The organism is Cohnella kolymensis (assembly GCF_000829465.1).
In the GTDB taxonomy this organism is placed as follows: Bacteria; Bacillota; Bacilli; order Paenibacillales; family Paenibacillaceae; genus Cohnella; species Cohnella kolymensis.
Map to the genome: position 1 here is coordinate 1 of NZ_JXAL01000030.1, position 52,977 is coordinate 52,977.

Annotated in this window: 50 protein-coding genes, 2 rRNA genes, 12 pseudogenes and 1 other annotated feature; of the genes and pseudogenes, 5 read left to right on the plus strand and 59 right to left on the minus strand. The window is 51.9% G+C overall.

The window, feature by feature from the left end; translation table 11 throughout:
* Positions 1–116: 116 nt before the first annotated feature.
* The 24 genes and pseudogenes from map to rpsJ all read right to left on the minus strand — a co-directional run bounded on the left by map (position 117) and on the right by rpsJ (position 12,397).
* Positions 117–863, minus strand: a complete 747-nt coding sequence (map, locus tag SD71_RS19235; RefSeq protein ID WP_041066889.1) for a type I methionyl aminopeptidase — start codon at positions 861–863, stop codon at positions 117–119.
* Positions 864–869: 6 nt separating this feature from the next.
* Complete coding sequence (locus SD71_RS19240) at positions 870–1,514, minus strand: adenylate kinase (RefSeq protein ID WP_041066892.1); 645 nt, start codon at positions 1,512–1,514, stop codon at positions 870–872.
* A gap of 83 nt (positions 1,515–1,597) precedes the next feature.
* Positions 1,598–2,899, minus strand: a complete 1,302-nt coding sequence (secY, locus tag SD71_RS19245) for a preprotein translocase subunit SecY (protein WP_041066895.1) — start codon at positions 2,897–2,899, stop codon at positions 1,598–1,600.
* Positions 2,899–3,342 (minus strand): 50S ribosomal protein L15, encoded by a 444-nt coding sequence (gene rplO, locus SD71_RS19250; RefSeq protein ID WP_041066897.1) that lies wholly within the window; start codon positions 3,340–3,342, stop codon positions 2,899–2,901. The genes secY and rplO overlap by 1 nt, the downstream gene beginning before the upstream one ends.
* 75 nt (positions 3,343–3,417) lie before the next feature.
* Positions 3,418–3,597, minus strand: coding sequence for a 50S ribosomal protein L30 (gene rpmD, locus SD71_RS19255; protein WP_041066899.1), 180 nt, complete (start codon positions 3,595–3,597; stop codon positions 3,418–3,420).
* A 13-nt stretch (positions 3,598–3,610) separates the two neighbouring features.
* Positions 3,611–4,108: a 30S ribosomal protein S5 gene (rpsE, locus tag SD71_RS19260; protein ID WP_041066901.1), complete on the minus strand. Its 498-nt coding sequence runs from the start codon at positions 4,106–4,108 to the stop codon at positions 3,611–3,613.
* Positions 4,109–4,137: 29 nt separating this feature from the next.
* On the minus strand, positions 4,138–4,503 hold the full coding sequence (rplR, locus tag SD71_RS19265; RefSeq protein WP_041066903.1) for a 50S ribosomal protein L18: 366 nt from the start codon (positions 4,501–4,503) through the stop codon (positions 4,138–4,140).
* A gap of 64 nt (positions 4,504–4,567) precedes the next feature.
* On the minus strand, positions 4,568–5,110 hold the full coding sequence (gene rplF, locus SD71_RS19270) for a 50S ribosomal protein L6 (RefSeq protein ID WP_041066906.1): 543 nt from the start codon (positions 5,108–5,110) through the stop codon (positions 4,568–4,570).
* Positions 5,111–5,140: 30 nt separating this feature from the next.
* Positions 5,141–5,538 (minus strand): annotated as a pseudogene (gene rpsH, locus SD71_RS19275) (30S ribosomal protein S8).
* A gap of 30 nt (positions 5,539–5,568) precedes the next feature.
* A complete protein-coding gene (locus tag SD71_RS19280; RefSeq protein WP_041066910.1) occupies positions 5,569–5,754 on the minus strand; it encodes a type Z 30S ribosomal protein S14 in 186 nt (61 codons plus the stop codon).
* A gap of 50 nt (positions 5,755–5,804) precedes the next feature.
* Positions 5,805–6,347 carry a 50S ribosomal protein L5 gene (gene rplE / locus SD71_RS19285; RefSeq protein ID WP_041066912.1) on the minus strand — a complete coding sequence of 181 codons (543 nt, stop codon included), beginning with the start codon at positions 6,345–6,347 and terminating at the stop codon, positions 5,805–5,807.
* Between the two features lie 35 nt (positions 6,348–6,382).
* Positions 6,383–6,736, minus strand: a complete 354-nt coding sequence (gene rplX / locus SD71_RS19290) for a 50S ribosomal protein L24 (protein ID WP_082034365.1) — start codon at positions 6,734–6,736, stop codon at positions 6,383–6,385.
* A 40-nt stretch (positions 6,737–6,776) separates the two neighbouring features.
* Complete coding sequence (gene rplN, locus SD71_RS19295; RefSeq protein ID WP_041066914.1) at positions 6,777–7,145, minus strand: 50S ribosomal protein L14; 369 nt, start codon at positions 7,143–7,145, stop codon at positions 6,777–6,779.
* Between the two features lie 36 nt (positions 7,146–7,181).
* Positions 7,182–7,448, minus strand: a complete 267-nt coding sequence (rpsQ, locus tag SD71_RS19300) for a 30S ribosomal protein S17 (RefSeq protein WP_041066916.1) — start codon at positions 7,446–7,448, stop codon at positions 7,182–7,184.
* Between the two features lie 35 nt (positions 7,449–7,483).
* Positions 7,484–7,681 carry a 50S ribosomal protein L29 gene (gene rpmC / locus SD71_RS19305; RefSeq protein WP_041066918.1) on the minus strand — a complete coding sequence of 66 codons (198 nt, stop codon included), beginning with the start codon at positions 7,679–7,681 and terminating at the stop codon, positions 7,484–7,486.
* On the minus strand, positions 7,668–8,105 hold the full coding sequence (gene rplP / locus SD71_RS19310) for a 50S ribosomal protein L16 (protein WP_041066919.1): 438 nt from the start codon (positions 8,103–8,105) through the stop codon (positions 7,668–7,670). Before rplP ends, rpmC begins: the two co-directional genes overlap by 14 nt.
* A 2-nt stretch (positions 8,106–8,107) precedes the next feature.
* A pseudogene (gene rpsC, locus SD71_RS19315) lies at positions 8,108–8,769 on the minus strand (30S ribosomal protein S3).
* A 13-nt stretch (positions 8,770–8,782) separates the two neighbouring features.
* Complete coding sequence (gene rplV, locus SD71_RS19320; RefSeq protein ID WP_041066923.1) at positions 8,783–9,121, minus strand: 50S ribosomal protein L22; 339 nt, start codon at positions 9,119–9,121, stop codon at positions 8,783–8,785.
* 145 nt (positions 9,122–9,266) lie between these two features.
* Positions 9,267–9,548: a 30S ribosomal protein S19 gene (gene rpsS / locus SD71_RS19325; RefSeq protein WP_041066925.1), complete on the minus strand. Its 282-nt coding sequence runs from the start codon at positions 9,546–9,548 to the stop codon at positions 9,267–9,269.
* A gap of 56 nt (positions 9,549–9,604) precedes the next feature.
* Positions 9,605–10,435 carry a 50S ribosomal protein L2 gene (rplB, locus tag SD71_RS19330; protein WP_041066927.1) on the minus strand — a complete coding sequence of 277 codons (831 nt, stop codon included), beginning with the start codon at positions 10,433–10,435 and terminating at the stop codon, positions 9,605–9,607.
* A 32-nt stretch (positions 10,436–10,467) separates the two neighbouring features.
* Positions 10,468–10,761 carry a 50S ribosomal protein L23 gene (gene rplW / locus SD71_RS19335; RefSeq protein WP_041066930.1) on the minus strand — a complete coding sequence of 98 codons (294 nt, stop codon included), beginning with the start codon at positions 10,759–10,761 and terminating at the stop codon, positions 10,468–10,470.
* Entirely contained in the window at positions 10,761–11,384 is a 624-nt protein-coding gene (gene rplD, locus SD71_RS19340) for a 50S ribosomal protein L4 (protein ID WP_041066934.1), read from the minus strand. Before rplD ends, rplW begins: the two co-directional genes overlap by 1 nt.
* Before the next feature lie 31 nt (positions 11,385–11,415).
* Positions 11,416–12,043 (minus strand): annotated as a pseudogene (rplC, locus tag SD71_RS19345) (50S ribosomal protein L3).
* Positions 12,044–12,088: 45 nt separating this feature from the next.
* A complete protein-coding gene (gene rpsJ / locus SD71_RS19350; RefSeq protein ID WP_041066940.1) occupies positions 12,089–12,397 on the minus strand; it encodes a 30S ribosomal protein S10 in 309 nt (102 codons plus the stop codon).
* A gap of 332 nt (positions 12,398–12,729) precedes the next feature.
* Between rpsJ and SD71_RS26075 the strand changes: the two are divergent.
* The 3 genes and pseudogenes from SD71_RS26075 to SD71_RS19360 all read left to right on the plus strand — a co-directional run.
* Positions 12,730–13,062: pseudogene (locus SD71_RS26075) on the plus strand (DUF421 domain-containing protein); the annotation flags it as partial.
* A gap of 93 nt (positions 13,063–13,155) precedes the next feature.
* A pseudogene (locus SD71_RS26080) lies at positions 13,156–13,404 on the plus strand (YetF domain-containing protein); the annotation flags it as partial.
* Positions 13,405–13,465: 61 nt separating this feature from the next.
* Positions 13,466–14,074, plus strand: a complete 609-nt coding sequence (locus SD71_RS19360; protein WP_326998795.1) for a YitT family protein — start codon at positions 13,466–13,468, stop codon at positions 14,072–14,074.
* Between the two features lie 58 nt (positions 14,075–14,132).
* On the opposite strand, the gene tuf is transcribed toward SD71_RS19360, so the two are convergent.
* From tuf to SD71_RS19475, 24 genes and pseudogenes are all read right to left on the minus strand, one after another.
* The gene (gene tuf / locus SD71_RS19365) at positions 14,133–15,323 is read right to left on the minus strand and encodes an elongation factor Tu (RefSeq protein WP_041066943.1); all 1,191 of its coding nucleotides are present in this window, start codon (positions 15,321–15,323) and stop codon (positions 14,133–14,135) included.
* Between the two features lie 96 nt (positions 15,324–15,419).
* Positions 15,420–17,495 carry an elongation factor G gene (fusA, locus tag SD71_RS19370; protein WP_041066946.1) on the minus strand — a complete coding sequence of 692 codons (2,076 nt, stop codon included), beginning with the start codon at positions 17,493–17,495 and terminating at the stop codon, positions 15,420–15,422.
* Positions 17,496–17,524: 29 nt separating this feature from the next.
* Positions 17,525–17,995, minus strand: a complete 471-nt coding sequence (gene rpsG / locus SD71_RS19375; protein ID WP_041066949.1) for a 30S ribosomal protein S7 — start codon at positions 17,993–17,995, stop codon at positions 17,525–17,527.
* Between the two features lie 64 nt (positions 17,996–18,059).
* Complete coding sequence (gene rpsL, locus SD71_RS19380) at positions 18,060–18,482, minus strand: 30S ribosomal protein S12 (protein WP_041066952.1); 423 nt, start codon at positions 18,480–18,482, stop codon at positions 18,060–18,062.
* Between the two features lie 755 nt (positions 18,483–19,237).
* Positions 19,238–22,862 (minus strand): annotated as a pseudogene (gene rpoC, locus SD71_RS19385) (DNA-directed RNA polymerase subunit beta').
* Positions 22,863–22,957: 95 nt separating this feature from the next.
* Complete coding sequence (rpoB, locus tag SD71_RS19390) at positions 22,958–26,503, minus strand: DNA-directed RNA polymerase subunit beta (protein WP_041066955.1); 3,546 nt, start codon at positions 26,501–26,503, stop codon at positions 22,958–22,960.
* Positions 26,504–26,753: 250 nt separating this feature from the next.
* Entirely contained in the window at positions 26,754–27,362 is a 609-nt protein-coding gene (locus SD71_RS19395) for a class I SAM-dependent methyltransferase (protein WP_041066959.1), read from the minus strand.
* A 111-nt stretch (positions 27,363–27,473) separates the two neighbouring features.
* Positions 27,474–27,839, minus strand: coding sequence for a 50S ribosomal protein L7/L12 (gene rplL, locus SD71_RS19400; protein ID WP_041066962.1), 366 nt, complete (start codon positions 27,837–27,839; stop codon positions 27,474–27,476).
* A gap of 58 nt (positions 27,840–27,897) precedes the next feature.
* A complete protein-coding gene (gene rplJ / locus SD71_RS19405) occupies positions 27,898–28,401 on the minus strand; it encodes a 50S ribosomal protein L10 (protein ID WP_041066965.1) in 504 nt (167 codons plus the stop codon).
* Between the two features lie 52 nt (positions 28,402–28,453).
* Positions 28,454–28,660, minus strand: a sequence feature (ribosomal protein L10 leader region).
* 70 nt (positions 28,661–28,730) lie between these two features.
* Positions 28,731–29,422, minus strand: a pseudogene (gene rplA, locus SD71_RS19410) (50S ribosomal protein L1).
* 120 nt (positions 29,423–29,542) lie between these two features.
* Positions 29,543–29,968 (minus strand): 50S ribosomal protein L11, encoded by a 426-nt coding sequence (rplK, locus tag SD71_RS19415; RefSeq protein WP_041066972.1) that lies wholly within the window; start codon positions 29,966–29,968, stop codon positions 29,543–29,545.
* Between the two features lie 70 nt (positions 29,969–30,038).
* Positions 30,039–30,572 carry a transcription termination/antitermination protein NusG gene (gene nusG / locus SD71_RS19420; protein WP_041066975.1) on the minus strand — a complete coding sequence of 178 codons (534 nt, stop codon included), beginning with the start codon at positions 30,570–30,572 and terminating at the stop codon, positions 30,039–30,041.
* Positions 30,573–30,597: 25 nt separating this feature from the next.
* Positions 30,598–30,807 (minus strand): preprotein translocase subunit SecE, encoded by a 210-nt coding sequence (secE, locus tag SD71_RS19425; protein ID WP_041066978.1) that lies wholly within the window; start codon positions 30,805–30,807, stop codon positions 30,598–30,600.
* An 18-nt stretch (positions 30,808–30,825) separates the two neighbouring features.
* The gene (gene rpmG / locus SD71_RS23305) at positions 30,826–30,975 is read right to left on the minus strand and encodes a 50S ribosomal protein L33 (RefSeq protein WP_082034366.1); all 150 of its coding nucleotides are present in this window, start codon (positions 30,973–30,975) and stop codon (positions 30,826–30,828) included.
* Positions 30,976–31,458: 483 nt separating this feature from the next.
* On the minus strand, positions 31,459–32,109 hold the full coding sequence (gene sigH, locus SD71_RS19430) for an RNA polymerase sporulation sigma factor SigH (RefSeq protein WP_041066981.1): 651 nt from the start codon (positions 32,107–32,109) through the stop codon (positions 31,459–31,461).
* 131 nt (positions 32,110–32,240) lie between these two features.
* Entirely contained in the window at positions 32,241–32,786 is a 546-nt protein-coding gene (locus SD71_RS19435) for an NYN domain-containing protein (protein ID WP_041066984.1), read from the minus strand.
* On the minus strand, positions 32,773–33,705 hold the full coding sequence (gene rlmB / locus SD71_RS19440; protein WP_082034367.1) for a 23S rRNA (guanosine(2251)-2'-O)-methyltransferase RlmB: 933 nt from the start codon (positions 33,703–33,705) through the stop codon (positions 32,773–32,775). The genes SD71_RS19435 and rlmB overlap by 14 nt, the downstream gene beginning before the upstream one ends.
* A gap of 41 nt (positions 33,706–33,746) precedes the next feature.
* Positions 33,747–34,178: a Mini-ribonuclease 3 gene (locus SD71_RS19445; protein WP_052476428.1), complete on the minus strand. Its 432-nt coding sequence runs from the start codon at positions 34,176–34,178 to the stop codon at positions 33,747–33,749.
* Entirely contained in the window at positions 34,175–35,587 is a 1,413-nt protein-coding gene (cysS, locus tag SD71_RS19450; protein ID WP_041066987.1) for a cysteine--tRNA ligase, read from the minus strand. The genes SD71_RS19445 and cysS overlap by 4 nt, the downstream gene beginning before the upstream one ends.
* A gap of 5 nt (positions 35,588–35,592) precedes the next feature.
* Positions 35,593–36,294: a serine O-acetyltransferase gene (cysE, locus tag SD71_RS19455; RefSeq protein WP_041066990.1), complete on the minus strand. Its 702-nt coding sequence runs from the start codon at positions 36,292–36,294 to the stop codon at positions 35,593–35,595.
* Positions 36,295–36,695: 401 nt separating this feature from the next.
* A pseudogene (gene gltX / locus SD71_RS19460) lies at positions 36,696–38,167 on the minus strand (glutamate--tRNA ligase).
* Positions 38,168–38,210: 43 nt separating this feature from the next.
* The gene (gene ispF, locus SD71_RS19465) at positions 38,211–38,693 is read right to left on the minus strand and encodes a 2-C-methyl-D-erythritol 2,4-cyclodiphosphate synthase (protein ID WP_041066993.1); all 483 of its coding nucleotides are present in this window, start codon (positions 38,691–38,693) and stop codon (positions 38,211–38,213) included.
* Positions 38,686–39,390, minus strand: a complete 705-nt coding sequence (ispD, locus tag SD71_RS19470; protein WP_041066996.1) for a 2-C-methyl-D-erythritol 4-phosphate cytidylyltransferase — start codon at positions 39,388–39,390, stop codon at positions 38,686–38,688. The genes ispF and ispD overlap by 8 nt, the downstream gene beginning before the upstream one ends.
* 98 nt (positions 39,391–39,488) lie before the next feature.
* Positions 39,489–40,577, minus strand: coding sequence for a PIN/TRAM domain-containing protein (locus tag SD71_RS19475; RefSeq protein WP_082034368.1), 1,089 nt, complete (start codon positions 40,575–40,577; stop codon positions 39,489–39,491).
* Between the two features lie 194 nt (positions 40,578–40,771).
* On the opposite strand from SD71_RS19475, the gene SD71_RS19480 reads away from it, so the two are divergent.
* Entirely contained in the window at positions 40,772–41,167 is a 396-nt protein-coding gene (locus tag SD71_RS19480; protein ID WP_041067002.1) for a nucleoside triphosphate pyrophosphohydrolase family protein, read from the plus strand.
* 145 nt (positions 41,168–41,312) lie between these two features.
* Here SD71_RS19480 and pssA read toward each other — a convergent pair.
* The 8 genes and pseudogenes from pssA to SD71_RS19520 all read right to left on the minus strand — a co-directional run bounded on the left by pssA (position 41,313) and on the right by SD71_RS19520 (position 49,774).
* Positions 41,313–42,051: pseudogene (gene pssA, locus SD71_RS19485) on the minus strand (CDP-diacylglycerol--serine O-phosphatidyltransferase).
* Between the two features lie 154 nt (positions 42,052–42,205).
* Positions 42,206–43,261: pseudogene (disA, locus tag SD71_RS19490) on the minus strand (DNA integrity scanning diadenylate cyclase DisA); the annotation flags it as partial.
* A 133-nt stretch (positions 43,262–43,394) separates the two neighbouring features.
* Positions 43,395–44,762, minus strand: a complete 1,368-nt coding sequence (gene radA, locus SD71_RS19495) for a DNA repair protein RadA (protein WP_041067007.1) — start codon at positions 44,760–44,762, stop codon at positions 43,395–43,397.
* 67 nt (positions 44,763–44,829) lie between these two features.
* A complete protein-coding gene (locus tag SD71_RS19500; protein ID WP_152619517.1) occupies positions 44,830–45,045 on the minus strand; it encodes a hypothetical protein in 216 nt (71 codons plus the stop codon).
* 166 nt (positions 45,046–45,211) lie between these two features.
* Positions 45,212–47,654: pseudogene (locus SD71_RS19505) on the minus strand (ATP-dependent Clp protease ATP-binding subunit).
* A 38-nt stretch (positions 47,655–47,692) separates the two neighbouring features.
* On the minus strand, positions 47,693–48,757 hold the full coding sequence (locus SD71_RS19510) for a protein arginine kinase (protein ID WP_041067013.1): 1,065 nt from the start codon (positions 48,755–48,757) through the stop codon (positions 47,693–47,695).
* Positions 48,758–48,773: 16 nt separating this feature from the next.
* Positions 48,774–49,285: pseudogene (locus tag SD71_RS19515) on the minus strand (UvrB/UvrC motif-containing protein).
* Between the two features lie 27 nt (positions 49,286–49,312).
* Complete coding sequence (locus tag SD71_RS19520) at positions 49,313–49,774, minus strand: CtsR family transcriptional regulator (RefSeq protein WP_041067016.1); 462 nt, start codon at positions 49,772–49,774, stop codon at positions 49,313–49,315.
* 237 nt (positions 49,775–50,011) lie between these two features.
* On the opposite strand from SD71_RS19520, the gene SD71_RS19525 reads away from it, so the two are divergent.
* On the plus strand, positions 50,012–51,388 hold the full coding sequence (locus tag SD71_RS19525; RefSeq protein WP_235427249.1) for an amino acid permease: 1,377 nt from the start codon (positions 50,012–50,014) through the stop codon (positions 51,386–51,388).
* Here the strand turns inward: SD71_RS19525 and SD71_RS19530 are convergent.
* The 3 genes from SD71_RS19530 to SD71_RS19540 all read right to left on the minus strand — a co-directional run.
* On the minus strand, positions 51,361–51,987 hold the full coding sequence (locus SD71_RS19530) for a LysE family transporter (protein ID WP_041067019.1): 627 nt from the start codon (positions 51,985–51,987) through the stop codon (positions 51,361–51,363). The genes SD71_RS19525 and SD71_RS19530 overlap by 28 nt on opposite strands.
* 404 nt (positions 51,988–52,391) lie before the next feature.
* Positions 52,392–52,508: ribosomal RNA gene (gene rrf / locus SD71_RS19535) — 5S ribosomal RNA — on the minus strand.
* A gap of 189 nt (positions 52,509–52,697) precedes the next feature.
* Positions 52,698–52,977: ribosomal RNA gene (locus SD71_RS19540) — 23S ribosomal RNA — on the minus strand; the annotation flags it as partial.

A 52,977-nucleotide genomic window follows, 5' to 3' on the forward strand; every position in this document is an offset into this window, starting at 1 on the left:
ATCCAACCGAGGGGAGATGACTACCCGGCCAGCTGCCCTTCGTCTCTTCCACGCCGGCTTCTCACGATATCACCGGGTTCCAAGTTCACGTTTACCGTCATAGCACTCACCTAGCTTCATGCACGGGTTAATATTTCGTACCCGTCTTCGGTTACGGCAATCGTATGCTCGAAATGCGCGCACAGCGATCCGTCCACTGTCACAACCGTCCAGTTGTCGGAGAGGGTCTTCACATAGCGTTCTCCCACGATGACCATCGGCTCGATCGCGAGTGTCATACCCGGTTTCAGCCGCGGTCCGCGGTCGGGGAGGCCATAATTCGGAATTTGCGGTTCCTCGTGAAGTTCTGCGCCGACTCCGTGTCCGACATATTCCCTTACAACCGAGAAACCCGCCTCTTCGATAACCTTTTGAATCCCATGAGATACTGTAAACAGCCTTACATCCGGCCGAACCAGTTCCAGTCCCGCATACAGCGACGCTTCCGTTACTTCCAAAAGCCGCTGCGCTTGTTCGGAAATGTCGCCCACGCCGTATGTCCATGCGGAATCGCCGTGATAGCCTTGGTACTGAGCGCCTATATCGATGCTGATGATGTCGCCTTCTATGAGCTTTCTCGGTCCGGGGAAGCCGTGAACGAGTTCCTCGTTGGTGGAAGCACATATACTGGCCGGAAAACCGTTATAACCTTTGAAAGAGGGGTAAGCGCCTTGGCTCCGAATATACTTATCGGCAATCCGGTCCAATTCGGCGGTCGTAATGCCGGGCTCGACAGCCTGCTTCATCAGACGATGAGTTTCAGCAACGATCCGGCCCGCCTCACGCATCAACTTTAGTTCGGATTCGGACTTGCATACGATCATAGTCGATTACCTTCTGAGAAGGGCAGCGATCTCGGCCGTAACCGCATCGATATCCTTCTCCCCGTCCAATTCGCGAAGCAATCCTTTGTCGCCGTAATAAGTTAACAGCGGCGCCGTTTTGCTTGTGTACTCGTCGAGACGGGTTCCCACTTTCTCTTCCGTATCATCGGAGCGCTGATAGAGCTCTCCGCCGCATTTGTCGCAGATACCTTCCTGCTTAGGCGGATTAAATATAACATGATACGTGGCTCCGCAAGATTTGCAGATCCGACGGCCTGTCAGGCGGGCCAGCAGCAAGCTGCGGTCAACCTTGAGGTTAATGACATGATCGATCTTGCGGCCCATGTCGGCCAGCATTCCGTCAAGCGCTTCGGCTTGCGCGATTGTCCGGGGAAACCCGTCCAATAGAAAGCCCTCGGCGCAATCTGGCGCTGCCAGACGATCACGCACAATGCCGTTGGTCACTTCATCCGGAACGAGAAGTCCCTGGTCAACGTACTCCTTCGCCTTCTGTCCCAGCGGAGTGCCTTGCTTCATGGCCAAACGAAATGCGTCACCGGTGGAGATATGCGGGATACCGAATTGTTCGACAATCCGTTCTGCCTGCGTGCCTTTACCGGCGCCAGGAGGCCCCATAAACAAGATGTTCATTGCCTTCCTCCTAAGCGTGAACCGAATCCCCGCCGCCATGATCGGTGATCACAGATTCGCGAGGTACAGTCCGTTTCTTTTTGTTACTTGTTGTTGATAAACCCTTTGTAGTGGCGTTTGATCAGCTGGCTCTCGATTTGCTTCATCGTCTCGAGTGCAACACCGATAACGATCAGAAGCGAAGTACCGCCCAATTGTACGGAACGCGGCAAGCCCGCAATGGCTCCGAAGAATACAGGAAGCACCGAAATCAATGCCAGGAAGACCGCTCCCGCAAGCGTAATGCGTGTGATAACACGCATCAGATAGCCGGATGTCGGTTTACCGGGACGAATTCCCGGAATGTATCCGCCGTTCTTCTTCATGTTATCCGCAAGCTGCTGCGGGTTGAATTGAACGAAAGTATAGAAGAAAGTAAACCCGATGATCAGCAAAATGTAAAGCACCATGCCAAGCGGCTGATCATAATTCAAGTTATTGATGATCCAGTCCGCCCAACCACGGCCGGTCCAGAACTGAGCGAGCGTAATCGGGAACATGAGTAGCGAAATCGCGAAGATGACCGGGATGACGCCCGCCCCATTCACTTTAAGAGGAATGTGGGTGGATTGACCGCCGTACATCTTTTGTCCGACTACGCGTTTGGCATATTGCACTGGAATTTTGCGCACACCCTGCTGAATAAAGATAACCCCGGCGATAATCACTAGGATCACGAGCAGAATGATTACAACCTTCACGATGTTAAGGAAGACCTGATCTGCGTTCACGAATTCGGAAGCATAGACATCACGAACATGGCGCGGAATAGCCGCTACGATTGCAGCGAAGATCAGGATCGAGATACCGTTACCGATACCCTTCTCGTTGATCTGTTCACCAAGCCACATCAGAAACGCGGTGCCGGCCGTAAGCACGATTGCAATCATAAGGTAAGTTGCCGTACTTGGTGCGATAACCATCTGATAGGTGAACATCCGGTTAAATCCGATTGCCGTAGCAAATGCTTGGATAAGCCCAAGGACGATCGTCCCGTAACGGGTGATTTGCGCCAGCTTGCGCTTGCCGTTCTCGCCTTCCTTCTGCCATTCCGAGAATTTCGGAATGACGTCCATCGACAGCAGCTGGACGATGATCGACGCCGTAATGTACGGCGTGATACCGAGTGCAAAGATGGAGAAGTTGAACAAGGCGCCGCCGGAGAACGTGTTCAGCAGGCCGAACAGATCTCCGCCCTGTTGGTTAACCGTATCAAGTACGTCTTTGTTAATGTTCGGAACCGGTATAAAGGAACCGATGCGGTAAATAAACAGGATGAAAAGGGTGAATAGAATCCTGTTGCGCAGATCCTGTACTTTCCAAATGTTTGACACGGTCGCGAACATTAGATCACCTCGGTTTTACCGCCGGCTGCTTGGATTTTTTCCACTGCAGACTGCGAGAACTTGTGAGCCCGAACAGTCAGCTTCACGTTCAGTTCGCCATTGCCCAGAATTTTGATTCCATCTTTCGGATTCTTCAGAATGCCTTCGGAAAGAAGCAATTCAGGCGTCACTTCTGTGTCGTCAGCAAAGCGGGACAGCTGGTCTAGATTGACGATGGCGAAGACAGTTGCAAAACGATCGTTGTTAAATCCGCGTTTTGGTACTCGACGGTACAGCGGGTTTTGACCACCCTCGAATCCGGGACGAACACCGCCGCCGGAACGGGCGTTTTGCCCTTTATGACCGCGACCTGACGTTTTGCCTGTGCCGCTGCCGGCGCCGCGCCCAACCCGCTTACGGGTGAACTTCGAGCCTTCGTTCGGAGTGAGCTCATGCAATTTCATCGTACGTCGCACCTCCTTGAGAGTTATGCTGCTCATACTGATGCGCTTCTTCAACGCCATAAGATGAGATAAGCTTTAGATTTCTTTTACTTCGACCAGATGGCTGACATGGTTGATCATGCCGCGAGTAGCCACGTTGTCTTCTTTAACGACAGTTTGATGCAGCTTGCGCAAACCAAGAGTTTGCACGGTCTGGCGTTGTTTCTCCGGACGGCCGATCAAACTGCGAACGAGAGTGATTTGGAGTTGTGCCATTTGTTTCTCCTCCTTACCTGAACAGCTCTGCTACGGTTTTGCCCCGCAGCTTCGCTACGTCTTCGGCGCGTTTGAGGCGGGATAAGCCTTCCAAGGTCGCATTAACCATGTTAATGGAGTTGGAGGAACCCAGCGATTTCGTCAAAATATCGCCGACTCCGGCCAGTTCGAGCACGGCACGGACAGGACCGCCCGCGATAACTCCCGTACCTTCCGATGCAGGTTTCAGCAACACTTTGCCGGCGCCGAATCTTCCCGTAACGGCGTGCGGAATGGTCGTGCGAACCAGCGGAACAAAAATGAGATTTTTCTTAGCGTCATCGACGCCTTTACGGATTGCGTCAGGAACTTCGGAAGCTTTGCCGATTCCAGCGCCAACCCAGCCTTTGCCGTCTCCGACAACGACGAGTGCGCTGAAGCTAAAGCGACGTCCGCCTTTGACGACTTTGGAGACACGATTGATTTGAACCATTTTTTCGGTTAGTTCCAACGTATTCGGATCTACACGCAAGTCGTTTACCTCCTTGTGTCAAAAATGAATTAAAACTGTAAGCCGGCTTCGCGTGCTGCGTCTGCCAGCGCTTGGATACGTCCATGATACAGGTAGCCGCCGCGATCGAACACGACGTTCTCATAACCTTTTTCCTTCGCGCGTTTAGCGATCAGTTCGCCAACTTTACGAGCGGATTCTACGCTTCCGCCGTTGCCGAGCTCGGCCAGTTCCTTATCGACTGTAGATGCCGCAGCAAGCGTCTCGCCTTTAACGTCATCGATCAGCTGTGCGTAAATATGCTTCGAAGAACGGAACACGGAGAGGCGGGGACGTTCGTTTGTGCCGCTGATTTTCTTGCGCACACGCAGGTGGCGCTTCAGTCGGGCTTTGTTTTTATCGCTTTTGGTAATCATCCGAAAAGTACTCCCTTCTCGGTGTTGCATCTAGGCAGCTCTTAACCACCCGCAACTACCTAAATTATTTCTTCTTACCGGCTTTACCCTCTTTGCGGAGGATGCGTTCGTTCTCGTACTTGATTCCTTTGCCTTTGTAAGGCTCAGGCTCGCGGACGGAGCGAATTTTTGCTGCAGTAGCGCCGACAAGTTCTTTGTCGATGCCTTTAACAATGATTTTGTTCTGAGCCGGCACTTCGAATTCGATTCCGGATTCCGGAACGATTTCAACCGGGTGGGAGTAACCGACGTTCAAAACCAGCTTTTCGCCGGATTTGCTGGCACGGTAACCTACACCAACCAACTCAAGGTTTTTCACGTAACCGTCGGTTACGCCGCTAACCATATTGGCCACTACACTGCGAGTCGTTCCGTGCAGCGAGCGGTGAAGTTTGTTCTCGGAAGGACGATCAACAGTAATTACATCGGCTTCGTAGGAAACTTTCATATCTTTGTGCAACGTGCGGGACAAAGTTCCTTTCGGGCCTTTTACCGTGATGACGTTGCTGTCCAGATTCACGTTCACGCCATTAGGCACCTGGATGGGTTTGCGTCCAATACGGGACATGGGTACACCTCCAATCGTGTGACAGTTAAATTACCAAATGTAGCAGAGTACTTCGCCGCCGGCTTTGCCTTGACGAGCTTCCTTGTCAGTAACAATACCTTTGGATGTGGAAATAATCGCAATACCGAGGCCACCCAGCACGCGTGGTACTTCGTTAGATTTTGTATAAACGCGCAGACCGGGTTTGCTAATACGCTTAAGCCCAGTAATTACACGCTCGTTGTTCGGTCCGTATTTCAAGAAAATACGGATCATCCCTTGCTTTGTATCTTCAACGTATTCGGCGTCACGGATAAAGCTTCGCGTTTCAGGATTTCAGCAATTTGCTTCTTAACCGTAGACGCAGGCAGTTCCACCGATTCATGACGCACGAGGTTCGCGTTGCGAATGCGCGTCAGCATATCTGCAATAGGATCAGACATAACCATGGGGTAAACCTCCTTCCCGAACTAGGCTGATTACCAGCTCGCTTTTTTAACGCCAGGAATCTGGCCTTTGTGTGCCAACTCACGGAAACAAATCCGGCAAATCTTGAACTTTTGCAAAACGGAATGCGGACGACCGCAGCGTTCGCAGCGCGTGTAAGCCTGGACTTTAAACTTCGGCGCACGTTGCTGCTTGATTTTCATCGATGTTTTTGCCACTTGCTTTCACACCTCCATTGGGTACCTTTTGCTAATTGGCCGGGTGGGCGTCACTTCGCAAACGGCATACCCAATTGGGTGAGCAGCTCACGCGCTTCTTCATCCGATTTCGCAGTCGTCACGATGACGATGTCCATCCCGCGTACTTTATCAATCTTATCGTATTCGATCTCTGGGAAGATCAATTGTTCTTTCAAGCCGAGCGTGTAGTTACCGCGTCCATCGAACGATTTGGTCGATACGCCGCGGAAGTCACGAACGCGAGGCAATGAGATGTTGAACAATTTGTCAAGGAAGTAATACATACGTTCGCCGCGCAGCGTTACTTTCACACCGATCGGCACATTCTCACGCAAGCGGAAGCCCGCAATCGCTTTTTTCGAGCGGGTGATGACAGGCTTTTGACCTGAAATCTTCTGCATGTCTTCTACAGCATTGTCCATAACTTTGGAGTTAGAGACCGCTTCGCCGACACCCATGTTAATAACGATTTTCTCGATTTTCGGCACCTGCATGACTGATTTATAGTTGAACTTCTGCATCAGAGCCGGTGTTACTTCGCTCTGGAAACGTTCCTTCATTCTTGCTGCCATGAGTCACATTGACCTCCTTTCCGTCCTTACTGCGTTTAGTCGATCTCTTGGCCGGAACGCTTAGCGATCCGGACTTTCGTACCGTTATCAAGCACTTTGTTGCCGACGCGAGTCGGCTTGCCGCTTTTAGGGTCGATATGCATCACGTTGGACACGTGAATCGGCGCTTCGCGCTCGATGATACCGCCTTGCGGGTTTGCCGGGTTAGGGCGGGTATGGCGTTTCACCATGTTGACGCCTTCGACCAACACACGATTCTCGCGGGGATAAGCAGCGATAATCCGGCCTTTTTTCCCTTTGTCTTTGCCCGTGATGACGATGACGTTATCGTCTTTCTTCACGTGCAGCTTATTGTTGTGCGATTCAAGCACTTTTTTCAAACGGGGCATGGGTACACCTCCTACCGTGTTTCTTCAGTCCGAAACCGGGTTAGATAACTTCCGGTGCCAGGGAAATGATTTTCATAAAGTCGCGTTCGCGAAGCTCACGAGCGACCGGTCCGAAGATCCGGGTACCGCGCGGGCTCTTGTCTTCTTTAACGATTACTGCCGCATTCTCGTCGAATGCGATATAGGAACCGTCCTTACGGCGTACAGAACGCTTCGTACGTACGATAACGCATTTGACAACATCGCCTTTTTTGACAACGCCGCCTGGTGTTGCTTGTTTAACGGAGCATACGATCATATCACCGATATGTCCAACGCGGCGTCCTGTACCGCCCAGCACGCGGATACACATCAGTTCTTTAGCGCCGGAGTTGTCGGCAACAGCCAGACGCGTAAACGGTTGAATCATCGCAAGGTCCTCCTTTCAGTCACAAGGTGCGGTCTATTAACCCACTATAGCTTTCTCGACGATCTCGACCATGCGCCACGTCTTGTCTTTCGACAGCGGGCGGGTCTCCATGATTCTCACAGTGTCGCCGATTTGCGCTTCATTGTTTTCGTCATGCGCCTTGAATTTCTTCGTGTATCTGATGCGTTTGTGGTACAGGCTGTGCTTTTTGTACGTTTCAACAGCTACCACAATCGTTTTGTCCATCTTGTCGCTTACGACTTTACCAATCTGCACTTTGCGATTGTTATTGCGTTCGCTCATGGTAATCCTCCTTCCCGGAATCAATGTTCGGGTTATTAGCCGATGCCGAGTTCACGCTCGCGCAAAATCGTTTTGGCCCGAGCAATTTCTTTCCGCAGATCGCCGAGGCGATGCGGGTTGTCCAGCTGGCCGGTAGCCAGTTGGAAACGGAGGTTGAACAGCTCATCCTTGAAGCCGGCGATTTTCTGTTCGAGTTCCGCCGAAGTCAGGTTACGAAACTCACTGGCCTTCATTTGCTTCACCACCCAGTTCTTCACGTTTCACAAATTTCGTCTTGATTGGCAGCTTGTGAGCTGCAAGACGCATCGCTTCACGTGCAACTTCCTCAGGCACCCCTGCAAGTTCGAACAATACTTTGCCCGGCTTAACAACGGCAACCCATGCTTCTACGTTACCTTTACCGCTACCCATACGAACCTCAAGAGGCTTTTGGGTAATAGGTTTGGAAGGGAAGATTTTGATCCACACCTTACCGCCCCGTTTGATATAACGAGTCATGGCGATACGAGCCGCTTCGATCTGACGGTTCGTAATCCAAGAAGGTTCCAAAGCTTGCAAACCGAATTCACCGAAGTGCACTTCAGCGCCGCCTTTAGCACGGCCTTTCATTTTACCGCGGTGTACTTTGCGGTGTTTTACGCGTTTAGGGACCAACATGATTAGTTGCCTCCTTCCTCAACTGCTCTTTTCTTCGTTGGAAGGACTTCGCCACGGTAGATCCATACTTTTACGCCGATGCGGCCGTAAGTGGTATGAGCTTCTGCCGTTCCATAATCGATATCAGCGCGCAGTGTGTGCAATGGCACAGTGCCTTCGCTGTAACCTTCTTGACGAGCGATTTCCGCTCCGCCCAGACGGCCGCTTACGGAAGTTTTGATTCCTTTTGCACCGGCGCGTTGAGTACGTTGAATAGCTTGTTTCATCGCGCGGCGGAAGGAAACGCGGCGTTCCAATTGTTGCGCGATGCTTTCGGCAACCAGGATAGCGTCCAATTCCGGATTCTTGATTTCAGAGATATTGATGTGGACTTTCTTACCGTTCGACAGCTTGGTCAATTGACCGCGAAGTACTTCTACTTCGGATCCGCCTTTACCGATGACGATACCCGGCTTGGCGGTATGAATCGTTACGTTAACGCGGTTAGCCGCACGTTCGATTTCAATGTGAGAAACAGCAGCGTCTTTAAGCTATTTTTGAGGAATTCGCGGATTTTGACGTCTTCCATCAGAAGATCGCCGAAGTCCTTGTCGGCATACCATTTGGATTCCCAATCACGGATAATGCCGATGCGAAGACCGACGGGGTTTACTTTTTGACCCACACGTTGTCCCTCCTTATTTTTCGGATACGACCAGTGTAATATGGCTGGATCGCTTGAAAATGCTGAATGCACGGCCTTGGGAACGCGGCTGGAAACGTTTCATGGTCGGGCCCTCGTTTACGAAAGCCTCAGAAACAACCAGTTTGTTCACGTCCAATTGATAGTTGTGTTCAGCGTTGGCCACCGCAGAGTTTAACAGCTTCTCCAGAACCGGTGAAGCCGAACGCGGGGTATGACGCAAAATAGCAATCGCTTCGCCCACTTTTTTGCCGCGGATCAAGTCTACCACCAGGCGGACTTTGCGAGCCGGAATGCGAATGTTGTTCACAACAGCTTTCGCTTGTTGAGACATCGGTGTACCTCCTCCCGTACGTTACATACGCCGTATTTGTTACGACCAACGGTGACGCCATTGGCGCACTCTATCGACCGCCGCTGTGACGATCAACCCGTGACGCCAGTGCGCACTCTATGATCGCACGACCGGCCGCAGGGTATTATCGTTTGCCTGTTTTCTTATCGTCGTCGGTATGACCTTTGAATGTGCGCGTTGGCGCGAATTCACCCAGCTTGTGGCCGACCATGTCTTCAGACACGTAAACCGGCACGTGCTTGCGTCCATCGTAGACTGCGAACGTTTGACCCACGAACTGCGGGAAAATCGTCGAGCGACGGGACCAGGTCTTGATGACGACCTTCTTATTCGATCCGGACAGCTCTTCCACTTTTTTCAGCAGATAGCTATCCACGAAAGGTCCTTTTTTCAAACTGCGACCCATGGAATGCTCCTCCCTTCAACGCTACTTGAGAGTTTGCCGTTCACGCCGCGAGGCGATTACTTGCTGCGGCTGCGAACAATATATTTGCCAGATGCTTTTTTCTTCTTGCGGGTTTTGTAACCGAGTGTCGGCTTACCCCATGGAGACATCGGAGATTTACGTCCGATCGGAGCGCGGCCTTCACCACCACCGTGAGGGTGATCGTTCGGGTTCATGACGACACCGCGGACGGTTGGGCGTTTGCCTAACCAGCGGTTACGACCGGCTTTACCGATGTTCAACAGCTCGTGATCCGAGTTACCTACGGTACCGACCGTTGCACGACATTGCTTCAGAATGCGGCGGATTTCACCGGATGCTAAGCGAATGGTCACATAAGCATCTTCTTTACCGAGCAATTGAGCGCTAGTTCCGGCAGAACGAACCAATTGGCCGCCTTTGCCAGGCTTTAACTCAATATTGTGGATTACTGTACCGACTGGAATGTTCTCCAACGCGAGTGCATTACCCACTTTAATGTCGGCGGTAGGGCCGGACATGATTTCATCGCCGACTTTCAGGCCTTTAGGAGCGATGATATATGCCTTTTCACCGTCAACATAGTTAATGAGCGCGATATAAGAGGTACGGTTAGGATCATATTCAATCGTAGCCACGCGTCCGGGTATGCCGTCCTTCGTGCGTTTGAAATCGATGATCCGGTATTTCCGCTTATGGCCGCCGCCGTGATGGCGAACCGTAATTTTACCTTGATGATTACGACCAGCGCGTTTGCTCAGCGGTGCGAGCAAGGATTTCTCCGGCTCAGTTGCCGTAACTTCTTCGAACGTAGATACCGTCATTTGACGACGGCTCGGCGTTGTCGGATTAAACTTTTTTACTGGCACTTAGATTCCCTCCTTACTTTAGAGACTTGTTGTTAAACGGAAGCTTCGAAATATTCAAGCGGTTTGCTGTCGGCGGAAAGCTGCACGATCGCTTTCTTCCATTCGGAAGTGTAACCGCTGTGTTTGCCGTAGCGTTTCGGCTTGGCAGGCATTCTCAGTGTGTTGACACTAACAACTTTCACTTTGAAGATCTGTTCGATCGCTTGTTTGATTTCCGTTTTGTTGGATCTCAGATCAACTTCGAACACATACTTCTGTTGTTCCATGAATTCGCTAGTGCGTTCGGTAATAACCGGGCGTTTAATAATATCACGAGGGTTCTTCATTACGCGAACACCTCCTCAACTTTAGCGACCGCGTCCTTCGTGATGATCAGTTGATCATGATTCATCACGTCAAGCACGTTAATTCCTTCAGCAGCGACAAACTTGACGCCCGGAATGTTGCGTGCGGACAGAGCCACATTGTTATCAAAGTCCGCAGTAACGACTAGCGCTTTGCGAGAAACCTTGAGGTTGTTCAAAAGCTTTGTAATGTCCTTCGTCTTAGGCTGGGACAAGCTCAGCTGATCCAGAACGATGATTTGGTTAGAAATGACCTTGCTGGACAACGCCGACTTAATTGCCAAACGGCGAACCTTGCGAGGTAATTTGAAGCTGTAGCTGCGCGGTGTAGGTCCGAAGACGATACCGCCGCCTTTCCATTGCGGTGAACGGATGCTGCCTTGGCGAGCACGTCCGGTTCCTTTTTGTTTCCACGGCTTTCGGCCGCCTCCGCTTACTTCAGAACGCCCTTTTGTAGAGTGTGTTCCGGCGCGAAGCGAAGCTTGCTGAAGCAAAACAGCACTGTGCAGAACGTGCGCGTGCGGTTCTAGACCGAATACGCCTTCTGCCAAGTCAAGTTCTCCAACCTGACCGCCGTCTATATTATAAACAGCTACTTTCGGCATGAGTGGTCCTCCTTTCCTGATACAGTGGAGATTATTTCTTCACCGATGTGCGGATTTTGAGATAGCTATTGCGTGCGCCCGGTACGGAGCCTTTGATCAGCAATACGTTGCGCTCAAGGTCGATTTTTACGACTTCGAGGTTCTGTACGGTGATCGTTTCGCTGCCCATACGCCCGTGCATTTTCTTACCTTTCGGTACGCGGTTAGCATCACGGATTGTCGCGAGCGAACCGTTACCGCGGTGGTACTTCGAACCGTGAGCCATTGGACCGCGGGACATACCCCAGCGCTTGATGGCACCTGCAGTTCCTTTACCTTTGGAGATACCCGTTACGTCAACGAATTCGCCCTCGGAGAACTGATCAACTTTAACTTCTTGACCAACTTCCACCTCAGCCAGGTTAACCCCGCTGATTTCGCGAATGAAGCGCTTGGGTGCCGTGTTGGCTTTTTTTGGCATGGCCGATGGCCGGTTTGGTAGCCAGCTTCTCGCGCTTGTCGGCGAAACCGAGCTGGACTGCTTCGTAACCGTCGTTGTCCGCAACTTTCTTCTGCAGTACGACATTCGGAGTTGCTTCAACAACCGTCACCGGCACAACGCTACCGTCTGCGGCGAAGATTTGAGTCATTCCGAGCTTACGTCCCAAGATTCCTTTCATGTTGACACCTCTTTTCCTGATGGATCTGATTTAGTGCTGCTGCAATTAAAGTTTGATTTCGATGTCAACGCCGGACGGCAAGTCAAGGCGCATCAGCGCGTCTACCGTCTGCGGCGTAGGATTGACGATGTCGATCAAACGCTTGTGCGTACGCATTTCGAATTGCTCACGCGAATCCTTGTACTTGTGCACCGCGCGCAGAATCGTAATGATCTGCTTCTCGGTCGGCAACGGAATCGGTCCGGATACACCTGCACCGGTACGTTTTGCAGTTTCTACGATTTTCTCCGCGGAAGTATCCAGGATACGGTGGTCGTAGGCTTTCAAACGGATACGGATTTTTTGCTTAGCCATATAAGTCCCTCCTTCATTCGCCCAATTTTGGAATCGGACATACTCCGCGAGAATAACCCGACTTTCACCCCGATCACCACTCTATGGCAAAGGGGCCGGGTGTGTCGGCAACCTCTCACATCAACGCACAGTCACAGACCAACATTCACTATTATAGCGACCTGGATGGACGAATGCAACAAATATTTATACATTATTTCACCTTGTAAAATAAGGCAGTCTCCAGGCACACTTTTACTCAATAACTCCTTATTAATGAAGAAAAAAATTTCGGGAACAATACCGTTTAGTTGAATGGAGGGATCAAGTTGCCTACTTGGTTGGAAATTTCATTGCGGACTTTCATGGCTGTGATCGTTTTGTTTCTGCTGACTCGTCTGTTAGGGAAAAGACAAGTGTCCCAGTTATCGCTTTTCGAGTACATAACCGGGATAACGATCGGAAGCTTGGCCGCCTACGTTTCTCTCGACTCGGATACGAACTGGTGGCTCGGATTCCTTTCTATGGTCGTCTGGGTTGCTGTATCTCTAGGTATGGAATTTCTTCAGCTCAAAAGCAAAAGAGCAAGGGATCTGCTCGACGGAAAAGCAACTATTCTCGTTGAGAACGGCAAAGTCATCGACAAAAACCTGAAGAAAGAGCGACTTACCAGTGATGAGCTTTTTGGAGCTGCTTCGCAAAAAAGAACGTTTTCGATATGTCCCAAGTTGAATTCGCCATTATGGATACAAGCGGAGAACTGAACGTACTGCTCAAAAAAAGAGCACCAACCGCTCACTGCCTCGGACATCGGCCTTTCCGTAAAACCGGAGAGGATCGCTATGTCCGTCATCATGGACGGACGTATTCTTTCAGATTCTCTGACTAAGATCGGCTTGAACGAGGAATGGCTGAATTCGAAGCTGAAAAAGCTGGGCACATCCACAGACCGTATCTATCTCGCACAGGTGGATTCCCAGAACAAGCTGTACCTTGATCCCTTTGACGATAACATGCGCAAGCATTAACGGCATAAATATTTCACATACCATCATTCCCTTCAATTTCCAGCATATGATAAGACAGGCTGTGCTGAAGGGACTGATCGGGTTGCTCTCGCTGCGTAAAATGTTTGCCATCATTTTTGGCAGCTTATTGATTGCTTGCGGAATCAACTTTTTTCTCATGCCCAACAAAGTGCTTGACGGCGGGGTAATCGGATTAGCGCTGATTGCCAACTACTTGTTCGATACCAAAGTGGGCTTCGTATTGTTTTTGTGCAGCATTCCGATCTTTGCGTATACCTGGGTCAGAGACCGGTCGCTGTTCTTCCATAGTCTTTACGGCATGCTTTTTTTGTCTTACTTTGTTGACCTGCTGGACTCTCGACGCCCTTATGCAGCGGTCATGATGAGTCATCCATTCCTAGCCTCGGTGCTGGGAGGTATATGCATCGGTATCGGATTCGGGATTATGCTGCGTAACAATACAAGCACAGGCGGCATTGATTTATTGGCAAAATTGTTGGCTAGACAGATGGGGTTAAATGTCGGTATTCTGATTCTCTTCATGGATGCGGTCGTAGTCATAATAGGCGGGGTACTATTCTCAGCGGAAACATTCTTTCTATCCTTGGCTTCAATCGGTGTCGGGGGGTTGGCAACCAGCGTTGTCACAGTGAAATACTTTTCTTATTAACCTTATTAAAAATAAAAGCTGCCGAGTCCGACTCGGCAGCTTCGTTATATTTCTTCAATTACTTCTGGATGGAAGCAACTGCGCCAGCGCCTACAGTACGGCCGCCTTCGCGGATCGCGAAGCGAGTACCTTCTTCGATAGCGATTGGAGCGATCAGGTTAACGGTAACAGTGATGTTGTCACCAGGCATAACCATTTCAGTGCCTTCCGGCAGGTTGATGATGCCGGTTACGTCAGTTGTCCGGAAGTAGAACTGCGGACGGTAACCTGTGAAGAAAGGCTTATGACGGCCGCCTTCAGCAGAAGTCAGAACGTAGATTTGAGCAGTGAATTCCGTGTGAGGCTTAACGGAACCCGGCTTAGCAATAACTTGTCCGCGCTCGATATCTTTACGATCAACACCGCGGAGCAATGCGCCCACGTTGTCACCGGCTTGAGCTTGGTCAAGCAATTTACGGAACATTTCTACGCCCGTAACAACCGTTTTGCGAGTGTCTTCAACCAGACCGATGACTTCAACCTCGTCACCGACTTTAACGATACCACGCTCAACGCGGCCTGTAGCAACGGTACCACGACCAGTGATCGTGAACACATCCTCAACCGGCATCAAGAATGGCTTGTCAGTTGCGCGCTCAGGAGTCGGGATGTAGCTGTCAACTGCTTCGAACAGTTCAATGATTTTGTTAGCCCATTCGCCGTCAGGGTTTTGAAGAGCTTCACGAGCGGAACCGCGGATGATTGGAGTGTCATCGCCTGGGAACTCATACTCGTTCAGAAGGTCGCGAACTTCCATCTCAACAAGCTCAAGCAATTCTTCGTCTTCAACCATGTCGCATTTGTTCAAGAATACTACGATGTACGGTACGCCTACTTGGCGGGAGAGCAGGATGTGCTCGCGCGTTTGCGGCATTGGGCCGTCAGCTGCGGATACAACGAGGATTGCGCCGTCCATTTGCGCTGCGCCGGTGATCATGTTTTTAACATAGTCGGCGTGGCCAGGGCAGTCAACGTGTGCGTAGTGACGGTTAGGAGTTTCATACTCAACGTGTGCTGTGGAAATCGTGATTCCACGCTCGCGCTCTTCAGGAGCTTTGTCGATTTGGTCGAATGCTACTGCGGCACCGCCGTATTTTTTGGAAAGTACGGTCGTGATTGCAGCTGTCAACGTTGTTTTACCGTGGTCAACGTGACCGATGGTACCGATGTTAACGTGTGGTTTGTTACGTTCAAACTTAGCTTTTGCCATGGATACTTTTCCTCCTTAATAAGTAAAAGGATTATATTGTTTGGAGGGCGGGAAATCGCTTAGCGCGTCTCCCTAGCCACTCCGCTGACTCTAAACTTAAGCGCCTTTGTTTTTCGAAATGATTTCTTCGGAAATCGATTTCGGCACTTCTTCATAGTGGGAAATTTCCATGGAGAACACTCCACGACCCTGTGTACCTGAACGAAGCGTTGTAGAATATCCGAACATCTCGGCAAGAGGCACCTTAGCACGGATGATCTGTGCGCCAAAGCGCGAATCCGTACCTTCGATGCGTCCACGGCGGGAGCTCAGCATACCCATTACGTCTCCGAAGTACTCTTCCGGAACGGTAACTTCGACTTTCATGATCGGCTCGAGCAGAACTGGATTACATTTGTCCTTCGCTGCTTTGAGCGCCATGGAGCCGGCGATTTTGAACGCCATCTCGGAGGAGTCGACGTCGTGGTACGATCCGTCTACGACGGTGGCTTTAACGTCAACCAGCGGGAAGCCCGCGATAACACCATTCTTCATCGACTCTTCGATACCGGCACCGATAGGAGCAATGAACTCCCTTGGGATCGCGCCGCCAACGACTTTGCTTTCGAACACATATCCTGTGCCCGGTTCCTGCGGTTCGAACTCAACCCAACAATGGCCGTATTGACCGCGTCCGCCTGATTGACGAACGAACTTGCCTTCGACCCTGGCTGCAGTTTTGAACGTCTCGCGGTAAGCAACCTGCGGTTTACCGACATTCGTTTCAACCTTGAACTCACGAAGCATGCGGTCGACGAGAATCTCCAAATGGAGCTCACCCATACCGGCGATGATCGTTTGTCCGGTTTCTTCGTCCGTATGAGCACGGAACGTAGGATCTTCCTCGGACAATTTCTGCAGAGCAATACCCATTTTGTCTTGGTCGGCTTTGGTTTTAGGCTCAACCGCAAGCTGGATAACCGGATCCGGGAAATTCATCGATTCAAGAACTACCGGATTCTTCTCGTCGCACAGCGTATCGCCTGTCGTTGTGTCTTTGAGGCCTACAGCTGCCGCGATATCTCCGGCATATACCTCGCTGATTTCTTGACGGCTGTTCGCGTGCATTTGGAGAATACGTCCGATCCGTTCCCGCTTGCCTTTCGTAGCGTTCACAACATATGAACCGGAGCTCAATACGCCGGAGTAAACGCGGAAGAAAGTCAATTTACCGACGAACGGGTCGGTCATGATTTTGAACGCCAATGCCGCAAAAGGTTGATCATCAGCGGATTTGCGCGTTGTTTCCGTACCGTCTTCCAATGTTCCTTTGATAGCAGGAACATCGATAGGAGCCGGCAAGTAGTCAACGACAGCATCCAGCATCGGTTGAACACCTTTGTTGCGATAAGAGGAACCGCAGACGACCGGGAAGATTTTCACATCTATGACGCCTTGGCGAAGTGCTTTTTTCAGTTCAGGAACGGTGATTTCTTCACCTTCCAGATACTTCATCATAAGCTCTTCGTCCAGTTCAGCAACTTTCTCTACCAGTTCTGCGCGAAGTTCTTCAACTTGCTCCGTAAATTCAGCAGGGATAGGTGCTTGTTCCGGGTCTTTACCGAGATCGTCTTTGTACATATAAGCAACCCGGTCTACAAGGTCGATCATACCTTTGAAGTCGTTCTCAGCGCCGATCGGCAACTGGATGGCAACCGCATTGGCTCCCAAACGCAGCTTCATGTCTTTAACAACATTGAGGAAGTCCGCGCCGATGATATCCATTTTGTTAACATAAGCGATACGTGGAACACCGTAACGGTCTGCTTGACGCCATACCGTCTCGGATTGCGGCTCGACGCCTTCTTTGGCGCTGAATACGCCGACTGCTCCGTCCAATACGCGCAAGGAGCGCTCGACTTCCACCGTAAAGTCAACGTGACCCGGGGTGTCGATAATATTGATGCGGTGACCTTTCCACTGAGCGGTTGTAGCAGCGGATGTGATCGTGATTCCGCGTTCCTGCTCTTGTTCCATCCAGTCCATGGTAGCGGCGCCTTCATGCACTTCGCCGATCTTATGAACGCGTCCGGTATAGAACAGAATCCTTTCAGTGGTCGTGGTCTTACCCGCGTCAATATGCGCCATGATACCGATATTACGCGTATTTTGCAAGGAGAACTCTCTTGGCATGCATTTGTCTCCCTTCGTTTAAGCGAATCTTACCAGCGATAGTGTGCGAATGCTTTATTGGCTTCTGCCATCTTGTGCGTATCTTCGCGTTTCTTAACCGCTGCTCCTGTGTTGTTAGAAGCATCGATAATTTCCGCAGCCAAACGCTCGTCCATCGTTTTCTCGCCGCGGTTGCGGGAGTAATTCACGAGCCAGCGCAGACCTAGGGTCGTACGGCGTTCAGGCTTAACTTCAATCGGAACTTGATAGTTAGCACCACCGACACGGCGAGCTTTAACTTCAAGAACCGGCATGATGTTCTTGATCGCAGCTTCGAAAACTTCCATAGCATCTTTGCCGGTGCGTTCTTGAATCAAGGTGAACGCATTGTACAAAAGCTGCTGGGCAACGCCTTTCTTACCATCGATCATAATACGATTTACGAGGCGGGTAACAAGTTTGCTGTTATACAGCGGATCCGGGAGAACATCCCGTTTCGGTACTGGTCCTTTACGAGGCATCGAAGTTCCTCCTTTCTCATTCATGTTGTAACAGCTTCAGCCGATCGAACCGGCTGTCAGCGTATTAGGATTTCTTAGCTTTTGGTCTCTTCGCACCGTACTTGGAACGAGCTTGCATCCGGTTGTTAACGCCGGAAGTATCCAAAGCACCGCGAACAATGTGGTAACGAACACCCGGAAGATCTTTAACACGGCCTCCACGAATAAGAACAACGCTGTGTTCCTGCAAGTTGTGGCCGATCCCCGGAATGTACGCAGTAACCTCGACACGGTTAGTCAGACGAACCCTTGCGTATTTACGCAATGCAGAGTTCGGTTTCTTAGGCGTCATGGTTCCTACACGGGTACAAACTCCGCGTTTTTGAGGTGCGCTCAATTCAGTCTCAACACGCTTCAAGGCGTTGAAGCCTATTTGCAGTGCCGGGGACTTGGATTTAACGACTTTCGGTTGACGACCTTTACGTACTAGTTGGTTAATTGTTGGCATGTTGCCACCCCCTTCCGATGAGTATGAAAAGCAAATATAATGACACATCCGACAACACTTGGCGAAGCCACAGATCCAGGTGGTTCATTTTGAGAGACGAGAAAGGGCCCGACCGGCTGCTTCCCATAAGAAAATCAATTTCTTAAGAAGCGCCATATCAAACCCGTCTTGCTTTATTCCTCAATGACGACAGCCATCGCCGCGTCGACTCTTAAACTGTACAGGGATCTGCATCTTGCGCATTTAAGAATTCAACGGCTTGGACATGCCCTGCCGTCTTCATCATCTGTTTTTGTGCCGAGTCGGGCACACACACTAGAACATAGTAACACTTCACTATAGACCTGTCAAGAAATGATCTCTCACATTTTCAGCAATTAAAAGAGCTTCTTTTTCATCCACATGAGGAAAATAGAAAACAGCATAATACTGTACAAACCTGGCAGCAGAATCGCAAACACAATTTCCGTTTCAGACGAGGTCTCATCATTGTTGAGTACGTCCATAATGCCATAAACCGGAGGCACAGCCGTTCGGTCCTAGAATCGCCGTTGCTTCTCCGGAACGTATGCTGATTGTTAGACCGCTTAGCACTGTTATTCCCGCATATTCCTTATTGATTTCCTTCAGCCGAGCATAGGAGTTACACGTTTCTTACCGGGAAAATGTTTTAATCAAGCTGGCGTCACGCAAATAACGCGGACGCCGTTTCCGGCATCCGCGTTATTGGTGATGTTCTCTTGTTGTATTGTTTTTTACTCGACAGTTACCGTCTCAAGTTCGGCCTTTTCATCGGTCTCTTCGTCAAAAGGCGACACGACTTTGATGTTGCGATAACGGGCCATACCCGTACCAGCCGGAATGAGCTTCCCGATAATGACATTCTCCTTGAGTCCCAGCAAGCGGTCTACTTTGCCTTTGATCGCGGCATCGGTGAGAACGCGAGTTGTCTCCTGGAAAGATGCAGCCGAGAGGAACGAGTCTGTTTCCAAAGAAGCTTTAGTGATACCGAGCAATACCGGGCGGGCAACCGCCGGTTCCTTGTCGGCGAGAATCGCGTCGCGGTTAGACGCTTCGTATTCATGAATATCTACGAAGGCGCCTGGAAGCAATGGCGTGTCTCCCGGATCAACGATGCGGATTTTGCGCAGCATCTGCTTGATCATAACCTCGATGTGTTTGTCGTTGATTTCAACACCTTGGTTCCGGTAAACCCGTTGAACTTCCTGCAAAATATAATTTTGCACGCCGCGAATTCCTTTAATACGAAGCATTTCCTTAGGATCGATAGAACCGTCGGTCAGCTCGTCGCCTGCTTCGATCTGTTGTCCTTGAACAACACGAATACGGGAACCGTAGCTGACAGGGTAAACTTTCGACTCCGCTCCGCCTTGCAGTTCGATTTCACGCTTGTCTTTCGTTTCGCGAATCTCTTTAATTACGCCGTCCAACTCGGAGATGATCGCTTGCCCTTTCGGATTGCGGGCTTCGAAAAGCTCCTGGATCCGCGGCAAACCTTGGGTAATATCATCACCCGCAACACCGCCGGTGTGGAACGTACGCATCGTGAGCTGGGTTCCCGGCTCCCCGATGGATTGAGCTGCAATGATACCGACAGCTTCACCGATTTCGACTTTTTTCCCGGTCGCCAGGTTGCGGCCATAACACAATTTACATACGCCATGGCGTGCGCGGCAACTGAGCACAGAGCGGATCTGGACTTTCTTGATACCTACACGGATGATCTCTTCGCCTTTAGGGGTGTCGATCAGCTCATTGCGGTTGACGATAATTTCGTTGGTTTCAGGATTGCGAATGGTTTCAAAGGCGTAACGGCCTTCGATCCGGTCGAACAAATCTTCGATGACTTCTTTGCCGTCCTCGATTCGCGATACGACAATCCCTTTGTCCGCTCCGCAATCGTCCTCACGTACGATAACGTCTTGAGCTACGTCGACCAAGCGGCGGGTCAAGTAACCCGAATCCGCAGTCCTGAGCGCAGTATCGGCAAGACCTTTCCGAGCGCCGTGGGTGGAAATGAAGTATTCCAAAACCGTCAGGCCTTCACGGAAATTCGATTTGATCGGCAATTCGATGATCCGTCCGGACGGGTTGGCCATCAGACCCCGCATACCGCCCAGCTGGGTGATCTGCGATTTGTTACCCCGCGCTTTGGAATCCACCATGAGCATAATCGAATTGTAGCGGTCCATGGATTTCATCAAAATGTCTGTGATCTCATCCTTGGATTTGCTCCAGATTTCGATAACACGGTCACGGCGCTCTTCATCCGTAATCAATCCGCGGCGGTACTGTGTCGTAACAACGCGAACTTTCTCTTCGGATTGAGCCAGGAGTTCGACTTTCTCTTCCGGCACGATAACATCGGAAACAGCAATGGTGATACCGGCTTTTGTCGAGTACGTAAAGCCGAGCTGCTTAATGTTATCAAGAATAATCGACGTTTCCATCGTGTGATAGATGCGGAAACACTCGCCGATAATGTGTCCCAGATATTCTTTACCTACGGCACCCGGTGTCGGAATTTCACTCATAATCTTGTCAAGGTCCGCACCTTTTTCATAGATAAAGTATCTGTCCGGAGTGCCCTTGACCAGATTTTCCTTGGTAGCTTCATTGATATACGGGAACGTATCCGGGAAAATCTCGTTAAATATAATTTTACCGATCGTCGTCACAAGAAGCGCGTCCTGCTGCTTAGGCGTAAAGGTCTTCTTCTTGAGCTCTCTAACCGGAATGACGACTCTAGCATGCAGAGAGATGTTTCCCATGCCCCGCTGATATGCGGAGACCGCTTCGTTCACGTTAGCAAGGCGAAGTCCGGAACCTGGAGCCTCTTTGTTGTCCATCGTCAGGTAATAACAACCGAGAACCATATCCTGCGACGGAGTAACGACAGGCTTACCGTCTTTAGGGTTCAGAATGTTCCCTGCCGCCAGCATCAGCAAGCGAGCTTCAGCTTGGGCTTCAGCGGACAACGGAACGTGAACGGCCATTTGGTCGCCGTCGAAGTCGGCGTTATAAGCCGTACATACGAGAGGGTGCAGCTTGATCGCGCGACCTTCGACAAGAATCGGCTCGAATGCCTGGATGCCGAGACGGTGAAGTGTAGGAGCACGGTTGAGAAGCACCGGATGCTCTTTGATCACTTCCTCCAGCACGTCCCAAACTTCAGGGCTGACGCGCTCGACTTTGCGTTTGGCGCTCTTGATGTTGTGAGCCAAGCCCTTCAATACCAGCTCTTTCATAACGAAAGGCTTGAACAACTCCAAGGCCATTTCCTTAGGAAGACCGCATTGGTACATTTTCAAGCTTGGTCCGACAACGATAACCGAACGTCCGGAATAGTCGACACGTTTACCCAGCAGGTTCTGACGGAAACGGCCTTGTTTACCCTTCAGCATGTGGCTGAGGGATTTCAAAGGACGGTTGCCCGGACCTGTTACAGGGCGGCCGCGGCGTCCGTTATCGATCAGAGCGTCAACGGCTTCTTGAAGCATGCGCTTTTCGTTCTGGACGATGATATCCGGAGCGCCCAGGTCGAGCAGACGCTTCAGACGATTGTTACGGTTGATGACGCGGCGATACAGGTCATTCAAGTCGCTTGTCGCGAACCGGCCGCCGTCCAATTGAACCATCGGACGCAGTTCCGGAGGAATAACCGGAAGAACGTCCAGAATCATCCAATCCGGTGTGTTACCGGAGTTACGGAACGATTCGACAACTTCAAGACGTTTAATCGCCCGGCTGCGACGCTGTCCTTGAGCAGTACGCAGTTCTTCGCGAAGCATCTCTAATTCGCGGTCAAGGTCGATGTCCTGCAGCAGCTTCTTAACAGCTTCGGCACCCATACCGGCCGAGAATGCATAACCGTATTTCTCCCGATAGCTGCGGTATTCTTTCTCGGACAGCAGTTGTTTTTTTCTCCAGAGGCGTATCGCCAGGATCAGTTACCACATAGGAAGCGAAATAGATGATCTCTTCCAAAGAACGCGGAGACATATCAAGCGCCAACCCCATGCGGCTCGGAATACCTTTGAAGTACCAGATATGCGATACAGGAGCGGCCAGCTCGATGTGGCCCATGCGCTCGCGGCGAACTTTGGCGCGTGTAACTTCAACGCCGCAGCGGTCACAGACGACGCCTTTGTAGCGGACACGCTTGTATTTACCGCAATGACATTCCCAGTCCTTAGTCGGTCCGAAAATTTTCTCGCAGAACAGACCTTCTTTTTCCGGTTTAAGCGTACGGTAGTTGATCGTCTCCGGCTTTTTGACTTCTCCTCTGGACCAAGAACGGATCTTATCAGGGGAAGCTAACCCGATTTTCATGAACTCAAAGTTGTTTACATCTAACAAGGAGCAAGCCCTCCTTCATTGTTGCAGCGATTTTCCGATCAGTGACACGTTTGGAGACTGGAACGCACGCCTGAGGCGCGCGTTCCTGTAGCTCATTATTCAACGCCGACTTCCGAGCCCTCAAGGTTGAGGTTCAACTTATCGCCGGCAGCATCATCTTCGTCGTCCATCTCTCTCATTTCAATTTCCTGCTCGTCTCCGGACAAAATCTTGACGTCCATGCCAAGACTTTGCAGCTCCTTGATCAGAACCTTGAACGACTCCGGCACACCTGGCTCGGGCACGTTCTCGCCTTTAACGATCGACTCGTAAGTTTTAACCCGTCCGACGACATCATCGGATTTCACGGTCAAAATCTCTTGAAGCGTGTATGCGGCACCGTAAGCTTCCAGTGCCCAAACTTCCATCTCTCCGAAGCGCTGACCGCCGAATTGAGCTTTACCGCCCAATGGCTGCTGTGTAACGAGAGAGTATGGACCGGTAGAACGGGCATGAATTTTGTCATCGACCATGTGCGCCAGTTTGATCATATACATGACCCCAACGGTAACTTCACGCTCGAACAACTCACCAGACCGTCCATCACGCAGCTGCCACTTACCGTTTCGCTGCATGCCGGCCTCTTCCATCGAATCGAACACATCATTCTCACGGGCGCCGTCAAATACCGGCGTGGCGGCATGAATGCCCAGTATTCGGCAAGCCATACCTAAGTGAACTTCAAGCACCTGACCGATGTTCATCCGGGAAGGTACGCCCAGCGGGTTAAGAACGACTTGTACCGGTGTGCCGTCCGGAAGGAACGGCATATCTTCCTCCGGCAGGATCCGTGCGATAACCCCTTTGTTACCGTGACGTCCGGCCATTTTGTCGCCTTCTTGGATCTTACGCTTTTGTGCGATATAAGCACGAACCAGTTGGTTAACTCCCGGCGGCAACTCGTCGCCGTTCTCACGGGTGAACACTTTAACGTCAACGACGATTCCGTCCGTACCGTGCGGAACCCGAAGAGAGGTGTCACGGACTTCACGGGCTTTCTCGCCGAAGATCGCATGAAGCAAACGCTCTTCAGCCGTAAGTTCGGTTACGCCTTTAGGTGTAACTTTACCGACAAGGATGTCCCCGGCGCTGATTTCCGCACCGACGCGGATAATGCCGCGCTCGTCAAGGTTGCGAAGCGCATCCTCACCGACGTTCGGAATATCGCGGGTGATCTCTTCCGGTCCAAGCTTCGTATCTCTGGCTTCAGACTCATATTCCTCGATATGGATCGAAGTATAAACGTCCTCACGGACCAATTTCTCGGACAGCAGAATGGCATCCTCGTAGTTGTAACCTTCCCATGTCATGAACGCAACGACGACGTTGCGGCCCAGAGCAAGTTCACCGGTCTCGGTGGAAGGTCCGTCAGCCATGATATCGCCTTTCTTGATCACTTCGCCGCGGCGGACAAGCGGCCGTTGGTTAATACATGTTCCTTGGTTGGAACGCATGAATTTCTGTAGTTTATATTTAACGATGTCACCTTTTACTTCTTTGCCGTCAATGGTCTCGACGCGCCGAAGTTGAATTTCATTAGCGGAAACCCGTTCAATGACACCGTCATATTTGGAAACGACACAGACGCCAGAGTCCTTGGCGGACTTATGCTCCATGCCTGTTCCTACGAATGGAGCTTCAGGAACGAGCAGCGGAACCGCTTGACGCTGCATGTTCGAACCCATCAGAGCGCGGTTCGAGTCATCGTTCTCAAGGAACGGAATCATAGCCGTCGCTACCGAAACAACTTGTTTCGGCGATACGTCCATGTAGTCCACTCGATCGCTTGGCATCGTCAGGATGTTGTCCGCCTGTTTGTTATAACGGACAATGACATTTTCCTCAACGAAGGATCCGTCCGGATTCAGCTTCGCATTCGCTTGCGCGATGATATAGTTGTCCTCTTCATCCGCGGTCATATAGGAAATCTCTTCCGTGACGCGGTTGGTCTTAGGATCCACTTTGCGATAAGGAGCCTCGATAAACCCGTACTCGTTAATCCGCGCGAACGTGGACAAGGAGTTGATCAGACCGATGTTCGGTCCCTCAGGCGTTTCGATCGGACACATGCGGCCATAGTGCGAGTGGTGAACGTCGCGCACTTCAAAGCCCGCACGTTCCCTTGTCAAACCGCCCGGTCCAAGCGCCGACAGACGGCGTTTGTGAGTGAGTTCGGCAAGCGGGTTCGTCTGGTCCATGAACTGAGAAAGCTGGGAAGAACCGAAGAACTCCTTAATTGCCGCAATTACAGGACGAATATTGATCAGCGCCTGCGGCGTGATCGCATTCTGATCCTGAATCGACATTCTTTCACGAACGACCCTTTCCATACGGGACAAACCGATACGGAATTGGTTCTGCAGAAGTTCGCCAACGGAGCGAAGACGACGATTGCCCAGATGGTCAATATCGTCCGTATCGCCGATACCATGCAGAAGGTTCATGAAATAGTTGATCGATGCGATAATATCCGCCGGGGTAATGTTCTTCACCGATTTGTCGATGATGCCGTTGGCAATGATCTTAACCACCTTGCCATCTTCCACAGGCGAATATACGGTAACAGCTTGAAGCGGAATATCGTCATTCTCCATGACTCCGCCGGTTACGCGATAGTTCTTAAAGCCGACGTTCTTCTCCAGCATCGGGAGAATTTGATCCAATAGACGACGGTCGATCATTTGACCCGACTCGGCAAGAATCTCTCCCGTTGAAGGATCGACCAGCGTCTCGGCAAGACGTTGATTGAACAACCGGTTCTTAATATGAAGCTTTTTATTGATTTTGTAACGGCCTACATTGGCAAGGTCGTAGCGCTTCGGATCGAAGAAACGGGCAATCAGCAAGCTGCGCGCGTTCTCCAAAGTCGGCGGCTCTCCCGGACGAAGACGCTCATAAATTTCAATCAGCGCTTTCTCGGTAGAGTCCGTGTTGTCCTTCTCCAAAGTGTTGCGAATATATTCGTTGTCGCCGAGCAAATCCAGAATCTCGGCATCGGTTCCGAAGCCGAGCGAACGAAGAAGCACTGTTACCGGAATCTTCCGCGTGCGGTCGATCCGCACATAGACGATATCCTTGGCATCCGTCTCAAGTTCCAGCCATGCTCCGCGGTTCGGAATGACAGTGGCGCTGTAAGTTTTCTTACCGTTCTTGTCTACTTTGGTATTATAGTAGACGCTTGGGGACCGGACCAACTGGCTGACGATAACGCGCTCGGCACCGTTAATAACGAAGGTTCCCGTCTCGGTCATGAGCGGGAAATCGCCCATGAACACTTCCTGTTCCTTGACTTCGCCGGTCTCTTTGTTCAGCAGTCGGACTTTAACACGAAGCGGAGCCGCGTAAGTAACATCGCGCTCCTTCGAGTCGTCCACTGAATATTTGGGCTCACCCAGGCTATAATCGATAAACTCTAGCACCAGGTTACCCGTGAAATCCTGAATCGGCGAAATGTCTTGGAAAATCTCCCGTAATCCCTCGTCCAAAAACTTCTGGTACGATTGCTGCTGGATTTCGATCAGGTTAGGGACGTCCAACACTTCATTGATACGGGCGTAGCTGCGCCGCGCACGGCGGCCATACTGAACAAGATGTCCTGCCAACTTAACCTCACCCCTTAAGTCTGCTTCAACACAAAAATAAAGAAAAGCCCTTATGCGCCGGTCTGGCGGCACAATGGCACCCTATCCACTCATTTGCCCAAAACAAACCCATCATACGTGATTTGCTAGACTTTTTTCCTGGGAAAGGATAAGGTCTTTATGACGTTTTTCACTAAAGACAATTAGCCCATCCTAATACTGACATTTTTTAATGATACCACAGTGAAAATGTCAAGTCAAACGAAACTTATTAAATATTTTTTATGCTGCGATAAACGCGGTAGCCTTTGTCTTTTCCCAGTTCCCGAACCTGTTCATCACCGTATATTTCTTCTAATTTCGCTCTTGCGGAAGGTGCCCCCTGTTTGTTCTGGATGACCACCCAAAGAGAACCGCCAGGCCGCAGAAATTCGTAAGCTTCGGAGAGCAGCCTGTGCACGACAGCTTTTCCTGCGCGAATAGGAGGATTCGCGAGAATGACATCGAACCTCTGCCCCTCCACAGCTGTGAACAGATCGCTCACTGCAAAAGAAACATTGCGGATCCCGTTCGAAGACGCGTTATGTGCGGCCAGCTCAACGGCTCTCTCATTAATGTCGATCATCGTGACATGTCCTTGCGGCGCAAGGCGGGCAGCCGTCAACCCAATGGGACCGTAGCCGCAGCCGATATCAAGTACCCGGGCATCCGACGGAATCTCCATCTCTTTGATCAGAACACGGCTTCCGTAGTCCACCCCGTCCCGCGAAAACACGCCTGCATCGGACGTGAATCGCAATGCGAATCCTCTGAGTGTTGCTTCAAACGTCCGGCGACGACTCTCCGACTGAGGTTTATTCGAATAATAGTGATCGTTCATGAAGCTCCTCCCGGGATCGGGCTAGACCGCCCCTTCTCAGCATTATCAAGTTTGCACATGAACAAACCCCTCGAAGAAAAATCTTCAAGGGGTTCTGTGAGAGACGGCTTCTTACTTAACTTCGACTTTAGCGCCTGCTTCTTCAAGCTTCGCTTTAACGGTGTCAGCTTCGTCTTTACCGACTTTCTCTTTGATTGGTTTCGGTGCGTTGTCAACAACGTCTTTCGCTTCTTTCAGGCCAAGACCTGTGATTTCGCGAACGGCTTTGATAACGTTGATTTTGGATGCGCCTGCCTCTAGCAGAATGACATCGAATTCTGTTTGTTCAGCAGCTTCAGCAGCAGCGCCGCCGCCTGCAGCAACAGCAACAGGTGCTGCCGCAGTTACGCCGAATTCTTCTTCGATTGCTTTAACCAGATCGTTCAATTCCAGAACGTTCATGCCTTTGATGGCTTCCAAGATTTGCTCTTTGCTCATGGGATTACCCTCCATTATTTGAGATCATGCGATCTTCTTTAAATTGTTGTCGTTCTTATTAAGCAGTTTCCGTGCCGTTCTTCTCCGCGACCGCTTTGACAGCGAGGGCGAAGTTGCGAACAGGCGCTTGCAATACGCTAAGCAGCATGGACAGCAATCCTTCGCGGGAAGGCAGATCTGCCAGCGCTTTGATCTGTGCTGCATCGAAGAAGTTTCCGTCTATGATACCGCCTTTTACTTTCAACGCGTCGTTCTTTTTCGCAAAATCGCTGAGGATTTTAGCGGGAGCAACGGCGTCTTTACCGAAAGCGACAGCTGTCGGACCGGTCAATACCGATTCGAGTTCATTCATCTCAGCGTTAGCGGCGGCACGGCTTACCAAAGAGTTCTTCAACACTTGGAAATCGACGCCCGCTTCACGAAGCTGCTTACGAAGCTCGGTTACTTGCGCAACGTTCAGGCCGCGATAGTCAGCGATAACTGTGCTGGAGCTCTCACGCAGCTTTGCCGCAATCTCGTCGACCGCTTGCTGTTTCTCCTGAATGATTTTCGCATTTGCCATTGTGTACACCTCCTAAGTCATCGTTACCGTACATTTCAACGCGCATATCTGCAGAGGCATAGAAAATGCCCCCGCAGACATTGCGGAGGCATGATTCGATTCTGCTCTCAGACTCAAAATGCGATGCACTTTGAAAGAGAAAAGCTCTATCCACACACCTCGGTAGGAAATTAAGCCTTTGACGACAACCGGTTATCAGCTAACGCTGGTAACGGTTGCGCGGGGCACCTACGGTCTACGGTATCTATATTCGATTTTTAAGCTCTATCAGCTTACCATGAGAAGCAGCTGATGTCAAAGCTAGTTTTTACCGTCAGCCCTCAGGCCGATTAGCGATATTCAGCCGCGTTCACGCGAGCGCCTGGTCCCATCGTCGAAGAAATCGAGATGTTCTTCAGGTATATGCCTTTGGAAGATGCGGGCTTCGCGCGGTTCAGCGCATCCATCAAGGCTTTGAGGTTCTCATTGAGCTTCTCAGCATCAAAGGAAGCTTTGCCGATCGGAGCGTGAATTTGTCCGGCTTTGTCCAGACGGTATTCGATTTTACCGGCTTTGATCTCTTGCACAGCTTTCGCAACGTCGTTCGTTACGGTACCGGCTTTAGGGTTAGGCATCAAGCCTTTACCACCGAGAATACGGCCCAGTTTACCGACTTCACTCATCATGTCCGGAGTCGCGACGCAGACGTCGAACTCGAACCATCCCTGTTGGATTTTGTTGATGAGCTCTTGATCTCCAACGTAATCCGCACCTGCAGCTTCAGCTTCTTTCAGCTTTTCGCCTTTGGCGAATACGAGGACGCGTTGTGTTTTACCCGTGCCGTGAGGCAGGACGACAACGCGCGCACGTTCTGGTCTTGTTTTCTCGGATCAACGCCGAGACGGACGGCAGCTTCAACCGTTTCGTCGAATTTGGCCGTTGCCGCTTTCTTCACGAGCTCGATCGCTTCCAACGGTTCGTAGGTAGCATCGCGGTCGATCAGCTTAACGGCTTCTGCATATTTCTTGCCCTGTTTAGCCATGTAGTTCTCCTCCTTGTGTGGTATTAACGGAAGTCTCCTCCCACTTTTGCGGATCCGACGATCCGCAAACCTGCCGGAGCAATGTCCGGCAGAACGATAAAGGCAATCTGCCTGTCGGAATTAGTCTTCGATCGTAACGCCCATGCTGCGAGCGGTACCTTCTACCATACGCATAGCCGCTTCTACAGAAGCCGCGTTAAGATCTTGCATTTTTTGCTCGGCGATTTCACGCACTTTAGCGCGTTTCACAGTAGCGACTTTCTTTTTGTTCGGTTCGCCGGATCCTTTAGGGATGCCTGCTGCAACACGAAGCAATACAGCTGCCGGCGGAGTTTTCGTTTCGAAAGTAAAGGAACGGTCTTCGAATACGGAAATAACAACCGGAATGATCAAGCCGTTCTGGTCGGCTGTACGAGCGTTAAACTCTTTACAGAACGCCATGATGTTAACACCTGCTTGACCCAATGCTGGACCGATCGGCGGCGCCGGGTTAGCTTTACCTGCAGGAACCTGCAGTTTCACCATCTTGATGACCTTTTTTGCCATGATCCACACCTCCTTGCCCCATAATGCGGTCTAACGGGACGCTCGTCCCTCCCGCTCTTTCAAGAAACCCTTATATCTTCTCCACCTGAGTGAAATCCAGTTCAAGCGGGGTTTCCCTGCCAAACATGTTAACGTGAACCTTAAGCTTGCTCTTGTCGGCGAGAATCTCTTCTACGGAACCGACAAAGTTGGCGAATGGTCCTACCTTAACCCGAACGTTCTCCTTGAGTTCGAAATCGATGACCGGCTTCGGCTCATCCATGCCCATATGGCGCAAAATTTGCTCCACTTCATCAGGCAGGAGCGCCGTCGGCTTCGATCCCGATCCCGTCGAGCCCACAAACCCGGTTACACCCGGAGTATTGCGGACAACATACCAGGAATCGTCCGTCTGGATCATCTCGACAAGGACATATCCGGGATACACTTTGCGCATCACCGTCTTCTTCTTGCCGTCCTTGTTGACGATCTCTTCTTCCATCGGCACGAGTACGCGGAAGATCTTGTCTTGCATAGCCATAGACTCCACGCGTTTCTCCAGGTTAGCTTTAACCTTGTTCTCGTAACCGGAATACGTGTGTACTACATACCATCTTTTCTCCATGGAAAAGCCACCTTTGGTTCCTGCCTCAAATGACAAGATTGACGAGCTGCGAAATACCGATATCCAGTCCCCAGAAGTAGATCGTTACCAGCAACACGGTCACGATCACGACGATCGTGTAGCTGACGAGCTCTTTCCGGCTGGGCCAACGGACTTTCTTCAGTTCATTCCAACTGTCGTTGAAAAACGAAAAAAAGGACCCAAAGCTCTGTTTCATTTTGGCCAGGAAAGTCACGTCTTTACCTCCTAGGACTTAGCGCGTCTCGCGATGAGGAGTATGTTCATTGCAGTGTCTGCAGAACTTCTTCAACTCGATGCGATCGGCGTGAGTCCGCTTGTTCTTGCTTGACGTATAGTTCCGTTGCTTGCAGTTGGTGCAAGCCAGAGTGATAATCACCCGCATCCCTTCCAACCTCCCGGGATCCCAACTTCATAAAAAACAACCATCCGGCGGAAACCCCAGGCTTGGCGAACCAAGGCTGAGCTGATTTCGAAGCTGCGGCGGAACCCGCTACGACAACGAAACCTGGCGTTTCACCGATGATTCAGTACCTGCGCATAAGAAACCACCTTAAAGGTTACTAAAATAATTTATCACAGGGCTAAATCGATGTCAATTAAAAGTGTCGGGAGAATGGCAGGCATCGTTTGGCAGAGAAGCGCGGCAGCGAGTGATAACGGACACAACTGTCAAGGGGAGGCAGGACGTGATAGCCTCAGAGCCTAACTCTATCCTTCCAACTTTTCACTCGGTTTAACCCTAGCGGTAAATTTAAAAGATCCCTCCGGCAGCACGCTCGGATTCGGCGAATCACTGATCTAAAACCCCATAAAAAAAGCAGCTCATGATCGGCTGCCGGAAGTTACTATTATAATGGCGGTACGCTTAACTTACGATATCGCGAACTTCAAGATAACGTTCCAGCTTTCGCTTCACTCGCTGCAAGGCGTTATCTATTGATTTCACATGCCTGTCGAGATCGACGGCAATTTCCTGGTAGGAGCGTCCGTCCAAATAGAGCATGAGCACCTTGCGCTCCAAGTCGCTCAAGATTTCCGACATCTTGTCCTCGAGGCCCGAAAACTCCTCGCGGTTAATGATCATTTCCTCAGGATCCGAGACTCTCGAACCGCATATGACGTCAAGCAGCGTCCGATCCGAGTCTTCATCATAGATGGGCTTGTCCAACGAGACATAGGAATTCAGAGGAATGTGCTTCTGCCTTGTCGCGGTCTTGATCGCAGTAATGATCTGGCGCGTGATGCACAGCTCTGCAAAAGCCTTAAACGAAGCGAGCTTGTCACCCTTAAAATCCCGAATTGCCTTGTACAAGCCGATCATGCCCTCTTGCACGATATCTTCCCGTTCGGCACCGATTAAGAAGTAGGAGCGCGCTTTAGCCCTTACGAAATTGCGGTACTTATTAATAAGGAACTCCAACGCTTCGCCGTCTCCGAGCCGGACAAACTCTACGATGTCCTCGTCGGCCTTGAAGTCGTATTCACCTGCTGCCAGCTTCTCCAAGTCGACGCTCACGAACGATCCCTCCGGTCTGCATTGGCGTGCTGGAACTTACAATCTACCAAACTATTACCAATATACTTGATGAAACGCATAGCGTCAACCAATTTAGCTATTTCTCGTGTTTTGATAGAGTGTTAAAAATGTCATTTATCTCCATCAAACGACCCGCTGCCACCCCTTCTCATCTGCTCCAGCCTGCGTTGGATATCCTCGCTGACAACGGCGTCTAACGGATTTCGCTTCGGCGCAGGGTCCCGCTTGATCGTCGCTTGAATCTCGGCCCGGCTTTGCCGAACTTTCAGCCGCAGCTCGGGAGCGGGCATGCGAAGCGCTCCGCGTCCGAAAGCCACATGCTGCTCCACCTGATCGGAAGTCGCCACGTAAACATGCCGGCGGACGGAAATCCACTCGCCCACGAGACGTTCGATACACTCGTCGGCCGTTTCCTTCTCCCGGGTAAACACGACCTTGAGCCGCCGATGCCGATACTGCGCCCCGAGCCCGGGAACACGAAACGCGTCGAATACGACGATCACGGTCAGGCCCGCGTAGCTCTGGTAATCGGACAGCATGTCCAGAAGGCGGTCCCGCGCATCCTCCAGCTTCTGCTGCTTAAGCGCCGCCAGTTCGGGCCATGCTCCGATGATGTTATATCCATCGACCAGCAGCACGTCTTCACGTTGAAGCATTCGACTCTCCCTTGCCGCCGGCCGAGGACCCTCCCGTCTTTTGCTGCTTCGCCTGCCGCTGGCGCACCGCTTCATATAGAATGACGCCGGCAGCGACCGAAGCATTCAGCGAGTTGATTCTGCCGTACATCGGAAGGGACAGGATAAAATCGCAATTCTCCCGCACAAGCCGCGACAAACCTTTGCCTTCACTGCCGATAACGACAGCAAGCGGTCCGGTCAGATCGGTCTCATAAAAACCCGACTCCGCTCCGATGTCCGCTCCGGCAATCCAGACGCCGGCAGCCTTGAGCTTGTCCATCGTTTGCACCAGATTGGCCACTCTTGCGACCGGAACATATTCAACGGCTCCAGCCGACGTTTTGGCGACGACTGCAGTCAATCCTGCACTCCTCCGCTTCGGCACAACAACGCCATGAGCGCCGGCACAATCAACCGTCCTTAATACGGACCCGAGATTGTGCGGATCCTCGACTTCATCCAACAACACGAGGAGCGGCGGCTCACTGCGCTCTGCAGCGCGTGCGAGCAGATCTTCAACTTCCGCATACGAAACGGCCGCCGCTTGTGCCACGACGCCCTGATGCTGCATATCCGGCACCAACTGATCCAGCTTGCGTTTCTCCACCTGCTGAATGACAATCCCGCGCGCTCTGGCTTCCTCCATAATCGGCTGCACCAAATGACGCTGAGCCTGATTTGACAGCCAGATTTTATTCAGAGAGCGGCCGGACTTGAGAGCCTCGAGCACCGGGTGTTTTCCTGCCAAATATTCTTCTTCCGGTTTCAAGGATACATCTTCGTCAACGAGGGAGCTGTCGGCGGATTTCTCCTTGCGCGGAGGATATGTGCGAGCGTCCGATTTCTGCGAAGAGAATCGGCTTCCAGGCGGTTTAGGGCCGCGGCTGCGGTTGTTCATAAGTTCTTCGTCCTTTCCGTATCGCGATTCGTGTCTGTGTCTTATTCCTCGGCAAAGGCCAATTCCACCAGCTGCTCCAACCGTTCCTTCCGCCCCGTGTAATACAAATACCCGACAAGACATTCGAGCGCAGTCGCGTGCCTGTATTCGCCGGGATCGGCGTTTTTGGGGGGCTGGCCGGATTTCGTATTCCGGCCCCGGCGCACGATGTCCGCTTCTTCTTCCGTGAGTAACGGCTGCCACCGCTCCAACAGCTTGGCCTGCGCCGCAGCCGACACATACCGGATCGCGGCCCGGTGGAGTTCATGAGGCTTCCGGTTCGAACGGGCCACAAGCCGCTGCCGCACGTAAATCTCGAACACGGCATCTCCGACATAGGCGAGAACGACCGGGGACAACAGGTTCACCGGCACGTCTGCAGGAAGCACGGGAGAAATTACAGCATCGCTTGCCTGTCTGTCCGTTTCCGTCATTTGCGCCTCCATCTGATTCCCTGAGGAGTGTCTTCAAGGACGATACCCCGCTCTGCCAGCAAATCGCGTATCTCGTCGGCTCGCGCCCAGTTCCGGTTATGTCGGGCTTCAACCCGTTCGGCAATGAGCGCATCCACTTCTTCGTCCAGCAATGCCGCTTGAGCATCCTTCGGCAGCAGTCCGAGTATGTCGTCCAACTTTTGCATTTGTTCCAAGATGTAGTGCAAGTCGGATTCGCTTACCGTTTCTTTCCGCAAATACGCGTTGATTTCAGACACCATTCCGAACCATGCCGTGATCGCATCCGGCGTGCTGAAATCATCCTGCATGCGGGCATGGAATTCTTCCATAAGTGTGTTCAATCGTGCACGCAGCGCTTCATCCTCCGCCGGTGACAAATTACCTTTGGCGACTGTAGTAAGCCGGTGTTTGACATTATCCCGGCAGTTCGTCAATCTTTCCACGCTGTTCTCCGCCTGACGGATCGTTTCTTCACTGAAGTTAAGCGGGCTGCGATAGTGTGTCGTCAGCATCAAATAGCGTACGGCCTGCGTTTTGGTAGCTTGCAGCAATTGACGCACATTAATGCCGTTGCCGAGCGACTTTGACATTTTTTCGTTGTTCACGTTGACAAAGCCATTGTGCATCCAATAGCGCGACAGAGGTTCGTGCGTCAATGATTCGGATTGGGCGATTTCGCACTCGTGATGGGGAAACTGCAGATCCTGCCCGCCGCCATGAATGTCCAAGGTGTCTCCTGCATACTTGCGAACCATGGCGGAGCATTCAATGTGCCAGCCCGGCCGGCCGTCGCCCCATGGACTGGACCAAGAGATTTCACCCGGTTTCGCCGCCTTCCAGAGAACAAAGTCCTGCGGATTCTCCTTCCGCTTGTCGACCTCTATCCGTATGCCGTACTGCAGCTCATCCAGGTTTTTGTGGGAAAGCTTCCCATACTCCGGAAAGGTTGATGTACGGAAATAAACGTCTCCGCCGTTCTCATATGCCGAGCCCTGCTCAACCAGTTCCCGAATGAAGTCGATAATTTCCGCCATGTTCTCCGTCACGCGCGGGGATGCGCTGGACGGACGAACTCCGAGAGCCTCCCTGTCCTCGTTAAATGCATGGATGTATCGTTCCGCCAACTCCGGCACAGTGGCGCCCTCTTCAGCGGCTTTGCGGATCATTTTGTCATCGACATCGGTAAAGTTCATCAGGTAATTCACCTCGAACCCGACAGCTTCCAGGTAACGCCGTACGACATCGAAGAATATAACCGGCCGAGAGTTACCGATATGAATGTATCCGTAGACGGTCGGTCCGCACACATACATGTTCACTTTTCCCGGTTCGCGCGGCACAAACTGCTCGAGGGATTGGCTCATGCTGTTATAGATTTTAAGGTTCATGGGCCTTAGCTCCTTTTCTTATCATACGCCGGCACGCTTACGGGTTCGGACTCCACGCTGTCGGCTTTTGGTTTAAGGCGATCGATTTCAGCTTTCAATTCGTTGATCTCTTTTTGCATGAAACGGAATGTTTCGATGAGCGGATCGGGCAGGTTCGTATGATCCAGCCGGTCTTCGATTCTTTTGCCGTTCCGCTTGACGATCCGGCCGGGAATGCCCACTACCGTGCTGTTGGGGGGCACTTCGCGCAGCACGACTGAATTGGCGCCGATGTTGGAGTGATCCCCCACGCTGAAGGAACCGAGCACTTTCGCGCCCGAGGCAATGACAACCCGATTGCCGATGGTAGGATGGCGTTTTCCTTTTTCTTTACCCGTCCCGCCCAATGTTACCCCTTGATAGATGATAACCTCGTCGCCGATTTCGCAGGTTTCACCGATGACGACGCCCATTCCATGGTCGATGAACAGCTTTCGTCCGATGCGAGCTCCGGGATGGATCTCGATGCCTGTAAAAAACCGGCTGACTTGCGAAATGATCCGGGCCATCGAAAACAACCGGCGGCGGTAAAAGAAATGGGCGACTCGATGGGCCCAGATGGCGTGCAATCCGGAGTAAGTAAAGATCACTTCAAACCAGCCGCGCGCCGCCGGGTCGTTCTCGAATACCGCATCGATATCGGATCGGATGGTGCGCCAGAATCCCATCTCAAGTCCCCCTTACTGTGCTGAAAATAAAAAAAGCCCCTGCAGCATGCGCTGCAGAGACGTTGTTATACGTGGTCCCACTCTGCTTGAGCTTCCGCCCTGAACGGCGTGAAGCTTCTCCAAGACCGATAACGGGGTCTGCCCGGCACCGCCTACCCGGCACAGTCCGACAGGCTCGCTTCTACGCGATGTCAGGCAGGTCCAATCGGCGGTACGGCTCACAGGCGCATTTCGGCTTCGCAGGAATGAGGCGGCTCACAGCCGGGACCGCCCTCTCTGGTCATTCGCTACGCGAAACTTACTTCTCCTGATCTTCGCACATTCTCAATATAGAGCAAGTATATCCCAACCTGCTGCGGGTGACAAGAGATGCAAATTTACCGTGCAGGTTGTTATTGAGACTAACCTCGTTGCGCTAGCTGCTCCTGCAGCCGTTTCAAAACCCGCTCGCGGCCTAGCAGCCAAATTGTGCCGTTCAAGTCCGGACCGTGCATCTGTCCGGTGAGCGCGACCCTGATCGGCATGAATAATCCTTTGCCTTTGATTCCAGTTTCTCCTTGCACCGCTTAATCATCCCTTTGATTCCCTCGACGGTGAATCCCTGCTCTCCGACAGCTTCCACTCCGCGGCGGAACGCTTCCAGCACAACGGGTACGGTGTCCTCGGCCATAACCAGCCTTGCCTCATCGTCAAGTTCAGCTCTGTCCGTAAAGAACAAGTCGGAGAGAGGAACAATTTCGGCGCCGTAGCGGAGATGATCACGGAATAAAGTGATCAGCACGGTCGCCCATTCCAGCTCTTGTCCGGCCGGCTCTTTCGGCAGCCGGCCTGCCGCCTTCAGATGGGGAATGCACAGGGAGACCACGCGCTCCGCGGGCAGCTGCTTCAAATAGTGCTGGTTCAGCCAGTTGAGCTTGGCCGTATCGAATACCGCAGGGCTTTTGGACAAGCGCTCCGCTTTGAATATGTCGATCAGCTGCTGCCGGGTGAAGATTTCCTCTTCCCCTTCCGGAGACCAGCCGAGTAACGCGATGAAATTAAACAGCGCTTCCGGCAAAAAGCCCAATTGATCATACTGCTCGATAAACTGCACAATCGACTCGTCGCGCTTGGACAGCTTTTTGCGGTTTTCATTCACGATCAGGGTCATATGCCCGAATTCAGGCGGCGTCCAATCATGCGCTTCATAGATCATCAGCTGCCGAGGCGTGTTGGTGATATGATCTTCTCCCCGCAGAACATGGGTAATGTCCATCAAATGGTCATCGAGAGCAACCGCATAATTGTAAGTTGGGATCCCGTCTTTCTTGACGATGACGAAATCGCCGAAATCCTCGGAACGGAAAGAGATTTCGCCTTTTACGATGTCGTTGAACGTATACGTCCTGTCGGCGGGAACCGCAAACCGCACACTGGGCACCCGGCCTTCCGCTGCCAGCCGGGCCTGCTCGTCCGCAGTCAAATGCCGGCACTTGCGCGAATAACTCGGCGTCTCACCGCGCGCAACCTGCTCCTCCCGCTCCCGCTCCAGCTCCTCTTCGGTGCAGTAACACCGGTATGCGAGCCCGCGGTCCAGCAGCTCCTGCCAATAGTTACGGTAGATGTCAAGGCGCTCCGTTTGACGATAGGGACCATATTCGCCGCCGACATCAACGCTCTCTTCCCAGTCGACGCCAAGCCATTTCAAGTAAGTAAGCTGGCTCTGTTCGCCCCCTGCGACGTTGCGTTTCACATCGGTATCTTCAATACGGATGATGAAGTCGCCGCCGTGATGGCGGGCAAACAAGTAGTTGAAAATAGCGGTGCGCGCATTGCCGATGTGCAGATGCCCTGTCGGGCTCGGAGCATAGCGTACTCGGACTTTGGTGGACATGTCTATTCCTCCATTCAGTAAGTACATTAAATATAAATTCCGCTTATGATTGCGATTGAATCAAGCACACAACCGCCTGCGCTGCAATGCCTTCGCCGCGGCCGGTGAAGCCAAGCCGCTCGGAGGTTGTCGCTTTCACGTTGACTTGCGATTCCCCGCATTCAAGCGCACGGGCTATGACGGCAACCATCTGCGGGATGTAAGGCGCCATCTTCGGCGCTTGCGCAATAATGGTCGCGTCGGCGTTCCCCAATATATAGCCGCGGTCTTTGGCCAGCCGCCACACATGCTGCAGCAGCTTCACGCTGTCCGCGTCCTTATATTCCGGATCGGTGTCGGGAAAGTGTTTGCCGATATCTCCGAGAGCCAGCGCACCCAGTATAGCATCGCTGATCGCGTGCAACAGGACATCGGCGTCCGAATGTCCCAGCAGCCCCTTCGCAAAGGGAATGTCGACACCGCCGACAATGCACGGTCGTCCTTCGACAAGCTGATGCACATCAAATCCTTGCCCTACTCTAATCATCGCGGCTTTTCTCCCCATGACGCCTCGTTAACAGCATTTCCGCTAGAAGCAAGTCTTCCGGCGTCGTTATTTTGAAATTCGTATAGTCGCCTACCACAATGGCAATCTTCCGTCCCATCCGCTCAAGAAGCATGGCGTCGTCTGTGGCCGGTGTTCCGCCCGATTGAGCGCGCCGATGGGCTTCTATCAACTCAATACGGGAAAAAGCCTGGGGCGTCTGCACACTCCACAACGTACTTCGATCCGGCGTGTCCACGATAAACCCTTTGCCGTCCGACACTTTAATCGTATCTTTAACAGGGACAGCCAGCGCCGAGGCCCCATGCGCCTGCGCAGCCCGGCAGCAAGACTCGATGTGCGCAGAGGTTACGAACGGGCGCGCCGCATCGTGGACAAGCACGCCGTCCGTATCCAATGCGGACAATCCGGCGAATACACTTTGCTGCCTCTCCCGGCCGCCGGTTTCTATCGAGGTCACTTTGTGAAAGCCTTCCGCCCTTACGAGCTCTGCTGCCCTCGCTTCCTCACCCGGCGCAGCGATCACCACGATAGAGGCCACCGCCGGACAGCGCTCGAAAGCATCCAGCGTATGCGCCAGAACCGGCCGCCCCCCGAGCAGCAAATAAGGCTTGTTCTCGCCCGCCCGCATGCGGGTACCGCGGCCGGCGGCAACCACAACCGCTCCCCATGTCATCATCTAATCGTGCTCCCCGGTATGACAAATCTACTCTCCCAAAATAACGAAAGACGGGACCGAAGAGCGCGTCCCGCCCGTATTCTTTTTATCATACCTTTTCAAAGCGCTTTTTCCAATAGCTTCGGCTTCGCGAAGATCATCCGGCCTGCGGACGTCTGCAGCACGCTGGTTACAAGAACCTCCATCGTCGTGCCGATAAAATCCCTGCCGCCCTCGACCACGATCATCGTACCGTCATCGAGATACGCCACGCCTTGTCCATGCTCCTTGCCGTCCTTGATCACCTGAACGACAATCTCTTCGCCCGGAAGCACGACAGGCTTAACCGCATTCGCTAAGTCGTTGATGTTAAGCACGGATACCCCTTGCAATTCGCAGACTTTGTTGAGATTAAAGTCGTTAGTGACGACTTTGCCCTGCATCGCCTTGGCGAGCTTCACCAGCTTGCTGTCCACTTCGCCCGGCTCTTCGCCCGCTTCCTCGTAGATGAGCACTTTGACATCCAGCTCTTTCTGGATTTTGTTCAGGATGTCGAGCCCCCTGCGTCCACGATTGCGTTTGAGCAAATCTGACGAATCCGCAATATGCTGCAGCTCCTCCAGAACAAATTCCGGAATAACCAATGTGCCTTCAATAAACCCCGTTTTGCAGATGTCCGCAATACGCCCGTCAATAATGACACTCGTATCTAGAATTTTATGTTCTTCAAAACGCGGCCCTTCCTGTACCGGCAATTCCACCACTCTGCGGGTGCGAAACCAGTCTCCGATCTCCTCTTTTTTGCGAAGGCCGATCCGGGTTCCCGCATATCCGAATGTCAACGCCGTTCCAGCTGCGAGCAACGCGCCGACACGCGGAATGTCAGTCACAAAAGGATACAGGAATGAAGAAAGTGCAAGTCCAAAGGTTAAGCCGCCGAGCCCGGCCAGCAAATCTGCCATCGGAATGCCCGACAATCTTTCTACTGCTCTCTGCAGCGTTCGGGACAGCGGGTTCGCGACTACGGCAGCAAGCAGAAAGCCGGCGAACGCTCCGACCACAGCACCCATCGAACCTCCCGTCGCTGCGGGCACGCCAAGCAGCGGGTCCATCCACTGCGCACCGCCGGATACGCGCCAAGCCGAGAGCTCCTGGCCGAATAAAGCACCGAGCAGCAATCCCAGCGTTTGTATAACTCTTCTCATGATCATAAGATCACTCCCATACTTATTAAAATTGAAATTATCGTTACTAGTATGTTCCAATTTCCGGAAAGCAAACCCCTGGGCGGCCGCCGTACACAAAGTTATCAAAATTTAAGAATACACCTTTTGAAATCGGGGACGCGTTGCTCTATAATAAAAGAGGAAATGTAAAACTTTAGGTAACCGAGGTGGAACGGATGAGCGCACCTACGCTGCAGGAGTTCCAAAGTCAGGTGTCGGAACTGTTGCTCCGTCATCGCAGCCTGCTCGATGTTGTCACGAAGTACAGCCAATCCAATGCATCCGTCAATCGGGCCGTTGCCAAAGCCATAACAGAATGCGGCTGCATCGAACTGAAGGCGAAAAACCAGGGATTCTCTCCCGAGATGGAACTCGATCAGGCGAACCGCCAGTCCAAATCCCACATGCAAGGCCATCTATGCGAGCAATGCAGCGATATCATCCGTAGTGAAATGGGCAAAAATCTGTTCTACATGTCCGCAATGTGCAATGTGCTGGATATCAGCATGCAGGATGTCTTGTCCAAAGAGGCAGACAAATGTTCCACTCTGGGCTGGTTCAATTTAACTTAGAACGGATACCAAAAAAGCAGTCTCCCGAACGCAGGGAGGCTGCTTTGTCGTTATTGCTGACGCAAATAAAAAAAGCACCGGATTCTCACACTTCGTACAGGAGTGAGGCAGCCGATGCTTTCTTTATGATGAAAATCAGACGGTCTTAGGCGCTCCGTTTCGATCGCGAACGTTCGTCCGGAAGCTTGCGCTTGCGCCTGAAGCGTATCGAGAATAAGCGTTCAACGTTTTTTTTTTAGGCCCCACAAAGCATAGAGCAGCAGAAGAGCCAAAATCACTTTGGGAATGGCATCCTGGAACATGTATGCCAGTACAGCCGCTCCTACGACAACGAGAGGGATTGCCCACATGGCCGCTTTAGGTAAGCCTAACTTTTTGAAATTCGGATATTTCATATTACTGATCATTAAGTAGGATAAGGCAACGGTGCTGATCAACAACAGCGAGAAATGAAGCTCAGTATGAAACAACGCCAGCGTAGCCAGCACGCCGCCCGCGGCCGGGATCGGCAAACCGATAAAATACCCGGGAATGCCGTCGATTACGTTAAATCTTGCAAGCCGCAAAGCTCCGCAGATCGGAAAAATAGCGGTGATAATCCACGCGAGCGCGGAATTGACATCCAGGAATGCAGCTTGATACATAATAAAAGCAGGAGCGACACCAAAGGAGATGACATCCGACAGAGAGTCCAGCTCTTTGCCGAATTCGCTTTGCACGTTCAAGGCTCTGGCAACACGCCCGTCTAATCCGTCAAGAAGCATAGCTATGATTACCAGAAGAGCTGCACTGTTCGCCTGATCGTTAAATGCCAACATAATGGAAATTATGCCTAAGAACAGGTTGCCTATGGTAAACAAGTTCGGTATGGATTTCGTAAACATATTTTGCCACCTCAACTTTACTATGCCCTGCTGATTCGAATCTAAGCGCGGCGGTGCGTAAGTGCGTTCGAGATCAGTTCTGAATGTTAAGCAGGCAATAGATTATGTGGACATTCTTGGAATGGCCGTAAGAACATTACCAATTGTAGACCCCTTAAATCTGTCTGTCAATAAAGACCTGCTCCTGAATCCGCTTCAGACCTTCCCTGATTGCGCGGGCACGGACTTCGCCGATGCCGTCCACTTCGTCCAGTTCTTCCGTTGAAGCCATAACAATGTGAGGCAGCGCGCCGAAGCGTTCCACCAGATTATGAATGATAATGCTGGGGAGACGGGGAATCTTGCTTAACATCCGGTAGCCGCGCGGCAGGAAGCCTTCTTCCGCCACCGAGCTGAGCGAAGGATAACCGAGCAGGCGAATCAGATGATTGGTATCCAGCAGCTCCTCGGAAGACAGCTTGCGAATGGCCATCTGGATTTCGCGGACCTTATCATCCTCGTCGTCTTTGGCATAATCCTTGAGCAGCAGCCAGGCTTCCTCTTCCGCCGTACCGACAAGCTCTTCCTTTTGCATGCTGATCAGGCGGCCTTCGTTGCCCAGCTCCAGCACATAGCGGTTGATTTCGTTGTTGATGCGCAGCACCATCTCCGCCCGCTGGATAACATAGGCTACTTCATGTATAGTAACCAACTCTTCGTATTCCAACGCTGACAGATTGGTCAGAGCTTGGCTGAATACGGCCCGATACTTCTCCAAAGTTTGAATCGCTTGATTGGCTTTCGTCAGAATGACGCCCATATCTTTCAAGGCATAACGCAATTGTCCCTGATAAAGAGTAATGACGGTCCTCCGCTGGGAGATCGATACGACCAGCTTGCCCGTTTGTTTGGCAACACGCTCAGCCGTACGGTGACGGATTCCGGTTTCGATCGAGGAGATGGAAGAGTCGGGTATGAGCTGCGTATTGGCATAAAGAATTCTTTTGCCGTCCTCGCTCAGAATAATGGCTCCATCCATCTTGGCCAGCTCGTACAAATAGTTAGGGCTGAAATCGCAGTTGATGGAAAAACCGCCGTCTACAACCTCCATCACCTCAGGGCTATATCCGACAACGATCAAGCCGCCGGTTTTGGCGCGGAGCACATTTTCCAGCCCGTCGCGGAGAGGGGTACCGGGTGCGACAAGTTCGAGCAGCTGGTTCATCGTTTCCTTGTGATGTTCTTTGTCCTTGTATTCTTTATCTCTGTCTCTGTCCCGATCTTTATCTCTATACTCCTTGTCTTTGGGGCTCTTTTTCTTCTAGGTTCTTTTTCTTTTTGTTCCTTCATGTTGTGGATACCCCCTATTCCAGAGCTGCTTTTAACGCTTGTGCCACCGATGTTACCCCAAGCAGCTGGATGCCGTTCGGCGGCTGCCAGCCCTTCATGCTTTGTTCCGGCAGGATCACGCGCTTGAAGCCGAGCTTGTGAGCTTCCTTGACCCTCTGCTCGGCGCGGGATACCGCGCGGACTTCCCCGGTTAACCCCACTTCGCCGAAGATGACGTCGAACGGACGGGTGGGCAAATCTTTGAAACTGGAAGCCAAGCTCACGGCGGCCGCTAAATCCGCCGCAGGCTCGTCAAGTTTCACGCCGCCGGCGACATTCAGATAGGCGTCCTGATTCTGCAGGAACATCCCCATCCTCTTCTCCAGCACGGCAATAACGAGTGACATGCGGTGATGATCGAGTCCGGAACACATCCGGCGCGGCGATGGAAAATGAGTAGGCGAAACAAGCGCCTGCAATTCCACCAGCACCGGGCGAGTACCTTCCATGCTGGCCACCACGGTGGAGCCGGACACGCCGAGCGGCCGCTCCGACAGAAATAATTCGGACGGATTGGTGACTTCCCGCAACCCATCCTCGGTCATATCGAAAATGCCGATTTCATTGGTCGAACCGAATCGGTTCTTGACCGCTCGTAAAATCCGGTACGTATGATGACGTTCACCTTCGAAATAAAGCACGCAATCCACCATGTGCTCCAGCAGGCGAGGGCCGGCGATGGCGCCTTCCTTGGTGACATGGCCGACGAGCACCGTCGCGACCCCGTTGACTTTGGAAATCCGCATAAAATGCGCGGTGCACTCTCTCACTTGAGAGACACTGCCCGGTGCGGACGCCACTTCCGGCCGGTACACGGTCTGAATCGAGTCGATGACGAGGAAGTCCGGCTGAACCTCGGATATCGCTTCTTCAATAACCTCGAGATTCGTTTCACAGAGCACGAACAGCCTGTCATTGAGAGCCCCCAGCCGGTCGGCGCGCAGCTTGGTCTGCCGCACCGATTCCTCGCCGGATACGTACAGAACCTTCAGTCCCTGTGCCGACAAGGCATGTGATGTCTGCAGCAGGAGCGTGGATTTGCCGATGCCGGGATCGCCGCCGACGAGCAGCAGCGAACCCGGGACGAGGCCGCCTCCCAGCACCCGGTTCAATTCCGATAATCCGGTGGGAACGCGCGGCTCGCGTCCACTCTCTATTTCTATGATCGAACGCGCCTTTTCTTTCGTCCTAAGCAGATCACTTCGGCCTACAGGCGCTTTCACAATTGTTTCCGTTTCCTCCGCCATGGTATTCCACGCGTGGCATCCGGGACATTTGCCCATCCACTTGGGAGATTCCGTGCCGCATTCCGTACAGGCGAACTTGATTTTGACCTTGGCCATCGAAAGGCAATACTCCTTTGGGAATGGGTTCAAATTTATATATCGGCGCTCATTAATATTTCTGCTATTAGAAGTTTACCATGTTAATGATTTTGGAGAAACCAAAATTTATGACGGACCCAGCACCTTTTACCCGAGCCTTGTCCAGATCAACCATATTATGATAATTAAGATCAAGAGCCCTCCGGAGGTCCAAAGCAAAAACAATAATAACTTCAAAAGCAGGATTAACAGCAGAGAAGCGCCGATCGCCAATGCCAAACCGCTTAAACTCCTTTTCCACCAATAGCTTCTGTTCCCTCTATACATACCTTTTTCCCTCCCGTTGGGCAAAAAAAGACTCTCCGCGTTGGACGCCGCAATTACGGCGATACGGAGAGTCTTTCTTGCCGTCTAACGCTGCTATAAGGTATGGCAAGCAGCGCCGGAGGGTGACGTTAAACCATGAATTAAGAGTGAGACGTTACTTCATCTTTATGCTTCACGATCAGCTCGCCGTCTTGTTCGTCGATCACAAGAGTGTCGCCTTTAGTGATCTTGCCCATCAGCAATCTTCGACAGACGGTCTTCAATATGCTTCTGAATCGCGCGGCGTAAAGGACGAGCGCCGTATTGCGGGTCATAGCCTTGCTTCGCAAGGAAATTATTCGCCGCGTCGGTGAGATCGAATTGAACGTCGTGTTCCACCAAGCGTTTGCGAAGATCGTTCGCCATGAGAGAAACGATCTGCGCGATATGCTCTTGCTCCAGCGGATGGAATACGATCGTTTCATCCAGCCGGTTCAGGAACTCGGGTCGGAACGACTTCTTAAGTTCGGTGAGAACTTTGTCCTTCATGTTCTCGTATTCATGGCCGACATTGGTTGACGCGGTAAAGCCAAGCGTAGAATTGCGTTTGATTTGCTCTGCCCCGACGTTCGAGGTCATGATGATAAGCGTATTGCGGAAGTCGACGGTGCGGCCCTTGGAGTCGGTCAGACGGCCATCCTCAAGCACCTGAAGCAGCACGTTAAATACTTCAGGATGAGCTTTCTCGATTTCATCGAGCAGTACGACCGAGTAAGGCTTGCGGCGAACTTTCTCCGTCAATTGACCGCCCTCTTCGTAGCCGACGTATCCCGGAGGCGCTCCGACCAGTCTCGATGTCGAGTGCTTCTCCATATACTCGGACATGTCAATCCGGATGACGGCATTCTCGTCGCCGAACATGGCTTCTGCTATCGCTCTGGCCAGCTCTGTCTTACCGACGCCGGTCGGACCGAGGAAGATGAACGATCCCATAGGACGCTTCGGATCTTTGAGGCCGGCGCGGGCACGGCGGATCGCGCGTGCTACGGACTTGACCGCTTCCTCCTGACCGATGACGCGGTTGTGAAGGATGTCTTCCATCTTCAGCAAACGCTGCGTCTCTTCTTCAGCCAGCTTGGTCACAGGGATACCGGTCCAGCTTGCCACAACCTGGGCGATATCTTCCGGAGTGACTTCCGAATCGGTACGGCCTTGTTTTTCTTTCCATTGATTTTTCGTAGAGTCGAGCTCTTCGCGAATTTTTTGCTCCGTGTCGCGAAGTGCGGCGGCTTTTTCGAACTCCTGACTCTGAACGGCTGCGTCTTTCTCCTTGCGGATATCGTCAAGACGGGTTTCCAGCTGCTTCAAGTTAGGCGGTACGGTATAGGAGTTCAACCTGACTTTCGATCCTGCTTCGTCGATCAAGTCGATCGCTTTATCCGGCAGGAACCGGTCGGTGATATAACGATCGGAAAGCGTAACCGCCGCCTTGATGGCATCGTCCGTAATTTTGACGCGATGGTGCGCTTCATAACGGTCGCGCAAGCCCATCAGAATCAGGACCGCTTCGTCAGGTGAAGGCTGATCCACGGTAATCGGTTGGAAACGACGCTCGAGCGCCGCATCCTTCTCGATATATTTGCGGTATTCGTCCAATGTTGTTGCACCGATACATTGCAGCTCACCGCGAGCGAGCGCAGGCTTCAGGATGTTGGACGCGTCGATGGCGCCTTCCGCGCCGCCTGCCCCGATCAACGTATGAAGCTCGTCAATGAACAAGATGACGTTGCCCGCTTGGCGAATTTCGTCCATGATCTTTTTCAGGCGGTCTTCGAATTCCCCGCGGTATTTCGTACCCGCAACCACGGAGCCCATGTCCAGCGTCATCACCCGTTTGTCACGCAAGGTTTCAGGAATTTCATTGTCGATGATTCTTTGAGCGAGGCCTTCCGCGATGGCAGTCTTACCGACGCCAGGTTCGCCGATCAGCACAGGATTGTTCTTCGTCCGCCGGGAAAGCACTTGAATGACTCGCTCGATTTCCTTCTGTCGTCCGATGACGGGATCGATATTGTTATCGCGGGCGCTGGCGGTCAAGTCTCGAGCCAGACCGTCCAATGTAGGCGTGCTGACGTTAGCCGAAGGACCGTGGTTCGCAGAAACGTTCTCGTTGCTGCCGAGAAGCTGAAGAACTTGCTGGCGCGCTTTGTTCAGGCTGATGCCCAGATTGTTCAGCACGCGGGCCGCGACGCCTTCGCCTTCACGAATGAGACCGAGCAAAATATGCTCTGTACCGACATAAGTGTGGCCCAGCTTGCGGGCTTCGTCCATGGACAGCTCGATGACTTTTTTCGCACGCGGGGTGTAAGCGATGTTAGTGGGCTGCTCTTGGCCGCGGCCGATGAGCGACTCCACCTCGTCCTGAATTTTCTCGAGACCGAGCCCAAGCGCGATCAACGCTTTGGCGGCAATGCTTTCACCTTCACGGATCAATCCGAGCAATATGTGTTCCGTACCGATGTTGTTATGTCCCAAGCGCACCGCTTCTTCTTGAGCCAGAGCCAATACCTTCTGCGCGCGTTCGGTGAATCTTCCGAACATCATGAGACAACACCTCCCCTATTAAGTTAAGAATAAAACATTTATGAGCCGGTTGCCAGCCGAGAGCGGATCAATTCCGCTCTTGTCATATCCCGCTGCTCCGGACTAAGCGCTTCACCATAGGTCTGCTGCAGGAATCCTGGCTGTGTCGACACCAGCAGTTCATTCAACGTTTGATCCTTCACGTCATCGATCAAACCTAAATGTACGCCAAGCCGTATATCGGACAGCCGCTGCGAAGCTTCTTTCGAATCCATGATCATCGCTTGAGTCAATATACCGAAAGACCGGCGTATCCTGTCTTCCACACGGGGCCGGGACTCGGACAGCAGCTTCGTGCGCGCCGCTTTTTCATGCTCGATCATTTGGCGGGCAACTTGGTGCAAGTTTTCAATTATTTCTTGTTCGGATTGTCCCAGTGTGATCTGGTTCGAAACCTGGAACAGATTGCCGGCAGCTTCGCTGCCCTCACCGTATAAGCCGCGAACGGCCAGACCGACCTGCGTGACGGCCGACAATATGCGATTGATCTGTCCCGTAATGACGAGTGCCGGTAAATGCATCATGACGGATGCCCGTATGCCTGTGCCTACGTTGGTCGGGCAGCTGGTCAAGTAGCCGTGCTTCTCGTCAAAAGCGTAGTCGACCTGTTCCTCGAAGATATCGTCAATTTTGCTCGCCCAATCCCATGCCTGGCGGATCTGGAAACCCGAGCATAGACATTGAATGCGCAAATGGTCTTCTTCGTTAATCATAATGCTGATCGCTTCGTTCGGGCTGAGAATCAAAGCCCCATTGCGGGACTCGTTCGCCAGATTCGGGCTGATCAGGTGCTTTTCCACTAGTACAAGCTTCTCCAGTTCGGTCAAATCCGATAACCGGATCCGTTCCAATTGGCCCAAGCCGTTCAGCCTTCCGCTCTCGGCGACATCCAGAAGCTGCTCCATGACGGACTGGGATTGCTGCGGTTCAGCCATCATGGGAAAAGGCATACTGCGAATATTGCGCGCGATCCGGACCCGGCTGCTTATCACCACATCGGAGTCCGGGCCTTCGCCTTTCATCCATTCGCTAAGCGGTTGCTTGACGTATTTACGTTTGGACATGGCGTCTACCCACCCTTCAGCCGTTCATTTCTTTCTCAAGCTCGCGAATCCGGTCACGCAGCTGCGCGGCAGCTTCAAAATCCTCGCGCTCGATTTTGCCTTGCATTTCCTTCTTTAAACGGTCAATGTCCCGTTTGGTCTTCAGCTTTCCTCCGGCGCGTTTGGGGACTTTACCGACGTGCACCGTGTTTCCGTGAACTCTTTTGAGGAGAGGATCGAGCCGCTCGGAAAATTGCTTATAACAATGGCTGCAGCCAAAGCGGCCGATTTTGCTGAATTGCGTGTAAGTCATGCCGCAATTCTCACACTGCAGTCCGACCTGCTTCGTGCCGCCGTTGGCCTTGGTGGCTTCGAAATCAAGCAGCCCGGAGAGCAGGCTGTGAATCGAAACCCGGCTTGCGTTCCCGGGATGAGTTCGCCCTTTTCCCTGGCGCACGTTTCGCAAATATGCAGCTCCGTTTTTTCCCCATTCACGATTTTCGTAAAATGCAGCGTTGCGGGGCGTTTGCCGCATTCCTGGCATTGCATGGCATCCCCTCCTAACCTTAGTTCACGCTATTTGGCCAATAGCGCAATGAGCATCGTTTTAAGCAGCTTCGCACGAATCTGGTCCCTTAATGGCAGCACCAGCACGAGAACATCCCTCGATACACCCGCGCGCAGCAATTGGGCCTCACGTGCTGTAATGAATCGAGCTTCCTCTAATTGATAAATTAACCCTTCCGCCGCGTTTTGATCGATCTGATCTCCGACGGTCTGGGCGATATGCCGCTGAACGGCTTCAAGGGAAGGAAGATCAACCTGCTGAATCCGGATGTAACCGCCGCCCCCGCGCTTGCTCTCGACGTAGTAACCTTTTTCCAATGTAAAGCGGGTGCTGATCACGTAATTGATCTGAGAAGGCACACAAGAAAACTTCTCCGCCAGTTCGCTTCGCTGGATCTCGACGGTGCCTTCCGAACTGTTCTGCAAAATTTGTTTGAGATAGCTTTCAATAAGATCGGATATATTTCGCAGCGTGGATCCCCCTTTCCGGAGCGGATCTGACTTTGACTTTCTTTGACTATATTACTATTATATGCTGAATTGATCAAGTTGCCAAGGGGGTTACAGAAGCCCCGGTCAAAGCCTTTACCCTTTTATTATGAGTTAAAAACTCACTGCTGAGCCATTTGCGTTGACGCATAAAACCGATCGATACGAGCATCTTATTTTAGCGCCCAGCCATATTTGTATTTTTCAGGAGACACGCGAATGTCGAAACAGCACAAACAAATGACCAGCAAGAAAAACCACGCTCCGCGTGAACAGCCGCTCAAGTGGTGGCAGCTTTCATTGCTGGGAGTGGCATGCACGATCGGCACGGGCTATTTTCTCGGCTCCGGTATCGCGATCAAAATGACCGGCCCCTCCATTTTATTCTCCTTCCTTTTAGCGGCCATCGCGACCTATTTCGTTTTTGATGCTTTAGCGCGGATGACGGCAGCGGAACCGATACAAGGCTCTTTTCGTTCGTTTGCAAAAAAAGCCTACGGCCAATGGGCGGGGTTCAGCAGCGGCTGGGTTTATTGGGTGTCGGAGATGCTCATCAGCGGAAGCCAGATGACGGCGTTGTCGCTTTTCACACGCTATTGGCTGCCGGATGTGCCGATGTGGATTTTTGCCGCGGGGTATTCGATTCTCGGGGTTGGCGTCATCTTATTGGGGACAAAAGGTTTCGAGAGCATCGAACATATACTGGCGGTCATGAAGCTGGCGGCGATTGTGATGTTCCTGGTGCTCGCTGCAGCCGCTTTGCTGGGTTGGATACATGGGGACACAGAGCCGCAGCGCTTCGGCGAAGCGTTCGATACGATGTTTGCGGCAGGCTTTATCGGGTGGTGGTCCGCGCTGATTTATGCTTTTTACGCTTTTGGAGGCATCGAGATCTTGGGCATTATGGCATTGAGACTGCGTGACCCCAGAGATGCTCCGAAAGCCGGTAAAGTCATGCTCATCCTGTTGACCACGCTCTATATCAGTTCTTTATTGCTCGCAATCTGGCTGGTGTCATGGCGGGTGTTCGACGCTACAGAAAGCCCGTTTATTGTGGCATTGAGACATTTTGACCTGCCGTTCGTCCCTCATCTTTTCAACGGAGTGCTGATCATTGCGGGATTTTCTACAATGGTGGCCTCCCTGTTTGCCGTTACCAATATGATGGTTACGCTCGCTAAAGATAACGATGCCCCCCGGTTGTTGGCGAAAAGCGTAAAAAAACGGCCGCTGCTGGCCATTTCCTTTACGACATTAGGTATGATTTTATCCATTGTGATTGCGTTCTTGCTCCCCGAGCGGGTATATGAGTATTTTACGACAGCGGCGGGCCTTATGCTCCTGTACAACTGGTTGTTTATCTTATTCTCGTCCGGGCGGATATTGGATCTCAGTGCGCTGGGTCAGACAAAAAGATGGCTGGGAATTGTGATCATCATTGCGGCGGTAATCGGTACGGTCACTCACCGGACAAGCCGTCCCGGGTTATGGATCAGCCTGTTGTTTCTGTTGATTATCGGAGGTGTCACGCTGATTATGAAAAGGGTGTGGCGCAAGCAGCAGCAGAGTCAGCCGAACAAAATGCGAAAAGCCTGAATACCGAAATAGCCTCCGAAGCCCAGTAATGAAAGACCTGACAGCACTGAGATCGCAGACATTAACGAGTTGGTCAGCAGCTTACGGAACGCGCTCGCCACACATGCCATTCCCAAATCCCATAAGATTAAACCGGCAATAATCCCGCTGCTGTAAATGATGAGCTGGGTTTGATTGGAGGCGGCCGCGGATTGAGCCAGAACGGATCCATAGATGCCGAGCCAGAAAAGAATGGATAAAGGGCTGGATACGGACATCAAAAAACCGGTGATCAGTGTTTTCCAGTGGGACTGTGAGTTTTTCGCAACGTGAAGCTGGGGGTTTCGCGCCGCCATTAAGCTCTCGAAGCCGGTATAAATGAGCACGAACGCTCCGAACAGCCAGAGAAAGGTTTTAATAAAAGGCTGATTAATAAAGTGAATGACTCCGAAAAACACAAGAATCATGTAGAAAATATCGGCAGCCATAGCTCCCAGCCCGATCAACCATGCATGGAGAAAGCCGCTCTTCAACCCTCTGTCAATCTGGGCGGCATTGATCGGTCCGAGAGGCGCTGAAATGGACAGCCCTAGTAAAAGATAGCTGAGAAAAACAGTCATCCTACGCCCCCTGCGCTTGCTTTTTGTACAAGTCTATTCAGCAGGGGGAGGTTGTACGCCTTGTTTCTTTTAAAGTGATGTGGAATTGCGTGAACGCATACTTGCGGCTCTGTTATATACTGCAGCGTTGAGCGCTAGTGTATCTGCATGATTAGCCGGCGTGCTGCACCGCGACAAAACATTCGGCCTGTAAACAACGATATGAAACATCACTAATGCGCTGCATTCACTTTTTCGCAATAACGATATAAAACATCGTACTTTTGCACTTTAGCAGCCCTCGCACTAAATAATATCCTCACATCGAGAGATAGATCCCTGGTCATCCGCACACCAAGATGCCGGACCCACTATGTACGAGCATACAAAAAAGACACCTTCATCTGAAGGTGTCTTTGCTTTTTGCCCGGCAACGTCCTACTCTCCCAGGACCCTGCGGTCCAAGTACCATCGGCGCTGGAGGTCTTAACGGTCGTGTTCGGTATGGGAACGCGTGGAACCCCTCCGCCATTATTACCAGACAGTTGCTGCAGGAAGCAATGCACGGCATTGCAAAGCAGACTTGTACAAGGCTTGCGCCTACTGTGCGATGAAATCGTCACAGCCCGCATGTGTGCAGGCAGCGTTGCGAAGCAACGCGTTGCACGCTTGCGCCTTGAAAACTGGATGCGAAACAAAGCGGGTGAAACGATCATCGATATCTGTGAATTTAGGATAAGCCCTCGACCGATTAGTACTCGTCAGCTGCACACGTTGCCGCGCTTCCACCCCGAGCCTATCAACCTGGTGTTCTTCCAGGGGTCTTACGAATTGGGAAATCTCATCTTGAGGCAGGCTTCGCGCTTAGATGCTTTCAGCGCTTATCCCTTCCGCACTTGGCTACCCAGCGATGCTCCTGGCGGAACAACTGGTACACCAGCGGTGCGTCCATCCCGGTCCTCTCGTACTAAGGACAGCCCCTCTCAAATTTCCTACGCCCGCGACAGATAG

What these genes read in the sequence shown, in the direction of transcription:
- map (WP_041066889.1), bottom strand. Translation starts at nt 863, where the DNA reads ATGATCGTATGCAAGTCCGAATCCGAACTAAAGTTGATGCGTGAGGCG.
- SD71_RS19240 (WP_041066892.1), bottom strand. Translation starts at nt 1,514, where the DNA reads ATGAACATCTTGTTTATGGGGCCTCCTGGCGCCGGTAAAGGCACGCAG.
- secY (WP_041066895.1), bottom strand. Translation starts at nt 2,899, where the DNA reads ATGTTCGCGACCGTGTCAAACATTTGGAAAGTACAGGATCTGCGCAAC.
- rplO (WP_041066897.1), bottom strand. Translation starts at nt 3,342, where the DNA reads ATGAAATTGCATGAGCTCACTCCGAACGAAGGCTCGAAGTTCACCCGT.
- rpmD (WP_041066899.1), bottom strand. Translation starts at nt 3,597, where the DNA reads ATGGCACAACTCCAAATCACTCTCGTTCGCAGTTTGATCGGCCGTCCG.
- rplR (WP_041066903.1), bottom strand. Translation starts at nt 4,503, where the DNA reads ATGATTACCAAAAGCGATAAAAACAAAGCCCGACTGAAGCGCCACCTG.
- rplF (WP_041066906.1), bottom strand. Translation starts at nt 5,110, where the DNA reads ATGTCCCGTATTGGACGCAAACCCATCCAGGTGCCTAATGGCGTGAAC.
- rplE (WP_041066912.1), bottom strand. Translation starts at nt 6,347, where the DNA reads ATGGCAGCAAGAATGAAGGAACGTTTCCAGAGCGAAGTAACACCGGCT.
- rplX (WP_082034365.1), bottom strand. Translation starts at nt 6,736, where the DNA reads ATGCCCCGTTTGAAAAAAGTGCTTGAATCGCACAACAATAAGCTGCAC.
- rplN (WP_041066914.1), bottom strand. Translation starts at nt 7,145, where the DNA reads ATGATTCAACCGTTTACGCGTCTGGCTGTTGCCGACAACTCCGGCGCT.
- rpsQ (WP_041066916.1), bottom strand. Translation starts at nt 7,448, where the DNA reads ATGAGCGAACGCAATAACAATCGCAAAGTGCAGATTGGTAAAGTCGTA.
- rpmC (WP_041066918.1), bottom strand. Translation starts at nt 7,681, where the DNA reads ATGAAGGCCAGTGAGTTTCGTAACCTGACTTCGGCGGAACTCGAACAG.
- rplP (WP_041066919.1), bottom strand. Translation starts at nt 8,105, where the DNA reads ATGTTGGTCCCTAAACGCGTAAAACACCGCAAAGTACACCGCGGTAAA.
- rplV (WP_041066923.1), bottom strand. Translation starts at nt 9,121, where the DNA reads ATGTCTCAACAAGCGAAAGCTGTTGTGAACAACATTCGCATTCCGGCT.
- rpsS (WP_041066925.1), bottom strand. Translation starts at nt 9,548, where the DNA reads ATGGGTCGCAGTTTGAAAAAAGGACCTTTCGTGGATAGCTATCTGCTG.
- rplW (WP_041066930.1), bottom strand. Translation starts at nt 10,761, where the DNA reads ATGAAGAACCCTCGTGATATTATTAAACGCCCGGTTATTACCGAACGC.
- rplD (WP_041066934.1), bottom strand. Translation starts at nt 11,384, where the DNA reads ATGCCGAAAGTAGCTGTTTATAATATAGACGGCGGTCAGGTTGGAGAA.
- rpsJ (WP_041066940.1), bottom strand. Translation starts at nt 12,397, where the DNA reads ATGGCTAAGCAAAAAATCCGTATCCGTTTGAAAGCCTACGACCACCGT.
- tuf (WP_041066943.1), bottom strand. Translation starts at nt 15,323, where the DNA reads ATGGCAAAAGCTAAGTTTGAACGTAACAAACCACACGTTAACATCGGT.
- fusA (WP_041066946.1), bottom strand. Translation starts at nt 17,495, where the DNA reads ATGCCAAGAGAGTTCTCCTTGCAAAATACGCGTAATATCGGTATCATG.
- rpsG (WP_041066949.1), bottom strand. Translation starts at nt 17,995, where the DNA reads ATGCCTCGTAAAGGACCAGTACCGAAACGGGATGTTCTCCCGGATCCG.
- rpsL (WP_041066952.1), bottom strand. Translation starts at nt 18,482, where the DNA reads ATGCCAACAATTAACCAACTAGTACGTAAAGGTCGTCAACCGAAAGTC.
- SD71_RS19395 (WP_041066959.1), bottom strand. Translation starts at nt 27,362, where the DNA reads ATGAACGATCACTATTATTCGAATAAACCTCAGTCGGAGAGTCGTCGC.
- rplL (WP_041066962.1), bottom strand. Translation starts at nt 27,839, where the DNA reads ATGAGCAAAGAGCAAATCTTGGAAGCCATCAAAGGCATGAACGTTCTG.
- rplJ (WP_041066965.1), bottom strand. Translation starts at nt 28,401, where the DNA reads ATGGCAAATGCGAAAATCATTCAGGAGAAACAGCAAGCGGTCGACGAG.
- rplK (WP_041066972.1), bottom strand. Translation starts at nt 29,968, where the DNA reads ATGGCAAAAAAGGTCATCAAGATGGTGAAACTGCAGGTTCCTGCAGGT.
- nusG (WP_041066975.1), bottom strand. Translation starts at nt 30,572, where the DNA reads ATGGAGAAAAGATGGTATGTAGTACACACGTATTCCGGTTACGAGAAC.
- rpmG (WP_082034366.1), bottom strand. Translation starts at nt 30,975, where the DNA reads ATGCGGGTGATTATCACTCTGGCTTGCACCAACTGCAAGCAACGGAAC.
- SD71_RS19435 (WP_041066984.1), bottom strand. Translation starts at nt 32,786, where the DNA reads ATGCTTCAACGTGAAGACGTGCTGCTGGTCGATGGATATAACATCATC.
- rlmB (WP_082034367.1), bottom strand. Translation starts at nt 33,705, where the DNA reads ATGAACAACCGCAGCCGCGGCCCTAAACCGCCTGGAAGCCGATTCTCT.
- SD71_RS19445 (WP_052476428.1), bottom strand. Translation starts at nt 34,178, where the DNA reads ATGACGGAAACGGACAGACAGGCAAGCGATGCTGTAATTTCTCCCGTG.
- cysS (WP_041066987.1), bottom strand. Translation starts at nt 35,587, where the DNA reads ATGAACCTTAAAATCTATAACAGCATGAGCCAATCCCTCGAGCAGTTT.
- cysE (WP_041066990.1), bottom strand. Translation starts at nt 36,294, where the DNA reads ATGGGATTCTGGCGCACCATCCGATCCGATATCGATGCGGTATTCGAG.
- ispF (WP_041066993.1), bottom strand. Translation starts at nt 38,693, where the DNA reads ATGATTAGAGTAGGGCAAGGATTTGATGTGCATCAGCTTGTCGAAGGA.
- ispD (WP_041066996.1), bottom strand. Translation starts at nt 39,390, where the DNA reads ATGATGACATGGGGAGCGGTTGTGGTTGCCGCCGGCCGCGGTACCCGC.
- SD71_RS19480 (WP_041067002.1), top strand. Translation starts at nt 40,772, where the DNA reads ATGAGCGCACCTACGCTGCAGGAGTTCCAAAGTCAGGTGTCGGAACTG.
- radA (WP_041067007.1), bottom strand. Translation starts at nt 44,762, where the DNA reads ATGGCCAAGGTCAAAATCAAGTTCGCCTGTACGGAATGCGGCACGGAA.
- SD71_RS19510 (WP_041067013.1), bottom strand. Translation starts at nt 48,757, where the DNA reads ATGTCCAAACGTAAATACGTCAAGCAACCGCTTAGCGAATGGATGAAA.
- SD71_RS19525 (WP_235427249.1), top strand. Translation starts at nt 50,012, where the DNA reads ATGTCGAAACAGCACAAACAAATGACCAGCAAGAAAAACCACGCTCCG.
- SD71_RS19530 (WP_041067019.1), bottom strand. Translation starts at nt 51,987, where the DNA reads ATGACTGTTTTTCTCAGCTATCTTTTACTAGGGCTGTCCATTTCAGCG.